The sequence below is a fragment of the Rubellimicrobium sp. CFH 75288 genome (assembly GCF_009904055.1).
Classification (GTDB): Bacteria; Pseudomonadota; Alphaproteobacteria; order Rhodobacterales; family Rhodobacteraceae; genus Rubellimicrobium.
Window position 1 is genome coordinate 1 of the sequence record NZ_WYDP01000002.1, and the last position, 55,415, is coordinate 55,415.

54 protein-coding genes and 1 tRNA gene (1 of these 55 running past the window's edge) are annotated in these 55,415 nt (G+C 72.1%); 17 read left to right on the forward strand and 38 right to left on the reverse strand.

What is annotated here, in order from left to right; all coding sequences use genetic code 11:
• Both GT358_RS02915 and GT358_RS02920 read right to left on the reverse strand, forming a co-directional pair.
• The coding region (locus GT358_RS02915; protein WP_166581094.1) for an ABC transporter ATP-binding protein at positions 1-432 on the reverse strand (432 nt) is incomplete at its 3' end.
• A 214-nt stretch (positions 433-646) separates the two neighbouring features.
• Positions 647-733 (reverse strand) — tRNA-Leu (locus tag GT358_RS02920).
• Positions 734-852: 119 nt separating this feature from the next.
• On the opposite strand from GT358_RS02920, the gene lipB reads away from it, so the two are divergent.
• From lipB to GT358_RS02935, 3 genes are all read left to right on the forward strand, one after another.
• On the forward strand, positions 853-1,515 hold the full coding sequence (gene lipB, locus GT358_RS02925) for a lipoyl(octanoyl) transferase LipB (RefSeq protein WP_166581095.1): 663 nt from the start codon (positions 853-855) through the stop codon (positions 1,513-1,515).
• 141 nt (positions 1,516-1,656) lie between these two features.
• On the forward strand, positions 1,657-3,327 hold the full coding sequence (gene ctaD / locus GT358_RS02930) for a cytochrome c oxidase subunit I (RefSeq protein ID WP_166581096.1): 1,671 nt from the start codon (positions 1,657-1,659) through the stop codon (positions 3,325-3,327).
• A 7-nt stretch (positions 3,328-3,334) separates the two neighbouring features.
• Entirely contained in the window at positions 3,335-3,859 is a 525-nt protein-coding gene (locus tag GT358_RS02935) for a DUF2244 domain-containing protein (RefSeq protein WP_166581097.1), read from the forward strand.
• A 7-nt stretch (positions 3,860-3,866) separates the two neighbouring features.
• On the opposite strand, the gene GT358_RS02940 is transcribed toward GT358_RS02935, so the two are convergent.
• Positions 3,867-4,346 (reverse strand): GatB/YqeY domain-containing protein, encoded by a 480-nt coding sequence (locus tag GT358_RS02940; RefSeq protein ID WP_166581098.1) that lies wholly within the window; start codon positions 4,344-4,346, stop codon positions 3,867-3,869.
• Positions 4,347-4,469: 123 nt separating this feature from the next.
• Between GT358_RS02940 and carA the strand changes: the two genes are divergently transcribed.
• Both carA and GT358_RS02950 read left to right on the forward strand, forming a co-directional pair.
• Positions 4,470-5,639 (forward strand): glutamine-hydrolyzing carbamoyl-phosphate synthase small subunit, encoded by a 1,170-nt coding sequence (carA, locus tag GT358_RS02945; protein ID WP_166581099.1) that lies wholly within the window; start codon positions 4,470-4,472, stop codon positions 5,637-5,639.
• A gap of 36 nt (positions 5,640-5,675) precedes the next feature.
• Positions 5,676-7,430 carry a glycosyltransferase family 2 protein gene (locus GT358_RS02950; protein WP_166581100.1) on the forward strand — a complete coding sequence of 585 codons (1,755 nt, stop codon included), beginning with the start codon at positions 5,676-5,678 and terminating at the stop codon, positions 7,428-7,430.
• Here GT358_RS02950 and GT358_RS02955 read toward each other — a convergent pair.
• Positions 7,393-8,046, reverse strand: a complete 654-nt coding sequence (locus GT358_RS02955) for a GntR family transcriptional regulator (RefSeq protein WP_166581101.1) — start codon at positions 8,044-8,046, stop codon at positions 7,393-7,395. The two genes, GT358_RS02950 and GT358_RS02955, sit on opposite strands and share 38 nt — an antisense overlap.
• A gap of 140 nt (positions 8,047-8,186) precedes the next feature.
• Between GT358_RS02955 and GT358_RS02960 the strand changes: the two genes are divergently transcribed.
• Complete coding sequence (locus GT358_RS02960; protein ID WP_166581102.1) at positions 8,187-9,374, forward strand: FAD-dependent monooxygenase; 1,188 nt, start codon at positions 8,187-8,189, stop codon at positions 9,372-9,374.
• Between the two features lie 66 nt (positions 9,375-9,440).
• The gene (gene ilvC / locus GT358_RS02965; RefSeq protein WP_166581103.1) at positions 9,441-10,463 is read left to right on the forward strand and encodes a ketol-acid reductoisomerase; all 1,023 of its coding nucleotides are present in this window, start codon (positions 9,441-9,443) and stop codon (positions 10,461-10,463) included.
• A 185-nt stretch (positions 10,464-10,648) separates the two neighbouring features.
• Here the strand turns inward: ilvC and GT358_RS02970 are convergent, their stop codons facing one another.
• From GT358_RS02970 to GT358_RS03010, 9 genes are all read right to left on the reverse strand, one after another.
• Positions 10,649-11,590, reverse strand: coding sequence for a manganese catalase family protein (locus GT358_RS02970; RefSeq protein ID WP_166581104.1), 942 nt, complete (start codon positions 11,588-11,590; stop codon positions 10,649-10,651).
• 90 nt (positions 11,591-11,680) lie between these two features.
• A complete protein-coding gene (gene glmM / locus GT358_RS02975; RefSeq protein ID WP_166581105.1) occupies positions 11,681-13,024 on the reverse strand; it encodes a phosphoglucosamine mutase in 1,344 nt (447 codons plus the stop codon).
• Positions 13,025-13,026: 2 nt separating this feature from the next.
• The gene (gene folP / locus GT358_RS02980; RefSeq protein WP_166581106.1) at positions 13,027-14,040 is read right to left on the reverse strand and encodes a dihydropteroate synthase; all 1,014 of its coding nucleotides are present in this window, start codon (positions 14,038-14,040) and stop codon (positions 13,027-13,029) included.
• Entirely contained in the window at positions 14,037-14,894 is an 858-nt protein-coding gene (locus tag GT358_RS02985; RefSeq protein WP_166581107.1) for a dihydroneopterin aldolase, read from the reverse strand. The genes folP and GT358_RS02985 overlap by 4 nt, the downstream gene beginning before the upstream one ends.
• A 70-nt stretch (positions 14,895-14,964) precedes the next feature.
• Positions 14,965-15,666: a cell wall hydrolase gene (locus GT358_RS02990; protein ID WP_243730690.1), complete on the reverse strand. Its 702-nt coding sequence runs from the start codon at positions 15,664-15,666 to the stop codon at positions 14,965-14,967.
• Positions 15,667-15,854: 188 nt separating this feature from the next.
• A complete protein-coding gene (locus tag GT358_RS02995; protein ID WP_371416205.1) occupies positions 15,855-18,410 on the reverse strand; it encodes a putative PEP-binding protein in 2,556 nt (851 codons plus the stop codon).
• Between the two features lie 170 nt (positions 18,411-18,580).
• Positions 18,581-20,695 carry a glycine--tRNA ligase subunit beta gene (gene glyS, locus GT358_RS03000; protein WP_166581108.1) on the reverse strand — a complete coding sequence of 705 codons (2,115 nt, stop codon included), beginning with the start codon at positions 20,693-20,695 and terminating at the stop codon, positions 18,581-18,583.
• Positions 20,695-21,258, reverse strand: a complete 564-nt coding sequence (locus tag GT358_RS03005) for a DUF6446 family protein (protein ID WP_243730691.1) — start codon at positions 21,256-21,258, stop codon at positions 20,695-20,697. Before GT358_RS03005 ends, glyS begins: the two co-directional genes overlap by 1 nt.
• Positions 21,255-22,259: a glycine--tRNA ligase subunit alpha gene (locus GT358_RS03010; RefSeq protein ID WP_166581109.1), complete on the reverse strand. Its 1,005-nt coding sequence runs from the start codon at positions 22,257-22,259 to the stop codon at positions 21,255-21,257. Before GT358_RS03010 ends, GT358_RS03005 begins: the two co-directional genes overlap by 4 nt.
• Positions 22,260-22,475: 216 nt before the next feature.
• Here GT358_RS03010 and GT358_RS03015 point away from each other — a divergent pair, with 216 nt between their 5' ends.
• From GT358_RS03015 to GT358_RS03025, 3 genes are all read left to right on the forward strand, one after another.
• Complete coding sequence (locus tag GT358_RS03015; RefSeq protein ID WP_166581110.1) at positions 22,476-24,275, forward strand: trypsin-like peptidase domain-containing protein; 1,800 nt, start codon at positions 22,476-22,478, stop codon at positions 24,273-24,275.
• Between the two features lie 95 nt (positions 24,276-24,370).
• Complete coding sequence (locus GT358_RS03020; RefSeq protein WP_166581111.1) at positions 24,371-25,429, forward strand: GSCFA domain-containing protein; 1,059 nt, start codon at positions 24,371-24,373, stop codon at positions 25,427-25,429.
• Positions 25,426-26,235 (forward strand): hypothetical protein, encoded by an 810-nt coding sequence (locus GT358_RS03025; protein WP_166581112.1) that lies wholly within the window; start codon positions 25,426-25,428, stop codon positions 26,233-26,235. Before GT358_RS03020 ends, GT358_RS03025 begins: the two co-directional genes overlap by 4 nt.
• 168 nt (positions 26,236-26,403) lie before the next feature.
• On the opposite strand, the gene GT358_RS03030 is transcribed toward GT358_RS03025, so the two are convergent.
• Positions 26,404-26,832, reverse strand: coding sequence for an OsmC family peroxiredoxin (locus GT358_RS03030; protein WP_166581113.1), 429 nt, complete (start codon positions 26,830-26,832; stop codon positions 26,404-26,406).
• A gap of 210 nt (positions 26,833-27,042) precedes the next feature.
• Here GT358_RS03030 and GT358_RS03035 point away from each other — a divergent pair, with 210 nt between their 5' ends.
• Entirely contained in the window at positions 27,043-28,506 is a 1,464-nt protein-coding gene (locus tag GT358_RS03035; protein WP_166581114.1) for a DEAD/DEAH box helicase, read from the forward strand.
• A complete protein-coding gene (locus tag GT358_RS03040; protein ID WP_166581115.1) occupies positions 28,496-29,143 on the forward strand; it encodes a hypothetical protein in 648 nt (215 codons plus the stop codon). Before GT358_RS03035 ends, GT358_RS03040 begins: the two co-directional genes overlap by 11 nt.
• Before the next feature lie 15 nt (positions 29,144-29,158).
• On the opposite strand, the gene GT358_RS03045 is transcribed toward GT358_RS03040, so the two are convergent.
• The 14 genes from GT358_RS03045 to GT358_RS03110 form a co-directional block, all read right to left on the reverse strand.
• Positions 29,159-30,832, reverse strand: coding sequence for a ribonuclease J (locus GT358_RS03045; protein WP_166581116.1), 1,674 nt, complete (start codon positions 30,830-30,832; stop codon positions 29,159-29,161).
• Positions 30,829-31,602: a type III pantothenate kinase gene (locus GT358_RS03050; protein ID WP_166581117.1), complete on the reverse strand. Its 774-nt coding sequence runs from the start codon at positions 31,600-31,602 to the stop codon at positions 30,829-30,831. Before GT358_RS03050 ends, GT358_RS03045 begins: the two co-directional genes overlap by 4 nt.
• 9 nt (positions 31,603-31,611) lie before the next feature.
• A complete protein-coding gene (locus GT358_RS03055) occupies positions 31,612-32,373 on the reverse strand; it encodes a biotin--[acetyl-CoA-carboxylase] ligase (protein ID WP_166581118.1) in 762 nt (253 codons plus the stop codon).
• A complete protein-coding gene (gene nuoN, locus GT358_RS03060) occupies positions 32,363-33,793 on the reverse strand; it encodes an NADH-quinone oxidoreductase subunit NuoN (protein ID WP_166581119.1) in 1,431 nt (476 codons plus the stop codon). The genes GT358_RS03055 and nuoN overlap by 11 nt, the downstream gene beginning before the upstream one ends.
• 12 nt (positions 33,794-33,805) lie before the next feature.
• Positions 33,806-35,344, reverse strand: coding sequence for an NADH-quinone oxidoreductase subunit M (locus tag GT358_RS03065; protein WP_208103307.1), 1,539 nt, complete (start codon positions 35,342-35,344; stop codon positions 33,806-33,808).
• Complete coding sequence (gene nuoL, locus GT358_RS03070) at positions 35,344-37,620, reverse strand: NADH-quinone oxidoreductase subunit L (RefSeq protein ID WP_166581120.1); 2,277 nt, start codon at positions 37,618-37,620, stop codon at positions 35,344-35,346. The genes GT358_RS03065 and nuoL overlap by 1 nt, the downstream gene beginning before the upstream one ends.
• Positions 37,621-37,624: 4 nt before the next feature.
• Positions 37,625-37,930 carry an NADH-quinone oxidoreductase subunit NuoK gene (gene nuoK, locus GT358_RS03075; RefSeq protein WP_166581121.1) on the reverse strand — a complete coding sequence of 102 codons (306 nt, stop codon included), beginning with the start codon at positions 37,928-37,930 and terminating at the stop codon, positions 37,625-37,627.
• Positions 37,927-38,559 carry an NADH-quinone oxidoreductase subunit J gene (locus GT358_RS03080; RefSeq protein WP_166581122.1) on the reverse strand — a complete coding sequence of 211 codons (633 nt, stop codon included), beginning with the start codon at positions 38,557-38,559 and terminating at the stop codon, positions 37,927-37,929. Before GT358_RS03080 ends, nuoK begins: the two co-directional genes overlap by 4 nt.
• A 163-nt stretch (positions 38,560-38,722) precedes the next feature.
• Positions 38,723-39,133, reverse strand: coding sequence for a carboxymuconolactone decarboxylase family protein (locus GT358_RS03085; protein ID WP_166581123.1), 411 nt, complete (start codon positions 39,131-39,133; stop codon positions 38,723-38,725).
• Positions 39,133-39,630: an NADH-quinone oxidoreductase subunit NuoI gene (gene nuoI, locus GT358_RS03090; protein ID WP_166581124.1), complete on the reverse strand. Its 498-nt coding sequence runs from the start codon at positions 39,628-39,630 to the stop codon at positions 39,133-39,135. The genes GT358_RS03085 and nuoI overlap by 1 nt, the downstream gene beginning before the upstream one ends.
• A gap of 31 nt (positions 39,631-39,661) precedes the next feature.
• The gene (gene nuoH, locus GT358_RS03095; protein WP_166581125.1) at positions 39,662-40,702 is read right to left on the reverse strand and encodes an NADH-quinone oxidoreductase subunit NuoH; all 1,041 of its coding nucleotides are present in this window, start codon (positions 40,700-40,702) and stop codon (positions 39,662-39,664) included.
• Positions 40,703-40,711: 9 nt separating this feature from the next.
• Entirely contained in the window at positions 40,712-41,125 is a 414-nt protein-coding gene (locus GT358_RS03100) for a hypothetical protein (protein ID WP_166581126.1), read from the reverse strand.
• Entirely contained in the window at positions 41,122-43,152 is a 2,031-nt protein-coding gene (nuoG, locus tag GT358_RS03105; RefSeq protein WP_166581127.1) for an NADH-quinone oxidoreductase subunit NuoG, read from the reverse strand. Before nuoG ends, GT358_RS03100 begins: the two co-directional genes overlap by 4 nt.
• Positions 43,153-43,263: 111 nt before the next feature.
• Positions 43,264-43,686, reverse strand: coding sequence for a DUF5333 domain-containing protein (locus tag GT358_RS03110; RefSeq protein ID WP_166581128.1), 423 nt, complete (start codon positions 43,684-43,686; stop codon positions 43,264-43,266).
• 208 nt (positions 43,687-43,894) lie between these two features.
• On the opposite strand from GT358_RS03110, the gene GT358_RS03115 reads away from it, so the two are divergent.
• Positions 43,895-44,119, forward strand: coding sequence for a hypothetical protein (locus tag GT358_RS03115; protein WP_166581129.1), 225 nt, complete (start codon positions 43,895-43,897; stop codon positions 44,117-44,119).
• Positions 44,120-44,128: 9 nt separating this feature from the next.
• On the opposite strand, the gene nuoF is transcribed toward GT358_RS03115, so the two are convergent.
• The 8 genes from nuoF to GT358_RS03155 all read right to left on the reverse strand — a co-directional run bounded on the left by nuoF (position 44,129) and on the right by GT358_RS03155 (position 50,475).
• Positions 44,129-45,430 carry an NADH-quinone oxidoreductase subunit NuoF gene (gene nuoF / locus GT358_RS03120; protein WP_166581130.1) on the reverse strand — a complete coding sequence of 434 codons (1,302 nt, stop codon included), beginning with the start codon at positions 45,428-45,430 and terminating at the stop codon, positions 44,129-44,131.
• 3 nt (positions 45,431-45,433) lie between these two features.
• Complete coding sequence (locus GT358_RS03125) at positions 45,434-45,721, reverse strand: DUF5337 domain-containing protein (protein WP_166581131.1); 288 nt, start codon at positions 45,719-45,721, stop codon at positions 45,434-45,436.
• A gap of 61 nt (positions 45,722-45,782) precedes the next feature.
• The gene (gene nuoE, locus GT358_RS03130; RefSeq protein ID WP_166581132.1) at positions 45,783-47,000 is read right to left on the reverse strand and encodes an NADH-quinone oxidoreductase subunit NuoE; all 1,218 of its coding nucleotides are present in this window, start codon (positions 46,998-47,000) and stop codon (positions 45,783-45,785) included.
• A 110-nt stretch (positions 47,001-47,110) separates the two neighbouring features.
• Positions 47,111-47,419 carry a hypothetical protein gene (locus GT358_RS03135; RefSeq protein ID WP_166581133.1) on the reverse strand — a complete coding sequence of 103 codons (309 nt, stop codon included), beginning with the start codon at positions 47,417-47,419 and terminating at the stop codon, positions 47,111-47,113.
• A 122-nt stretch (positions 47,420-47,541) separates the two neighbouring features.
• Positions 47,542-48,768 (reverse strand): NADH-quinone oxidoreductase subunit D, encoded by a 1,227-nt coding sequence (locus tag GT358_RS03140; RefSeq protein ID WP_166581134.1) that lies wholly within the window; start codon positions 48,766-48,768, stop codon positions 47,542-47,544.
• A gap of 23 nt (positions 48,769-48,791) precedes the next feature.
• Complete coding sequence (locus GT358_RS03145) at positions 48,792-49,451, reverse strand: NADH-quinone oxidoreductase subunit C (protein ID WP_166581135.1); 660 nt, start codon at positions 49,449-49,451, stop codon at positions 48,792-48,794.
• A gap of 20 nt (positions 49,452-49,471) precedes the next feature.
• Complete coding sequence (locus tag GT358_RS03150; RefSeq protein WP_166581153.1) at positions 49,472-49,945, reverse strand: NADH-quinone oxidoreductase subunit B family protein; 474 nt, start codon at positions 49,943-49,945, stop codon at positions 49,472-49,474.
• Between the two features lie 161 nt (positions 49,946-50,106).
• Positions 50,107-50,475, reverse strand: a complete 369-nt coding sequence (locus GT358_RS03155; RefSeq protein ID WP_371416206.1) for an NADH-quinone oxidoreductase subunit A — start codon at positions 50,473-50,475, stop codon at positions 50,107-50,109.
• A gap of 171 nt (positions 50,476-50,646) precedes the next feature.
• On the opposite strand from GT358_RS03155, the gene GT358_RS03160 reads away from it, so the two are divergent.
• Positions 50,647-51,057 (forward strand): DUF983 domain-containing protein, encoded by a 411-nt coding sequence (locus GT358_RS03160; RefSeq protein ID WP_166581136.1) that lies wholly within the window; start codon positions 50,647-50,649, stop codon positions 51,055-51,057.
• Positions 51,058-51,062: 5 nt separating this feature from the next.
• On the opposite strand, the gene GT358_RS03165 is transcribed toward GT358_RS03160, so the two are convergent.
• Both GT358_RS03165 and GT358_RS03170 read right to left on the reverse strand, forming a co-directional pair.
• On the reverse strand, positions 51,063-51,485 hold the full coding sequence (locus GT358_RS03165; RefSeq protein WP_166581137.1) for a VOC family protein: 423 nt from the start codon (positions 51,483-51,485) through the stop codon (positions 51,063-51,065).
• Positions 51,486-51,538: 53 nt separating this feature from the next.
• Complete coding sequence (locus tag GT358_RS03170) at positions 51,539-52,393, reverse strand: prephenate dehydratase (protein ID WP_166581138.1); 855 nt, start codon at positions 52,391-52,393, stop codon at positions 51,539-51,541.
• Positions 52,394-52,529: 136 nt separating this feature from the next.
• Here GT358_RS03170 and GT358_RS03175 point away from each other — a divergent pair, with 136 nt between their 5' ends.
• The 3 genes from GT358_RS03175 to GT358_RS03185 all read left to right on the forward strand — a co-directional run.
• Entirely contained in the window at positions 52,530-53,063 is a 534-nt protein-coding gene (locus GT358_RS03175) for a cytochrome c family protein (protein WP_166581139.1), read from the forward strand.
• A gap of 158 nt (positions 53,064-53,221) precedes the next feature.
• Positions 53,222-55,165, forward strand: coding sequence for an extracellular solute-binding protein (locus GT358_RS03180; RefSeq protein ID WP_166581140.1), 1,944 nt, complete (start codon positions 53,222-53,224; stop codon positions 55,163-55,165).
• A 13-nt stretch (positions 55,166-55,178) separates the two neighbouring features.
• Positions 55,179-55,415, forward strand: the beginning of a protein-coding gene (locus GT358_RS03185) for a microcin C ABC transporter permease YejB (RefSeq protein ID WP_166581141.1). 846 nt of this gene lie beyond the right edge of the window; the window shows 237 of its 1,083 coding nt (coding positions 1-237); its start codon is at positions 55,179-55,181; its stop codon lies beyond the right edge, outside the window.

The window sequence follows — 55,415 nt, forward strand, 5'->3', positions numbered from 1 at the left end:
CCCCGAGAGCTGGGCGGGCCGGCGCCCCTCGAAGCCCTCCATGCGCACCATGCCCAGCGCGCGGCGCACCTTCTCCTCGCGTTCGGCCCGGCCAATGCCGCGCACCTCGAGCGGAAAGGAGAGGTTCTCGGCCACGCTCATGTGCGGAAACAGGGCGTAGTTCTGGAACACCATGCCGATGCCGCGCTTGTGGGGCGGCACGTCGTTGATGTTGCGCCCCTTGAGGCGGATCTGCCCGTGCGTCGCCGTCTCGAAGCCCGCCAGCATCATGAGCGTGGTCGTCTTGCCCGAGCCCGAGGGGCCGAGCATGGTGAGGAACTCGCCCTTGGGGATGGTCAGGTTGAGGTCCTTCACCACCAGGGTGCGGCCGTCATAGCTCTTCTGCACGCGTTCGAACTCGACGAAGGCCTCGTCGGGTCTGGTCTGGTTCAAGGCAGGGCTCCCTGTGGGCACTGGCTTTGCGCTTCTTCTGGAGGAGGGCTTACGCCAAGCGGCCCACCGGTTGCAACCGGGCGGGCGGCGACGGCGCGGCCGATAGCGATCTTGTGGTCGCCCCGCGGGCAGGAGGCCACCGGACCGGGCGGCGGGCGAACGGATGACGGGCTGCGAAGGCGGTGAGGGAGAGGAGCCGGGCCACCGGCCCGGTTGGTGCGGTTGAGAGGACTCGAACCTCCACGGGTGTTACCCCACAGCGACCTCAACGCTGCGCGTCTACCAGTTCCGCCACAACCGCACCGACTGGCGAGGGGGCGTATAGAGGGGCGGGGGGGGCCGCGCAAGGGGCTCCGCACGGGGCCGCCGCGGAAATCCCGAGACCTTTGACAGGCGCGCGCGGCGGGGCGATGAGGGCGCATGGTCGAATGGATCACGAGCGCGGAGCCGGTTCCCTACGAGGAGGCCGTCGCCGTCATGGAGGCCCGCGCCGAGGCGATCGCGCAGGCCCGGGCCCCCGAGGCGGTCTGGCTCCTGGAGCATCCGCCGCTCTACACGGCGGGCACGTCCGCGCGCCCGGAGGACCTGCGCGACCCGCACCGCCTTCCTGTCCATTCCAGCCGCCGCGGGGGGCAGTACACCTATCACGGCCCCGGACAGCGGGTCGTCTATGTGCTGCTCGACCTGAACCGGCGGGGCCGCGACGTGCGCGCCTTTGTCCGCGCGCTCGAGGCCTGGACGATCGACGCGCTGGCCGAATTCGGCCTGCGCGGAGAGCGGCGCGAGGGGCGCGTGGGCATCTGGATCGTGCGGCCCGACCGGCCGCCGCGACCCGACGGCACCCCGCGCGAGGACAAGATCGCCGCCATCGGCGTGCGGCTGAAGCGCTGGGTGAGCCTGCACGGCCTGGCGATCAACGTGGAGCCGGACCTCGAGCACTTCACGGGGATCGTGCCCTGCGGCCTGCACGAGCACGGGGTGACATCGCTTGTGGATCTCGGTCTGCCCGTGGGCCTGGGGGATCTCGATGCGGCGCTGCGGCGGACCTTTGCACGGCATTTCCCCGACCCCTCCCGGGGCTGAGGCCGGTGTGCTGCGGCACCCCCTGCGACGCCGTTCCGCATCCGCCTCGCCTTGCCTCGGCAGGGGGCGGCGGCTAAACCGAAGCGCGACAGACAGGGGTCCCGCCGCGCCCCCGACCGACCACCCCCAGGGGAGAGCCCAATGGCCGACGCCGCCATCCACCACGAGCACCACGACCAGCGGGGCTTCTTCACCCGCTGGTTCATGTCCACGAACCACAAGGACATCGGCATCCTCTATCTGTGGGTTTCGGGGTTCCTCGGCTTCATCGCCGTGGCCTTCACCGTGTACATGCGCATGGAGCTCCAGCATCCCGGCGTGCAGTACATGTGCATGGAGGGGATGTTCTTCTGGCCGCAGGACCCGGCCAACTGCACCCCCAACGGGCATCTGTGGAACGTCCTCATCACCTATCACGGGGTGCTGATGATGTTCTTCGTGGTCATCCCGGCGCTGTTCGGCGGCTTCGGCAACTACTTCATGCCGCTGCAGATCGGCGCGCCGGACATGGCCTTCCCGCGGCTCAACAACCTGTCCTTCTGGCTGTTCGTGGCGGGCGCGTCGCTCGGCGTGGCCTCCATGCTGAGCCCCGGCGGCGACGGCCAGCTCGGCGCGGGCGTGGGCTGGGTGCTCTATCCGCCGCTCTCGACCTCGGACGCGGGCTACGCGATGGACCTTGCGATCTTCGCGGTGCACCTGTCGGGCGCCTCGTCGATCCTGGGCGCGATCAACATCATCACCACCTTCCTCAACATGCGCGCGCCCGGCATGACGCTGTTCCGGGTGCCGCTGTTCGCCTGGTCGGTCTTCGTGACCGCCTGGCTCATCCTGCTCGCGCTGCCGGTGCTGGCGGGCGCGATCACCATGCTGCTGACCGACCGCAACTTCGGAACGACCTTCTTCCAGCCCGAGGGCGGCGGCGACCCGGTCCTCTACCAGCACATCCTGTGGTTCTTCGGTCACCCGGAGGTGTACATCATCATCATCCCCGGCTTCGGCATCATCAGCCACGTCATCGGGACCTTCTCCAAAAAGCCGATCTTCGGCTACCTGCCGATGGTCTGGGCGATGATCGCGATCGGGGTGCTGGGCTTCGTCGTGTGGGCGCACCACATGTACACGGCCGGCATGTCGCTCACCCAGCAGACCTACTTCATGCTGGCGACCATGGCGATCGCCGTGCCCACGGGGGTGAAGATCTTCTCGTGGATCGCGACGATGTGGGGCGGCTCGATCGAGTTCAAGACGCCGATGCTCTGGGCGCTGGGCTTCCTGTTCCTGTTCACCATCGGAGGCGTGACGGGGATCGTGCTGAGCCAGGCGCCGCTCGACCGCTATTACCACGACACCTACTATGTCGTGGCGCACTTCCACTACGTGATGTCGCTGGGCGCCGTGTTCGCGCTGTTCGCGGGGATCTACTTCTACATGCCCAAGATGACGGGCAAGATGTTCCCCGAATGGGTCGGCCGGACGCATTTCGCGCTGTTCTTCATCGGCGCCAACCTGACCTTCTTCCCGCAGCACTTCCTGGGCCGGCAGGGGATGCCGCGGCGCTACATCGACTATCCCGAGGCCTTTGCCACCTGGAACTACGTCTCCTCCATCGGGGCCTATCTCTCCTTCGCCTCGTTCCTGTTCTTCATCGGCGCGCTGTTCTGGGTGCTGGCGCGCGTGCCGCGCACGGCACCGGCCAATCCCTGGAACGAATGGGCCGACACGCTGGAATGGACCCTGCCCTCGCCGCCGCCGGAGCACACCTTCGAGACCCTGCCGCGGCGCGAGGACTGGGACAGGAGCCACGCCCATTGAGGACCCCATGCCCTATGCATGGCTGACACGACCCAGCGCGGCCCCGGAGCGATCCGGGGCCGCGTCCGCTTCGCCCCCGGCGGCCGTCCTGCGGCTCTGGCCCCACCGGTCGCTGCCGCTGCGCGGCTTTGCCGGCTTCATCGGGATCACGGCGGCGCTTCTGGCCGTGCCGCTCCTGCCGGTGCTGGGATCGCCCGTCCTGTGGGGATTGCTGCCCTTCCTGCTGGCTGCGCTGGCCGGCCTGTGGTGGGCGCTGCGGCTTTCCTACCGCTCGGGCGAGGTGCTGGAGGAGCTGCGGCTCTGGCCCGACCGGATCGAGCTCGAACGCCACGATCCCTTCCGGCCGCCGCGCCGGTGGGAGGCCAACCCGCACTGGGTACGCACCGCCATCCACCCGACCGGGGGGCCGGTGCCGCATTACCTGACCCTGACCGGGGCAGGCCGCACGGTGGAGATCGGGGCCTTCCTGAGCGAGGAGGAGCGGCTCGCGCTGCGGCCCGAGATCGAGGACGCGCTGGCCCGGCTCCGCTGAGCCGGCCTCAGCCGCCTCCGAGCCGCGCCTTCACCAGGCCGCCCGCCCGCCCCATGTCGAGCGCGCCGGCATGCCGTTCGCGCAGCAGCGCCATCACGCGGCCCATGTCGCGCAGGCCGCTGGCCCCGCTGTCGCGGATCGCGGCCTCGACTGCGGCCTGCGCCTCGGATTCCGACAGCGCGCGGGGCAGGAATTCCTCGAGAATGGCGGCCTCCGCCTGTTCGCGCGCGGCCAGATCGGGGCGGCCCGCCTCCTCGAAGGCGCGGGCGCTGTCGCCGCGCTGCTTGACCATCCTGACCAGAACGGCCGTCACTCCGTCATCCCCCACCGGGGAAGGCTGCCCCTCGCTGCGGGCAGCGATGTCGCGGTCCTTGATCGCGGCCGCCGCCATGCGCAGCACGGCCGTGCGGCCTGCGTCGCGGTCGCGCATCGCGGCCTTGAGCGCGGCGTCGATCCGTTCGCGCAGGGACGGCTGGTCCGGGGTCATCGGCGATCCTCCCCGCTCTCCATAGGGCCCCTGCCCTCTTCTCCGCAAGCGGCCCGCCCGACGATGCCTTGACCCCTGCCCCCCCTGCCCTTAGGGCTCGCGCCGATCCGCCGGAGGTCCCCCATGCCCGCTCTCCGCCCCACCGCCTGTCTCGCCCTGGCCGACGGAACCGTGTTCTACGGCCGCGGCTTCGGCGCGACGGGCACGGTGACGGCCGAACTCGTGTTCAACACGGCCATGACCGGCTATCAGGAGATCCTGACGGACCCCTCCTATGCCGGGCAGGTCGTCACCTTCACCTTTCCCCATATCGGCAATGTCGGCACGAACCCCGAGGACGACGAGGCGGCCGAGCCCGTGGCGGCCGGCGCGGTCGTGCGCTGGGACCCGACCGAGCCCTCCAACTGGCGCGCGGCCGAGTCCTTCGGCGACTGGCTGGCGCGCAAGGGGCGCATCGGCATCGGGGGCGTGGACACGCGCCGCCTGACCCGCGCCATCCGCCAGCAGGGTGCACCGCATGTCGCCCTCTCGCACGATCCCGAAGGTCGCTTCGACCTGGAGGGGCTGGTGGCCGAGGCGCGGGCGTTCCGCGGGCTCGTGGGCCTCGACCTCGCGCGGGGGGTGACCTGCGCGCAATCCTACCGCTGGGACGAGACGCGCTGGGCTTGGCCGGGCGGCTTCGGACGGCAGGCCGAGCCGCGCTTCCGCGTCGTCGCGCTCGATTACGGGGCCAAGCGCAACATCCTGCGCTCGCTCGCCTCCGTGGGGGCGGAGGTCGTGGTCCTGCCGGCCACCGCCACTGCGGCCGAGGTCCTCGCGCACGAGCCCAACGGCGTGTTCCTGTCCAATGGGCCGGGCGATCCGGCCGCGACGGGGGAATATGCCGTGCCGATGATCCGGTCGGTGCTGGAGCGCGCGGACCTGCCCATGTTCGGCATCTGCCTCGGGCACCAGATGCTCGCGCTCGCGCTCGGGGCGCGGACGGTCAAGATGAACCACGGCCATCACGGCGCCAACCACCCGGTCAAGAACCTCGAGACGGGCCGGGTGGAGATCACCTCGATGAATCACGGCTTCACCGTGGACGCCCAGACCCTGCCCGAGGGCGTCGTCGAGACGCATGTCTCGCTCTTCGACGGGTCCAATTGCGGGCTCCGGGTCGAGGGCCGGCCGGTCTTTTCCGTCCAGTATCACCCGGAGGCCAGTCCGGGGCCGCAGGACAGCGCCTATCTGTTCGACCGTTTCGCCGAGGCCATGGCGGCGCGGCGGGGCGAGGGCACCGAAGGCCGTTAACGGGTTCTTAACCATCGTGGCGCCAGGCTGCGCCCCATGCGGGGAGCAGCCACCGATTCGGGCCCGAGGCCGGCAGCGGCGCCACTCCGGTCGTGGGGGCAGGTCGATCCGGTCGTCCTGCCGCCGGAGGGCGCGCTTGCCGGGGCGGTCGATCCCGTGCTGCTGCTGCGGGAGGGCCTGCTGCCCTGGCGCCGCTCGGGAGCGGTCACGGTCGTGCTCGCGGCCGATCCGGGGCGGGCGCAGGCGCATCTGCCGCTGCTCGCGCGCGAGCTGGGCCCCGTCCGGCTGGCGGCCGCGGCGCCCGACCGGCTAGCCGAGGCCCAGCGCCGGACCCTGGGGCCCCTGCTCGCCCGCGCCGCCGAGGAGCGTTGCCCCCCCTGGGCCAGCTGCCGGACCCTGCCGCGCCGGCGCCTTCTGGCCGTCCTCGCGCTGGCGGCCGGTCCGGCGGTCGGGCTGGCCGTCACCGCACCGGCCGTCTTGGTTGGCCTGCTCACGGGCTGGACGCTGCTGACGCTCGCGCTGCTCGCCGGGCTGCGGGCTGCCGCCCTGATGGCGACCCTGCGGCGCGACCGCACGGATGCCGGGGCCGAGGTGATCCCGTCGCGCTGGCCGGTCGTGTCGCTTCTCGTGCCTCTCTACCGGGAACAGGCGGTGGCCGGGCATCTGCTGCGGCGGCTCGGCGCGCTCGACTATCCGCGCGACCGCCTGGAGGTGCTCCTGATCCTCGAGGACGACGACCCCGTGACCCGCGCCGCGCTCGGCGCTGCCGTCCTGCCGTCCTGGGCGCAGGTCGTGGAGGTGCCGGAGGGCCTGCTGCGCACCAAGCCGCGAGCGCTGAACCACGCGCTGCGCTTGGCCCGGGGCACGATCGTCGGGATCTACGACGCCGAGGACGTGCCGGCCCCCGACCACCTGCGCCGCGTGGCCGCCCGCTTTGCCCGCCGCGGGCCGGAGGTCGCCTGCGTCCAGGGCGTGCTCGACTACTTCAACGCGCGCCGGAACTGGATGGCGCGCTGCTTTGCGCTGGAATACGCGGCCTGGTTCCGCGTGCTCCTGCCGGGGCTGGCGCGGCTGGGATGCCCCGTGCCGCTGGGGGGCACGACGCTGTTCCTGCGGCGCGAGGCGCTGGAGGCGGCGGGCGGCTGGGATGCCCACAACGTCACGGAGGACGCCGATCTGGGCCTGCGTCTCGCCCGGCTGGGCTACCGGACGGAGATCCTGCCGATCGTCACGGAGGAGGAGGCGAATGCCCGCCCCTGGGCCTGGATCCGCCAGCGCAGCCGCTGGCTCAAGGGTTATGCGGTGACCTATGCCGTGCACATGCGCGACCCGGCGCAGCTGTGGCGCGAGATGGGGTCGCGCGGCTTCTGGGCGGTGCAGATCCTGTTTCTGGGCACGCTGAGCCAGTTCGCCCTGGCGCCGCTCCTGTGGGCGCTCTGGCTGGTGCCGTTCGGGCTGGCCGTGCACCCGCTGGGCGGGGCGCTGCCGGAGCGGGCGCTGCTCGCGGCCTCGGGGCTGTGCCTTCTGGCGACCGTGCTCGACTGGACCGTGGCCGGACTGGGGGCGCGGCGGGCGGGCAAGGCGGGTCTCTCCCTCTGGGCGCCGACCCTGCCCCTCTACTTCGCGATGGGCACGTTTGCGGTCTGGCGGGCGCTGGCGGAGGCGGTGCTGTGCCCCTTCCGCTGGGACAAGACCGCGCATGGCCTCGACATGCCGACGCTGCCGCGACGCGGCGCGGCGCCCTCGCCGCCGGTCACTGGGCGGCCTGCGCCCTGGCGGCGTCGAGCTTGAGCCGGGTCGTGAAGGCGCGGCTGATATGTTCGCGCAACGCGCGGTCGGCAGCCTCGCCGTCACCCGCCTCGATCGCCCGCACGATGGCGTCGTGCTCCTCGATCGTGCCGCGGCCGCGCCCCTCGGCCGCAAGGGAGGTGGAGGCGAGCAGCACCATGCTGCGATGCACGAGGTCGAGCTGCTGGACGAGAAAGCGGTTGTGCGAGGCGAGGTGGATCTGGCGGTGGAAGCGCCGGTTGGCCCGGCTGAGAGCCTGCGGGTCGCCCACGAGGGCCCGGTCGGCCTCGAGCATGTCGCGCAGGACGCGCACCTCCTCGGGCGTGGCATGGCGCGCGGCGAGGCGGGCGGCGAGCCCCTCGAGTTCGCTGCGCACGACGTAGAGTTCGGCCAGGTCGTTGTGGTCGAGCGAGGCCACGATGAGCGAGCGGCCGTCCCGCACGAGCAGCGACTGGGTTTCCATCCGCTGGAGCGCCTCGCGGATGGGCGTGCGCGAGACGCCGAACCGCTCGGCCAGCTCGCTCTCCACAAGCCGGTCACCGGGGCGGTAGAGGCCGGCGTCGATCGCCTCGAGGATGAGGTCGTAGGCGTCGCGCGTCTGGTGGCGGGGGTCAGGCATGGAGCGTCCGCGTCTGGAAGGCCCATCCTACCCCCGGAGTCCCGGCATGCAAGGCGGTGCGGCCCCGGGGGTCCGGCAGGGCCGCCGATCCGCGTGCAGCGGGCTTTCCGGGACGGTCGCAACGGCCTATGTCGCCCGTCATGGACAGGGTGGACATCGTGGTGGCGGGCGGCGGGGCTGCGGGCCTCGCGGCGGCGGCGGCCTTCGGGACGCTGGGCCTGAGGGTGGTCTGCGTCGATCCGGCGCCGGAGGACGGCCCGGACCCGGCGGGCGACCTGCGCACCACCGCCATTCTCGCGCCCGGCCGCGTCGTCCTGGAGGGGGCCGGCCTGTGGGAGGGGATCGCCAACCATGCCACACCGCTGCGCGTCATGCGCATCGTGGAGGCGGGCGGGCCCCGGCCGGTCCGGCGCGACTTCGTCGCGGGCGAGCTGGGCCGCACGGAATTCGGCTGGAACGTCCCCAACCGCATCCTGCGGCGCGCCTTCGCCGCGCGCCTCGCGGCCCTGCCGGGCGTCGATCTGCGCCGCGGCGTGGGCTTTGCCTCGCGGCTCGCGGGGGCGGAGGAGGTCGTCGTCGGGCTGACGGACGGACGCCGGGTCGCGGCGCGGCTGCTCGTGGGGGCGGACGGGCGCCACTCCGCCGTGCGGGCGGCCTGCGGGATCGGGGCGCGGGTGCTGCGCTACGGACAGAAGGCGCTGGTCCTTGCCGTCTGCCACGAGACCCCGCACGAGGGCGTCTCGACCGAGGTCCACGCGCGGGGCGGCCCCTTCACCCTGGTGCCGCTGCCCGATCACGAGGGAAGCCCCTGTTCGGCCGTGGTGTGGATGACGGACGGTGCCGAGGCGCGGCGCCTGCTGGCCCTCTCCCCCGAGGCCCTGGCCGAGGCGGTCAACGCGCGGTCGGCCGGAGTGATGGGGCCCCTGCGGCCGGTGGGGCCGGTGCAGGCCTGGCCCGTCGTCACCCTGACGGCCGACCGGCTGGTGGCGCGGCGCACCGCGCTGATGGCCGAGGCGGCCCATGCCGTGCCCCCCATCGGCGCGCAGGGGCTCAACATGAGCCTGGCCGATCTGGGCGCGCTGGTCGCGCTCGCGCGCGAGCGGCCGGGGGGGATCGGCACCGACGCATGGCTGCGCGACTATGCTCGGATGCGCGAGCCCGACATCCGCCTGCGGGCGGCCGGGATCGACCTGCTCAACCGCGCCTCGATCGCAGGGGCGGCGCCGCTGCGTCTGGCGCGGGGGCTCGGGCTGCGGGCGATGCACGATCTGGGCGCGGTGCGCCGGGGGCTCATGCGGCTGGGTCTCGGGCTGGACCGCCCCGGCTGACGCATTGCCCTCGGGTCCGCGGCGCGCTAGACGGCCCCGGATGCCGAAGGCCAAGGGGGCAAGGGAATGCGCGTCTTCTACGATCGCGACTGCGACGTGAACCTCGTCAAGGATCTCAAGATCGCGATCCTGGGCTATGGCAGCCAGGGCCATGCCCATGCGCTCAACCTGCGCGATTCCGGTGCCCGCCAGGTCGCCGTGGCGCTGCGCGAGGGCTCGCCCTCGCGGGCCAAGGCGGAGGCCGAGGGGCTCAAGGTCATGGGGATCGAGGAGGCGGCCGCCTGGGCCGACCTCATCATGTTCACCATGCCCGACGAGCTGCAGGCCGAGACCTACCGCAAACACGTCCACGATCACCTGCGCGAGGGGGCGGCGATCGCCTTTGCCCATGGGCTCAACATCCATTTCGGGCTGATCGAGCCGAAGAAGGGCGTGGACGTCATCATGATGGCGCCCAAGGGGCCCGGCCACACGGTGCGCGGCGAATACGTCAAGGGGGGCGGCGTGCCCTGCCTGGTGGCGGTGCACACCGACGCCTCGGGCCGGGCCAAGGAGATCGCGCTGAGCTATTGCGCGGCCATCGGCGGCGGCCGGTCGGGGATCATCGAGACCAATTTCCGCGAGGAATGCGAGACCGACCTGTTCGGCGAGCAGGCGGTGCTGTGCGGCGGCCTCGTGGAACTCATCCGCATGGGCTTCGAGACGCTGGTCGAGGCGGGCTACGAGCCCGAGATGGCCTATTTCGAGTGCCTCCACGAGGTGAAGCTGATCGTGGACCTGATCTACGAGGGCGGCATCGCCACCATGAACTACTCGATCTCCAACACGGCCGAATACGGCGAATACGTGTCGGGACCGCGCATCCTGCCGCGCGAGGAAACCAAGGCCCGCATGAAGGCCGTGCTGGAGGACATCCAGACGGGCCGGTTCGTGCGCGACTGGATGGCCGAATGCGCCGTGGGCCAGCCGATGTTCAAGGCCACGCGGCGGCTCAACGACGAGCACCAGATCGAGAAGGTGGGCGAGAAGCTGCGCGCCATGATGCCCTGGATCGCCAAGGGCAAGATGGTGGACCGCGCGCGCAACTGAGCGCGTCGGTCCGGGCCGCCCGCGCGGGGCGGCATCCCTGTGTCCGGGCATGTCCGCCCCTCCCTGTTCCGAGCGGGGCGCCGGGGATTCGGCGCCCCTTCTGCCGTCAGGATGGGGCCGAAAGGTTAACAAAACCTTGGGGCACCGCGCGCACCAGGGGCGATTCGCGCAACACCCCCCCTGCCCTAGAGCGACCCCGCGCCCTGATGGGCGGCCTTGGTCAGGCGCGCCGCGATCTCGTAGAATTCCTCGGGCGCGTAGTCGGGGGTGAAGGCCGAGGGCTGGCCCACGAGGTCGTGGATCCTGCCGCCGTCGGGGGGACCCTCGATCACCTCCAGATCGCCCGGCGGGTCGTCGGGCAGCGCCGTCTCCCCCTCCCAGACGCCGCGGATCTCGGTGTAGTCGGAGGGGCTGAAGGTGTAGAGGCGGCGGTGAACCCCCTCCTCGAGATACTTGCGGCATTCGGGAATGCGGTCGGTGGGGATGTTGGGCGTGGGCAGCATCTTCTCGATCGAGACGCCCGTGAGCTTCTTGAGCGCGAGCGCGTAGGCATGGGCGTGCACCCCCCCGCGCACGAGGAGATAGGCGCAGACCTCTCGTCCCGTGGGGTCGGAGAGGGATTCATAGACGCGCAGCTTGTGCAGGCGCGCGCCGCATTCGAGGTGGAAGTTGTGCAGAAGGTCGAACACCACGTTGCCCGTCGTGGTGATCATGTCCTTGTTCCAGCTCAGCCCGTTGGAATCGACCGGCACGGCGCCGCCCCCGTGGCTGAAGAAGCCGGCGGCGAGCCGGATGTCCGTCATCCCGGCAAAGGGCGCGCCGGAGATGTCGCCGCCGTCGCCCGTGTCGGCGCCCTCGGCGTCCGGGCCGTGGGCGATCATGGCGGCGCCGTTCGAGACCAGCTCGACATGGCCCACCTCCTCGGCGGTGATGGCGGCGACGAGGCCGTAGAAGGGCCGCAGCTTGGACTTGGAACGGAAGTTGAAGCTCTGGAACATGTAGTTCCCGAGCGTGCTCATCTCGCCGTACTTGCCGCCCAGCAGTTCCAGAAGGGCGGCGGCGGCGTCGGGGTCCTGCTTCTTCGGGGCGGGCAGCTCCACCTGGAGCCGGTCGATGCGTAGGAACATGGGTGCCTCCCTGCTGTGGCAGGAAGGCAACGGCCCGGCGGCGGGGCTGTTCCCCCGGGAGGGGAATGCGATCGGCGGACCCTTGCCGGGTCAGGCCGCCTGCTCGACGGCGGCGACGATCTCCTCGAGCACGGCGGCGAGCAGCGCCTCGTCCTCGGCCTCGGCCATGACGCGGATGAGCGGCTCGGTGCCCGACTTGCGGATGAGGAGGCGGCCGTGGCCGTTGAGCCGCGCCTCGGCCCCGGCGATGGCGGCAGCCACAGCCGGCGCGGCGAGGGGCTGACGGCCCGGCGCGTAGCGGACGTTGCGCAGCATCTGCGGCACCGTCTCGAACTGGTGCAGCAGGCGCGAGGCGGGCAGGCCCGTCTCGGTCATGGCGGCCAGCACCTGGAGGGCGGCGAGAAGGCCGTCGCCGGTGGTGGCGTAGTCGGTCATCACGATATGGCCGGACTGTTCGCCGCCGAGGTTCCAGCCGCCCTGGCGCATCGCCTCGACCACGTAGCGGTCGCCGACCTTTGTGCGCTCGAGCCGCAGGCCGCGGGCGGCGAGGAACCGCTCGAGCCCCAGATTGGACATGACGGTGGCCACCAGCGTGCCGCCGCGCAGGCGGTCCTCCTCGGCCCAGCGGGCGGCGAGGAGCGCCATGAGCTGGTCGCCGTCGGCCACCTCTCCGGTCTCGTCGATCAGGATGACGCGGTCGGCATCGCCGTCGAGGCAGATGCCGAGATCGGCGCCGTGGGCCACGACCGTCTCGGCCGCGGCGCGGGGGGCGGTGGAGCCGCAGCCCTCGTTGATGTTGAAGCCGTTGGGGGCGGTGCCCACGGGGACGACCGTGGCGCCGAGCTCCCACAGGATCTCGGGGGCGACGCGGTAGGCGGCGCCGTGGGCGCAGTCGATCACCACCTTGAGCCCGCGCAGGTCGCGCCCCTTGGGGAAGGTACCCTTGAGCCGCTCGGCATAGCGGAAGCGGCCGTCGTCGATGCGCTTGGCCCGCCCGATCCCGTCGGCGGGGACGGGCTCGGCGCCCTCGTCCATCAGCGCCTCGATGGCGGCCTCCGCCTCGTCGGAGAGCTTGTAGCCGTCGGGGCCGAAGAACTTGATGCCGTTGTCGCGGTGGGGATTGTGGGAGGCGGAGATCATGATGCCCACATCCGCGCGCATGGACGTGGTCAGAAGGCCCACGGCGGGCGTCGGCACGGGGCCGAGCAGCAGCACGTTCATGCCGGTGGAGGTGAGGCCCGCGGTCAGCGCGTTCTCGAACATGTAGCCCGACAGGCGGGTGTCCTTGCCGATGACGACCCGGTGGCCGTTGGTGCCGTCGTTGCGGAAGAAGCGACCCGCCGCCGCGCCCAGCCGGAGCGCCGTCTCGGCCGTCATGGGCCAGGCATTGGCGGTCCCGCGCACCCCGTCGGTGCCGAAAAGCTTGCGTCCCATCCTCACGTCCCATCCTGCGCCGCCTCGAGCCCGAGGAACACCCCGAGCGCCTGGCGGGTCTCGTTCACGTCGTGCACGCGGATCACCTGCGCGCCCTGCCTCGCCGCGTGGAGCGCGGCCGCCACGGAGCCCGCGACCCGGTCGCGCGGGGCCGCGGCACCCCCGAGCGCCCCCACGAACCCCTTGCGCGAGGCGCCCACGAGCAGCCCGCAGCCCAGCCCGTGATAAAGCGACAGCCGCCGCAAGAGGGTCACGTTGTGTTGCAGAGTCTTGCCGAAGCCGAGGCCCGGGTCGAGCAGGACCCGCGCGCGGTCGATCCCCGCCGCCTCGGCCGCCGCAAGCCGTTCGGCCAGCGTGTCGAACACGTCGAGCAGCACGTCGCCGTAGCGCGGGTCGTCCTGCATCGTCTCGGGCGTGCCCTGGGCATGCATCAGGCAGACCCCCTCGGCCCGGGCGGCCACGGCGGCCATGGCGGGGTCGAAGCGGAAGGCGGAGACGTCGTTGACGATCGCCGCCCCGCGGGCGAGGGCGGCCGCGGCCACCGACGCCTTGCGCGTGTCCACCGAGAGGGGCAGGCGGGTGGCGGCGCGGACCGCCTCGAGCGCGGGCAGCAGGCGCGCGGCCTCCTCGGCCTCGGGGACAGGGCGGGCGCCGGGGCGCGTGCTCTCGGCGCCGAGGTCGAGCGCGTCGGCGCCTTCGGCCTCCAGGCGGCGGGCCTGGGCCAGAGCGGCCTCCCTCCCCTCGTGCAGGCCGCCGTCCGAGAAGCTGTCGGGCGTGACGTTGAGGATGCCGAGAAGGCGCGGCCGGTCGAGACGGAGGCCCGCGACGGGCGGGCGCGGCGCGGTCAGGCGGTCGAGCCAGGGGGAAGGCACCTCCGCGGCGGGGACGATCTCGGGCGCCTCGCCGCGGGCCAGGCGTTCGGCGCGATCGAACCAGAGGGGACCGCCGGCGAGGGGCAGCGCGCCGCGCGGGCGCGCGGGGTCGGTCATCGGGATGGGGCGCCAGTAGGCGCTCATGCCGGCCAGCCCCGAACCAGCGGGGGATCGTCGGGCCGGAGGGCTTCGGGAAGCGGGGCGTCGACGACGCGCAGCTCGCGCGCGCCGAGCAGGCGGGCGAGCCAGAGCGCGAGCGCCGGGCCGCCCTCGGCCGGGGGGGGCTCGACGGCATCGAGCACCATCTTCGAGGGCGCCCAGACCGCGCGGTGGCCGCGCCGCAGCGCCCAGTCGAGTTCGGTGCGGGTGGCGACCACGGTGGCGCGCGGGTCGAGCGAGGCGAGCGTCCAGGCCGCCATGTCGAGGGCGAGCAGCGCCACGCGCCGGGCCGCCGCTGCCGTCGCCGCCGGCGGCAGGCGCAGGTCGGGCGCCCCCGCGCAGAGCAGGAGCGGACCCTCGGCCGAGGCGGCCAGACGGTCGAGACGGAGGGCGAGGTCCGGGGGCGGATGGGCCACGAACAGGATGCGCGGGCGCGGCGCGAGCGCGGCACCCCCGGAGGGAACGGAGCCGCGGATGCGCACGATCTCGACACCCAGCGCGCCGGGCAGGCGGTCGAGCTTGTCCACCCGGACATGGGCCCGCGCGGCGGCGCGGTGACGCAGGATGCCGGCGGCGATGCGTTCGGCCAGCGTCTCGAGCAGGTTGACGCGTTCCTCGGCCAGAGCGGCGTCGATCGCCTCGGTCAGGCAGTCGTAGGACAGGATGCGGTCCACGTCGTCCTCGACCGGGCCTTGGCGGTCCACCTCTGCCACGAGGTCGAAGCGCAGCCGCTGGAGGCGGCCGCGCTCGCCCTGGAAGGCGCCGATCTCCACCTCGCGGATGTGGTCGCGCAGGTGGATCCGGTCGGGGGGAAGGGGCGAGGGGTGGTCCTGGGTCATTCCCGGCGAGCCCGTGGCGGCTCCCCTGCCTAGCCCTCCGCCGCAGGCTCGGCAAGGGCGGGAGCCGGGCTCAGTCGGAGGCGTTCGAGGCCACGCGGGTGCCGAGGGGGCGCGTCTCGTCCACATAGAAGATGTGGGCCCCGATCGTCGTGGTCTCGGTGAAGACGGAGGCCCAGTAGGGATTGACCGCCCTGGTATGGTAGAACATCGCCCCGTCGGTGAGGGGACGCTCCGCCCCGTCGAGCATGACGCGCGCCACGCGCCCCACGGCGGCCCAGGCCCGACGGTCGCGGATCGTGTCGGGCCGGCCGTCGCAGTAATAGCTGAACTGGCACATGTGGAGCTGGCCGGTCCCCTGACGCACCACCGCGCAGACCGTGTCGGGATACCAGCGGCTGTCCACCCGGTTGAGGATCACCTCGGCCACGGCGATCTGTCCGCGGAGCGGCTCGCCGCGGGCCTCGTGGTAGAGGGCCTCGGCGAGGCAGCGCCACTGCGGGCCGCCGGTCGGCTCGGCCCGGGCGATCCGGTCCTCGATCTCGGTCACCGGATCGAGGGGTCGTGCCGCCACGCCGCGCTCGGCCGGAGGCGGCAGGGCCAGATCGCCGAGGCCGACCGCCGCGCCTGCCCGCTCCTGGCCGAGCAGCCGCTCGAGGCGGGCCTGCTGATCCCCTTCGGTGGCCGCCACCGTGCCGGCCGCGACCAGGGTCGCGGCAGCCGCCGCGACCATGCACCCGGCGCGCCGGAGAGCGCGCCCCACACCTTGCGTCATTCACCTGTCCCGTCGTTCCCGGCGGATCGGGTCCGCCCCGTGCCGCGGGTCCCTTGTCCCGCGTCCAGTGGGGGGAATAGTTTTTTTGGTTCCGTTGTGTCCACGCCACAGTTTGCCCTCCGGCAAGGGAGCGCGCATGGGGCGCACCAAAACCTGCCGACGCGGTGACGTGAGGTGAAGTCCGTCCGTCAGGCCCTTGGAGAGTCGGGGTTTCTCAGGGTGGCCTGGGCGGCGGAAAGCCGCGCAATCGGAACCCGGAACGGCGAGCAGGACACATAGTCGAACCCCTCGCGCCGGCAGAACTCGATGGCGCGTCGCGTGCCGCCATGTTCGCCGCACAGCGCCAGGACGACATCGCCGCGCCCGTGGCGGCCCCGTTCCGCCCCGATGCGGATCAGCTCGCCCACCCCGTCGAGGTCGAGCGACTGGAACGGGTCCTCCTCGAACACGCCCTGCGCGACATAGGCGGGCAGGAAGCGGCTGGCATCGTCGCGCGACAGACCATAGGCGAGCTGGGTGAGATCGTTGGAGCCGAAGGACAGAAAGGCGGCATGCTGGGCGATCTCGGCCGCGCGGAGAGCGGCGCGGGGCGTCTCCACCATGACCCCGAGCCGGTAGGCGAAATCCACCCCGCGCGCGGCGCGCACGGAGGCGGCGACCGCGTCGATGCGGGCGGCGACCAGCTCCACCTCGCGCCTGGCGGAGACGAGCGGGATCATCACCTCCGGCACCACCGGGGCCCCTTCGGCGCCGGATTCGGCGGCCGCCTCGAAGATGGCGCGGGCCTGCATCTCGTAGATCTCGGGCACGGTGACGCCGAGGCGCACGCCGCGCAGGCCCAGCATGGGGTTGTACTCGCTGAGCTGGGCGATGCGGCCCTCCACCTCCGACAGCGGCAGCGACAGCGCCTCGGCCAGGTCGCGCAGGCCGGCCCGGTCGGCGGGCAGGAATTCGTGCAGCGGCGGGTCGAAGAGGCGGATGCAGACCGGATGCCCCGCCATGATGCGGAAGATGGCGAGGAAGTCCGCCCTCTGGAGCGGCAGGAGGCGGTCGAGCACGGCCCGGCGGGCGGGCGCGTCCTCGGCGAAGATCATCTCGCGCATGAGGCCGATGCGGCCGCCTTCGAAGAACATGTGCTCCGTCCGGCACAGGCCGATGCCTTCGGCCCCGAACTCGCGCGCGAGGCGGGCATCGGCGGGGGTGTCGGCATTGGCGCGCACGCCGAGCCCGCGGACGAGGTCGGCCCAGTCGAGCAGCGTGCGGAAGGCCGCATCCTGCTGGGCGGGCAGAAGCGGCGCCTCGCCCAGCAGCACCTCGCCCGCGGTGCCGTCCACGGTGACGAGGTCGCCCTCGCGCAGCACGCGGCCGTCCGGGGCGGTGACGCAGCGGCGGCGGCGGTCGATCTCGAGCCCGGCGGCGCCGACCACGCAGGGCAGCCCGAGACCGCGGCCGATCACGGCGGCATGGCTGGTCAGGCCGCCGCGGATCGTCACCACCGCCACGGCGGCATGCATGCCGCGGATGTCCTCGGGGGCCGTCTCGCGCCGGACGAGGATGCAGGGCTCGCCCCTCGCAGCGGCGGCCTCGGCCTCCTCGGGGGAGAGCACGATGCGGCCCGAGGCGGCGCCGGGGCTGGCCCCGATCCCGGAGACGAGCACGTCGCGCGGCGCCGCAGGGTCCACCTGGGGATGGAGCAGCCGCGCCAGCCCCTCGGCATCCACGCGCAGGATCGCCTCCTCGCGCGGGATGATGCCGTCCTCGGCGAGCGCCACGGCGATGCGCAGCGCGGCGCGCGGCGAGCGGGGGACGCGGACGGCATCCAGAATGCGCAGGCGGCCGTTCTCGAGCGTGAACTCGATCTGCATCTCCTCCTTGAGGCGGGTGCGGATGCGGCGGCCGGCCTCCAGAAGCTCGGCGAAGGCGTCGGGGGCGGCCTCCTCGAGCGAGGGGCCGCGGGGATCGCGGACAAGATAGGCTGCCCCGCGCGGGGCGGCGAGCGCCTCGCGCCCCTGGCTCTGCCCGAGATAGCGCCCCGCGATGCGCGGCTCTCCGGTGGAGCCGTCCACGAACTGGATGACGCCCGAGCCGCTCTCGCCCCGGCCGATGCCGAGCGCCATGGCCTGGACGACGAGGCCCAGTCCGGCATCGGCCGGGGCCCCCTTGGCCTGGCGCAGCAGGCGGGCGGTCGTCCCCTCCCAGGCGCGGGCCATCGAGCGCAGCGCCTCGGCCAGCTGGGTGGCGGGGGATTGGGGAAAGGGCTCGTCCGTCTCGGCCTCGTAGGCGGCGAGCATGGCGCGCAAAGCCTCGGGGGTCGGCTCCTCGGGGAGGGTGAAGGCGTCGGGGTCGAGGCGGGCGACGTGGATCGCGTAGCTCTGGATGAAGCGCAGGTAGAGCGAGGTGGCGGCGACGGGCCCCGCGGTGCGCGAGAGCGCCTCGTGCCGCTCGTCGGTCATGCCGATGTTGAGGATGGCGCCGGGGCCGCCCCAGTCGGGATCGAGCGAGGAGGGGCGCACCGAGAGAAGGGGCGCGAAGCCGAAGGGCGCCATCAGCGCGCGCAGGTCGGGCATCCGCCCCGCCGCGATCCCGCGCACCGCGTCGAAGCTGAGCGCGACCGTCACCGGCACCGGCAGGTCGAGGCGGATCAGCCGCTGGAGGCACTTGGCGCGGCCCCCATAGACCTCGGCCGCCATGGGGGCGTCGGGGGTGATGAGCAGCACCGGCGGGAAGGTCAGGTGTTTCTGCACCGCAGCATCCTTTCGTCTGCGAGCATAGCGGCGAATCGCCCGAGGGAAAGGGCGGGACGCGACGGGGTGGCGGGTGCGGGCGACGGGAGTCATGTCGCCACCCTGCCACGGCAAGGGTTAACAGGCTGTTACACCACCGCGCGCACCGGGTGCCGTTCGCGCAACACCCCTCAGGCGGCCTGACCCGATTCGCTCCGCCCGCCCTCGATCCGGCCGAGATCGGCCAGGCCGAGCGCGAGCGCCCGGATGCGCGACAACAGGTTGAGCCGGTTGCGGCGGATCACGGCGTTGTCGGTGTTGACCTGCACCGCCTCGAAGAAGCCGTCGAGCGGCCCGCGCAGCCGCGCGAGCGCCGCGGTGGCGCCGGCGAAATCCTCGGCCTCGAGCGCAGACCGCACGGCGGGCTCGGCCGCGTCGAGCGCGGCGAACAGGATGCGTTCGGATTCGTGGTCGGCCCATTTCGGGTCAGCCCCAAAGGAATATTCCACGCCGTCCTGCGCCTCGGCCTGTTCGAGGATGTTGGCCGCGCGCTTGTAGAGGCGCACGAGGTCGGCGCCCTCGGGCGCGGACAGGACGGCCGCCAGGGCCTCGGCCCGGCGCACCAGCCGCGCGAGGTCGTCCGCGCCCGGCGTGGCGAGGCAGGCGTCGATCACGTCGTGGGGGATGCCGCGCTCGCGCAGATGGACCTTGAGGCGGTCGTGGAGAAAGGCGAGCAGGTCGGCGCGGGCTGCCGCGTCGAAGGCCTCGCCCGCAGCGCCGAGGCGGGGCCCGTGCGCGGCCAGCACCGGCGCGAGGGGCAGGCGCAGCCCGTTGGCGAGGACGAGCCGGATCACCCCCAGCGCCGCGCGGCGCAGCGCGAACGGGTCGCGGGAGCCCGTGGGCTTCTCGTCGATGGCCCAGAAGCCCGCGAGCGTGTCGATCCGGTCGGCCAGCGCCACGGCGACGGAGACGGGGGCGGTGGGCACGGTGTCCGAGGGGCCTAGGGGGGCGTAATGCTCCTCGGCGGCGGCGGCGACGGCCTCGGGCAGGCCCGCGGCCCGCGCGTAATGGCGGCCCATGCGGCCCTGCAGTTCGGGAAACTCGCCCACCATCTGCGAACGCAGGTCGAGCTTGGCGACCTCGGCCGCCTGGGCGGCGAGGTCGGGATCGGCGCCGACGGCGGGGGCGATCTCGCGCGCGAGCGCCGCGATGCGCCCGACCCGGTCCCGCTGGCTGCCCAGCCGGTTGTGGAAGGTGACGGCGCGCAGGCCCTCGCGCCATTCGGCCATGCCGGCGCGGGCGGTGCGCAGGTCGTTGTCCCAGAAGAAGGCGGCGTCCGAAAGGCGCGCGCGCAGGACGCGGCGGTTGCCCGCGAGGATCGCCGCGCCGCCATCGGCGGCCTCGAGATTGGCGACGGTGACAAAGCCCTCGATCCGGCCCGTGGCAGGGTTGCGCAGGGACAGGAACTTCTGGTGCTCGCGCATGGAGGTCTGGAGCACCTCGGGCGGCAGGTGGAGGAAGTCCTCCTCGACGGGACCCATCAGGGTGACGGGCCATTCGACGAGGCCCGCGATCTCCGCGAGGAGGGGCTCGTCCTCGACCACCTCGAGTCCTCGGGCAAAGGCGAGCTGGGCCGCGTCGTGGCGGATGCGGGCGGCGCGTTCCGCGGGGCGCAGGACGACGCGGGCCTGACCGAGGCGACGCTCGTAATCCTCGAAGCCGGAGACGGCGAAGGGCGCGGGCGCGTGGACGCGGTGGCCGCGCGTCGTGGCGCCCGCCGCGAGGCCGTCGACCGAGAGGGGGACGACCTGCGCGCCCCCCTCGTCCGAGAGCAGGCAGAGGATCGAGTGGAGCGGGCGCACCCAGCGCAGGTCGCCCGTGCCCCAGCGCATCGACCTGGGCCAGGGGAATGTGCGGATGGCGCGCTCGAGCACCTCGGCCACGATCTCCGGCGCCTCGCGGCCGGGATGCTCGAGGACGGCGAAAAAGGTCTCACCCTTGCGGTCGGCGCGGCGCTCGAGCCGGTCGAGCGTGAGACCGGTGGCGCGCAGGAAGCCCTGGATTGCGGCCTCGGGGGCAGTGGTGGAGGGGCCGCGACGTTCCTCGCGGCGGGGCCGCGAGCGGGGGGCGAGGCCCTCGACGGCGAGAGCGAGGCGGCGGGGCGTGGCGAAGGCCTGCGCGTGGGCGTAAGGGAGGCCGGCCTCCACGAGGCCGTCGGTGACGAGGCGGCGCAGGTCCTCGGCCGCGCGCGCCTGCATCCGGGCGGGGATCTCCTCGGAGAGAAGTTCGATCAGGAGGTCGGGCATCAGGGAGGGCTTTCGGACGGGGGGCAGGCGCGGGGCCGGTCGGATTCCTCCGCAAGGGGCCCGCAGGGGTCGAGCTGGGTCCAGAGAAAGACGCGCCCGTCGGGAAAGAGCGCCGCCACGCGGTCCACGCCGCGCACGACGCCGGCCTCGGACAGCACGGCCCGCGCCTCGCCGCGCTCGAGCGCCTCGCCGATGGCGCGGGCGTCGAAGCAGTCGAACCAGCCGGGCGCGACGAGGGGGCGCGGGAAGGGATAGGGGAGGAGCGCGACAGGGTCCTGCGGCGGCAGGGTCGCGCAGGCGCGGAAGCGGATGGGCGAGGAATCGCTGTCGATGCCGCGGAACCCCTCGGCGGGGACGGCCTCGGCCGCGCCGCCGGGGCGGGCGAGCAGGACCGCGTCGGCCGAGACCTCGCGGTAGAAGGCGCGGGTCTGGAGCCACCACATCGCCGCGCCCGCGACGAGCGCGGTCAGAAGGAGCCCGAGGACGAGAAGCCGCGCGGGCGTGAGCGGCGCCACGAGCCCCGCGCGGGCGGGCGGCTGGCCGGGAGGCGGGCGGGCGGTCATGCGGGCGGCGCGTCCGGCCCCCCGAAGCCGCCCGCCTCGGTGCGCAGGAAGGCGTCGGCGCAGGCCCTGGCCAGCGCGCGGACGCGGCCGATATAGGCCTGCCGCTCGGTCACGGAGATGACGCCGCGCGCGTCGAGCAGGTTGAAGAGGTGGCTGGCCTTGATGCACTGGTCGTAGGCGGGGTGCGCCATGACGATGCGTCGCCCCGTGCGGGGGTCGGTCTCGGGCGCGTCGAGGAGGGCGCGGCACTCGGCCTCGGCATCCTCGAAGTGGCGCAGGAGGCGCGCGGTGTCGGCGGCGTCGAAGTTGTGGCGGGAATACTCGGCCTCGGCCTGGCGGAACACGTCGCCATAGGTGAGGGGGACAGGCGCGGCCGGGTCGTTGAAGGGCATGGCCATGACGTGGTCGGCGCCCAGCACGTACATCGCCAGACGCTCGAGCCCGTAGGTCAGCTCTCCGGGGACGGGGCGGCAATCGTGGCCGCCGACCTGCTGGAAATAGGTGAACTGCGACACCTCCATCCCGTCGCACCACACCTCCCAGCCCAGCCCCCAGGCGCCGAGCGTGGGGCTTTCCCAGTCGTCCTCGACAAAGCGGATGTCGTGGCGCGCGGGGTCGAGGCCGATGGCCCCGAGCGAGGCGAGATAAAGGTCCTGGAGATCCGGCGGTGAGGGCTTCAGCAGGACCTGGAACTGGTAGTAGTGCTGGAGGCGGTTGGGGTTGTCGCCGTAGCGCCCGTCGGTGGGCCGGCGCGAGGGCTGGACATAGGCCGCAGCCCAGGGGCGGGGCCCCAGCGCGCGCAGGGTGGTGGCCGGGTGGAACGTGCCCGCGCCCACCTCCATGTCGTAGGGCTGGAGGATGGCGCAGCCCTGCCCGGCCCAGAAGTCCTGAAGGCGCAGGATCACGTCCTGGAACGAGCGCGGGCGGTCCGGCGCGGGGGCGCGCGCGGGACTCTGCGGGGCGGCGGCGACGGGCGTCGCGGGGGCGCGATCCTCTGGCATGGTCCCCTCCGGTCGGGCGCCCCTTCCCTAGTCGCGCCCCCCCGGCGGGGCAAGGGGGCCACGCTCGCCCTGCCCCGTCCGCCGCCCACGCGGATTTGTGCTGCGTCCCCCTTGCGCCTGCGGCATCACCTGTCGCCGACAGGGTGATCCGGAGCGAGCAGCATGGGTGGCACGGCAGGGAGGGGGCGGGGCACGACGCCGGCCGGACGGGGGGGGATGCGACGCAGGGCGGCATGGCGGTTCGCGTTGCTGGCGGCCGCCGCGCTGGCCGCCCCGCCGCTGGCGGCCCAGCAGCGCGCCGCGCCCGGCGGCACGGAGGCCGCCGAGCAGCGCGTGTGGCTTCAGGTCGAGGCTCTGCCCACCCTGGCGCGGGCGCAGGAGCGCGTGGCCGCCTATGCCGCGACCTTTCCCGACGTGCAGGGCTACTATCTCGGCTCCGGCTGGTACGGGATCGTGCTGGGTCCGCTGCCCCGCGCCGAAGCCCTGGCGCTGCGCACGCGCCTCCTGTCGGAAGGCCGCATCCCGCGCGATGCGTTCCTGGCCGACGGCGCCGCGTTCCGCCAGCGGTTCTGGCCGCTCGCGGCCGCCACGGAGGCGCTCACGGCCGACCGGCCGGCAGATGCGACCGAGGTGGCCGCCGCGGCCGCGGAGCCCGGGTCGCCCGCGGCCGTGCCGGTCCAGGCTCCGGCCCTGCCTGCCGAGGAGACGCCCGAGGAAGCCCGCGCCTCCGAGGCCGCCCTGAGCCAAGCCGAACGCGAACTGATCCAGGTGGCCCTGCGCTGGGCCGGCCTCTACGAGGGGGCGATCGACGGCGCGTTCGGACGCGGCACCCGCGCCGCCATGGAAGCCTGGCAGCGGAGCCGGGGCGCGCGTCCGACCGGCATCCTGACCGCGCGCGAGCGGGCCGAGCTGCTCGCGGCCTACAACGCCCCGCTCGAGGGACTGGGCGTGGAGACGGTGCGCGACGAGGCGGCCGGGATCGAGATCGCCCTGCCCCGCGCGATCCTGTCGCCCGAGCCCGTCCGCGAGCCGCCCTTCGTGCGCCACGACGCGCGCGACGGATCGGGCGTGCGCGTGGTCCTGATCTCGCAGGACGGGGACGAGGGGCGGCTGGGCGGTCTCTACGAGATCATGCAGACGCTGGAGATCGTTCCCCCCGAGGGGCCGCGGCGGAGGACGGCCGACGCGTTCGTGATCGAGGGGGCCGACGAGTCGATCCGCTCGACGACCTATGCCTGGCTGGTAGACGGGGAGATCAAGGGCTTCAGCCTGGTCTGGCCGGCCGCCGACGAGGAGCGGCGCGCGCGCCTGCTGGACGTGATGCGCGCGAGCTTCCGGCGCCTGCCGGGGACGCTCGACCCGTCGCTGCCCGCCACGGAGGAACAGGGCGTGGACCTCGTCTCGGGTCTGCAGGTGCGCAGGCCGCGCGCGACCGCCTCGGGCTTCTTCGTGGACCGTCAGGGCCGGGTGGTCACGAGCGCGGCGGCGGTGGAGGATTGTGCGGAGGTGACGGTGGACGGCGGCTTTGCCGCCAGCGTCGCGGCGCGGGAGGGTGCGCTGGCCGTCCTCGCGCCCGTCGAACCGCTCGCCCCGCGGGCGGTCGCCGCGTTCCAGACCGCCGTTCCCCGGCTGGCCTCCGAGATCGCGGTGGCGGGCTATCCCTACGGGGCCGCCCTGGCCCAGCCGGCCCTGACCTTCGGCCGGCTCGCCGACCTCCGCGGTCTGGACGGCGAGGAGGACGTCAAGCGGCTGGACCTGGCGGCGCAGGCCGGAGACGCGGGCGGGCCGGTCCTCGATGCCGGGGGCGCCGTGCTCGGGATGCTCCTGCCGCGCGCCGGAGGGGGAACACGCGCCCTGCCCGCCAGCGTGGCCTATGCGCTGGAGGCCGAGGCGATCGTGGCGGCGCTGGGCCGGGTGGGGGTGCAGGCGCAGACGACCGAGGGGCTGGTCCCCGTGGGCCCCGAGCGGCTGACGCGGGAGGCCGCAGGCTTCACGGTCCTCGTGAGCTGCTGGTAGGCTGAGGCGGCCGGGGCGCGGTCCTGCCCCGCCGGCGCCCCATTCCGGCCGCGGGAGATTGCGACAGGGGGCCGCGTCCGCCGCGAGAGGCTCCGATGGTTCATCCCTATCGCTCCCTTCCGCCCCGCGCGCTCTGGCACGACGGCGTCGCCGGGGCCGACCGTCACCGCTTCGCCGATCTCTGGCGGCCCCGCCATGCGCTGACGCGCGACACCCGCATCGCCACCTTCGGAAGCTGCTTTGCCCGCCATGTCGCGCGCGCGCTGCGCGAGGCGGGCTGCACCGTGCTCGACGCCGAGCCGCGCCCGCCCATGATGCCGCCTGCGGTCGCGGAGGCGAGGGGATACGGCGTCTTCGCGGCGCGCACCGGCAACGTCTATACCGCGCGCCAGATGCGCGAGCTTCTGGAGGATGCCGCGACGGGCCGCGTCGATCCGCGCCTCGTCTGGCGGCGCGGCGCGCGCTTCGTGGACGCGCTGCGCCCGCGGATCGAGCCGCTGGGAATGGGTTCGGAGGCCGAGGTGCTGGCGCTGCGGGCCTGGCATCTGGAGCGGCTGGCCCGGACGCTGCGGCAGGCCGAGACCCTTGTCCTCACGCTCGGGCTGACCGAGTTCTGGGAGGATGCGGAGGCGGGACGCGCCCTGCCCCTCTGCCCCGGCGTGGCGGGCGGGACGTTCGACCCGTCCCGCCACCTGTGGCGGCAGGCGCGCAGCGCGGAGGTGCTAGAGGAGTTGCGGACCATCCGGCGCCTCCTGGAGCGGTTCCGGCCGGGGATGCGGATGCTGCTGACCGTCTCGCCCGTGCCGCTGGCCGCGACCGCGTCGGGCGACCACGTCCTTCTGGCCACGACGCGCGCCAAGGCGGTGCTGCGCGCGGCGGTGGCCGAGTTCGTGGAGGACACGCCCGAGGCCGACTATTTCCCGGCCCTGGAACTCGCCACCCATCCGGCCTGCGCCACCGGCCGGTGGTGGGAGCCGGACTGGCGCGGCGTGACGGCCGAGGGCGTCGGGCGGATCATGGGCGTCTTCCTGGCCGCGCAGGGTCTCGGCCCGGCGCTCCCGCCAAGACCTCTGCCGGCGGAAGCTGCCGATCCCGAGGCGGCCGAGGACGCGTCCTGCGACGAGATCCTTCTCGCCTCGGTCGCGCGCCGATGACGCGGATCGCGGTGATCGGCAACAGCCATCTGGCCTGCCTGCGGGAGGCCTGGGCCGGAGGAGCCATCCGGCGGGAGGGGCGGGCGACGGACTTCCTGGGCCTGCACGGCGACGGCCTTCTGGACACGGTGATCGAGGGAGGCACGCTGCGGGCCGCCTCGGACGCCACGGCGGCCCAGCTCGTGCGGCTGAACGGCACGGACCGGCTGCGGCTGGACGGCGTCGGGGCGGTGGTGGTCGCGGGCTGCATGATGGCACCCGCCACGGCGGCTCGGATCTGGCGCGACATGCGCTGGTGGGGCCTGCCCTCGCTTCACGCGGCCGGAGATCTCGCGGATCTGGAGGCGGCCTTCGTGCCGCGCGCGGCGGCCGCGGCCGCGCTGCGCGCGCATCTGGAGGCAAGCCTCGCGCTGCGGCTGGCCCGGCGTCTTGTCGCTGCGGGGGTGCGCGTCCTCGTGGCCAGCCAGCCGCGGCCCTGCGAGACCGTCCTCGACCGGCCCCGCCCCCTCGCGCTGAGCGCGCGCGCCGCGGTGATGGCGGGCGACGGCGCGCACCTGTCGGCCTTCCACGAGGGCGTCGCCAGGGCCGCCTGCGCGGCGGCGGGGGCGCTCTATGTCCCCCAGCCCGAGGCGACCCGGATACGGGGCATGCTGACCGCACGGCCCTTCACCGAGGGCGCCCTGCGCCTCGCCCCCCGGCCCGGCCAGCGCCAGCCCCCCGAGGACGCGATCCACGCCAATGCGCGCTACGGCGCCTTGATGCTCGGGGCGATCTGGGCGGCTGTCGAAGGGCGGCAGGCCGCCTGACGGTTGCGAAACGCGACGGACGCCCCACATCCGGCAAGGACCGCCAAAGGGAGACGGATGATGAAGCGTGTTCTGGTGAAGCTGCTCTTGGGCCTCGTGCTCAAGCGCCTGGGACGGCGGCGATAGACCCGGAGGGCTCCGGGTCCCGCCGCGGAGCCCTCCGGCCCGTCAAGCCAGCCGGGCGTCGAGCGTGATCTCGGCACCGGCCAGCAGCCTGGAGACGGGGCAGCCGGACTTGGTCTCCTCGGCGATCCGCTGGAACACCTCCTCGGTGGCGCCGGGGATGGCGGCCACGACGTCGAGATGGATGCGGGTGATGGCGGCCCCGCCCTCGCCCGTCTCGAGCGTGACGGTGCTGGTCGCGTCGATCGAATCGGCGACAAGCCCCTCCTTTTCGAGACCCGCGCTCATGGCCATGGCATAGCAGGCCGCATGGGCGGCGCCGATCAGTTCCTCGGGATTGGTGCCCCGCTCCTCGCCGAACCGCCTGGCGAAGCTATAGGCCTGATCCGCGAGAGAGCCGGTCTCGGTGGAGACGGTGCCCCGACCCTCGCGGAGATTGCCTTGCCAGCGGGCCTTGCCGTGCTTGCGGATCATGCCGTCCTCCCCTGTTGCGGTGGCGCTCCGCAAACTAGGGCGGACGCCCCGCCGCGCCAGGGTCCCGGCGGAGCGGACGCCCTTGACCTTTCGTCGCTTTTCGCCTACGCGCGAGGCGTGACAGATCAGCCCCGGCAATCCGGCCGGGCCGGCCGCGCGAGCGAGGATGCGGCCAGACCACGCCGCCCCCCAGACTTGCAAGGAACGCGTTTGACCCAGTTCACCGATCTTCCCCTCGACCCCCGCGTGCTGCAGGCGGTGGCCGAGGCGGGCTATACCACGCCCACGCCGATCCAGATGCAGGCCATCCCGCCCGCCGTGGAGGGACGCGACGTCCTCGGCATCGCCCAGACGGGGACGGGCAAGACCGCCTCCTTCGTGCTGCCCATGATCACGCGGCTGCAGCGCGGGCGGGCGCGGGCGCGGATGCCGCGCTCGCTCGTCCTGTGCCCGACGCGGGAACTCGCCGCGCAGGTGGCCGAGAACTTCGACAAGTACGCCGCCCATGTGAAGCTCTCCAAGGCGCTGCTGATCGGGGGCGTCTCGTTCAAGGACCAGGACGCGCTGATCGACCGGGGCGTGGACGTGCTGATCGCCACGCCGGGGCGGCTGCTGGATCACTTCGAGCGCGGCAAGCTCCTGCTGACCGGGATCGAGATCATGGTCGTGGACGAGGCCGACCGGATGCTCGACATGGGTTTCATCCCCGACATCGAGCGCATCTTCGGCCTGCTGCGGCCCGGCTCGTTCCAGACGCTGTTCTTCTCGGCCACCATGGCCAAGGAGATCGAGCGGCTGACCAAGGCGTTCCTGCGCGACCCCGTCAAGGTGGAGGTCGCCCGCCGCGCCACCGCGGCCGAGACGATCGAGCAGGGCCTGGTGATGATCGAGGGGTCCCGCCGCGAGGCCGAGGCGGGCGAGAAGCGGGCCGTCCTGCGCGCCCTCATCGATGCCGAAGGCGAGGCCTGCACCAACGCCATCGTCTTCTGCAACCGCAAGGTGGACGTGGACGTGGTGGCCAAGTCCCTCCGGAAGCACGGCTACGACGCCGAGCCGATCCACGGCGACCTGGACCAGTCGCAGCGCACGCGGACGCTGGATGCGTTCCGCGAGGGGCGGCTGCGGCTGCTCGTGGCCTCGGACGTGGCAGCGCGGGGTCTCGATATCCCGGCGGTGAGCCACGTGTTCAACTTCGACGTGCCCACGCACAGCGAGGATTACGTCCACCGGATCGGACGCACCGGGCGGGCGGGCCGGTCGGGCAAGGCGCTGACCATCGCGGCGCCGCGCGACGACAAGCTGGTGGCTGCCATCGAGGCGCTGATCGGGCGCGAGATCCCCCGGGTACCCGTTCCCGCAAGCCCCGCATCCCGCCGTCCGGCCGCAGAGGGCGAGCGCCGCGAGCCTCGACAGGACCGGCCCCGGACCCGCCGCGACGAGCGTCCGGCGGCGCGGGGAGGCGCGGCCGAAGGGCCCGGTCCGCAGCTCCTCGCCCCCCGGCCCGAGGAGCGGCGGCAGGACGAGGAGACGCCGGCCGCCCCGTCCCCGCGCAGGGCAGGGCGCGGCGACGACCGCCGGCGCCGTCCCGAGGAGCGCGAGGACCGCGTGGTCGGCATGGGCGACGACGTGCCCGCCTTCATCCGCATGAGCTTCGAGGAACGCCTTGCCGGCTGACCTGCGGGGCCTGGCGCTGGTCGGGCTGATGGCGGCCGCGACGGCTTGGGCGGCCCCGGCCGCAGCCGGAAGCTGCGTGGCCCGCGTCAACGGGCAGGAGCTCATCATCGTGCCGGAGGATTGGGGCGCCGCGCGGCCCGGCCTGCGCGAGCGGCTGCTGACCTGGCCGCAGCGGAACTGGGACCGCGCCTGGGGCGAGCGGACCGCCTGCGACAGCGCGGTGGTGACACGTTTCCTGGCCGAAACGATGCGGCTCGACCAGACCGAAGGCTACTGCCTCGCCCCCGGCGAGGAAGGCTGGCTTCTGGTCCCGGGCGCGAGGAACTGGCGCGGCCGCTGCACCGCGACGACCTGCGAACGGATCGGCATGGCGGCGGACGGCGCGGTCGAGATCGGCCGCCGCGTGGCGGGGCTGGCCCTGGGCAACCCTCCCCCGGAGGCCGATCGCGGCCGGCTGGAGGCCATCGCCCACGGAACGGGCGCCCTGCTGCTGCGCGGGCAGGCCGGCGCGGTGGCGGGGGCGCTGGGACAGGCGGCCGGCGCCCTGGGCACGGCGCTGGCCTCTCCGGCGGCGGCCGGGGCGGCGGCGGTCACCGTGATGGCCGTGGGGGGCGCGGTCTACCTGTGTTCGGACTGACCCGCCCCCGCCGTCTCAGGCGAGGCGGCTGACCACCACCGTCACCTCGGGCTTCTTGCCGATCTCGGCCTGAACGACCTGCCGGGCCAGCCGGATCAGTTCCTTCTCCAGCCGCTCGTCGTCGCGCAACAGGCGCGCCTCGGCCCGGTTCATGAAAGCCTCCATCTCCGCCTCCACCGTCTCGCGCAGATCGCCCGATCGGCCGCGGGCGGGCAGACCCAGCGGCTCGCACCAGGGCTCGCCCAAGGGACGGTCGTCCTCGTCGAGGATCAGCGTCACGGTGAGATGGCCGTTCATCCCCATGCGGAGCCGGTCGCGCACCACTCCGTCGAGCGCACCGATCAGCCCGCTGCCGTCCAGATAGGTCCGGCCCGTCTCGACATGCTCGGCGATGCGCGCCGTTCCGTCCCGTCCGATCTCGAGCAGGGCGCCGTTCGGGACGACGACCCCCCGCCGCCCCCATTCGCCCGCCAGACGCGCATGTTCCGTGAGGTGGCGGTGCTCGCCATGCATGGGGATCACGAGGGCGGGGTCGAGAAGGGCGTGGAACCGCTCGAGATCGGGGCGATTGGCATGTCCCGAGACGTGATAGCGCCCGTTCGGCTCTCCGCCGGCGACGCGGACGCCCCTTTCGCTGAACAGGTTCATCAGCCGAGCCACGTCGCGCTCGTTGCCGGGGATGGTGCTGGAGGAGAAGAGCACCGTGTCCCCCTCCTGCACCGAGAGGCCGAGAAAGCCGTTCTGCGCCAGCTGGGCGGTTGCGGCGCGCCGCTCGCCCTGCGAGCCGGTGGCGAGGATGAACAGGTTCTCGCGCGGGATCTCGGCCGCCTCCTCGGGCGAGACGCTGCGGGGAAAGCCCCGCAGGACCCCGGTCTCGGTCGCCGTCTCGACCATGCGGCGCATGGCGCGGCCCAGAAGGCAGACGGAGCGCCCCGCCTCCTCGGCCGCGCGGGCCAGCGTCAGCAGGCGCCCCACATTGGAGGCGAAGGTGGTGGCGACCACGAGGCCCGGGCAGGCGCGCACGAAGTCGCGGATCGGTCCCTGCAGCGAGGATTCGCTGCGCCCCTCGTGGGCGTTGAACACGTTGGTCGAGTCGCAGGTGAGCGCGAGGACGCCCCCCTGCCCCACGCTGCGCCAGAGATCCTCGTCGAAGGGCTCTCCCACGACGGGGTCGGGGTCGATCTTGAAGTCGGCCGAATGGACGATCCGGCCCGCGGGCGTGTCGATCACCAGGCCCGAGCTTTCGGGGATGGAATGGCTGATGGGGACGAATCCCACCCGGAAGGGGCCGATCTCCACCTGCGCAGGCCAGGGATCGGCGATGCGAAGCGCCTCGGCCGGGATTTCGCCGCGCTCGTCGAGCTTGTGGCGGGCGATGGCGGCAGTGAAGGGACGGGCATGGACGGGTGCGCGCAGACGGCCCCAGAGCAGGCCCAGCGCGCCCACGTGATCCTCGTGGGCATGGGTGATGACGATGCCCTCGATGCGGTCGCGCCGCTCCTCGAGCCAGGCGATGTCGGGCAGGATCAGGTCGATGCCCGGCGTCGAGGCCATGTCCCCGAAGGTGACGCCGAGGTCCACGACAAGAAGCCGCTCCTGCCCCGGGGGGCCCCAGCCGAAGACATAGGCGTTCATGCCGATCTCGCCGGCGCCCCCGAGGGGAAGGTAGATGAGCCTCTCGCCGCTCATGCGGTCTCCTTGTTGAAACGGTGGATCACGGTCAGGCCGTGCATGGTGAGGTCGCTCTCGACCCCGTCAAATAGATCGTCGGCCCCGTCGAACAGGGGGGCGAGGCCGCCGGTGGCGACGGTCCGCATGGGCCGGCCGCGCTCGGCCTCGATGCGGGCGCGGATCTCCTTGACGAGGCCGACATAGCCCCAGAACACGCCCGACTGCATGCAGGCGACGGTGTTGGTGCCGACCACGCGGGCGGGCCGGGTCACGTCCACATGGGGCAGCGCGGCAGCGGCGGCGTGCAGCGCCTCGAGCGAGAGGTTGACGCCGGGCGCGATCACGCCGCCCACATAGGCGCCGTCGCGGTCCACCACGTCGAAGGTGGTCGCCGTGCCGAAATCGACCACGATCAGGTCCCCGCCATGCCGGTCGAAGGCGCCCGCGGCGTTCACCAGCCGGTCGGGGCCGACGATGGTGCCCTGGTCCACGCGCGGCGGGGCCGGCAGGCGGCATTCGGGCTTGCCCACGACCAGCGGGCGGCAGCCGAAATAGCGGTCGGCGAGGACGCGCAGGTTGAACACCACGCGCGGCACGGTGGAGGAGACGATCACGTCCTCCACCTGCGGCTCGAGCGCGGCGAGGCGCATGAGGCTGCTCAGCCAGACGAAGTATTCGTCCGCCGTCCGCCGCCAGTCCGTGGCGATGCGCCAGGTCGCGGCGAAGCGCGCGCCGTCCCAGAGGGCGAAGACGGTGTTGGTGTTGCCGCAATCGACGCAGAGCAGCATGGGCGCCCCTCAGAAGTAGACGTCGGCGGCGGGGATCAGCACCTCGCGGCCCTCGACGCGCAGGATGAGGTTGCCGGCCTGGTCCACGCTCTCGAAGATGCCGGTGATCTCGGCCCGCGCGGTGCGCGCGGTGACCACCTCGCCCAGGCGGGCGGCGTGGCTCAGCCAGTCCTCGCGGATCCGGGGGAACCCCATCGCGGCGAGCTTGCCCTCCTGGGTGGCGAAGGCGCCGGCGAGCACGCAGAGGAACTCCTCGGGCCCGACGGGATGGCCGCCTTCGCCGCGCAGCGAGACGGGCGGGAACTCGGTGCGCATGTCCTCTGGCGCGCGGGCGAGGTTCACGCCCACCCCGATCGAGAGCCAGTCCACGAGGGGGCCGGTGCCCGCGCTCTCGAGCAGGATGCCCGCGACCTTGCCGCCGTTGAGCAGCACGTCGTTGGGCCATTTGAGCGCGAGGCTGTCGCGGGGCGCATAGAGGGCCAGCGCCTCGAAGAGCGCGTTGGCGGCCATGAAGGAGCGCGCGGCCGCCTCGGACGGAGAGCACCAGGGGCGATAGACCAGCGTGGCGGCAAGGTTGCCGTCGCCACCGAGCCAGGTTCGCCCCCTCCGGCCCCTGGCATTGGTCTGGCGGCGCGCCATGATCCAAGTCGGCCGGTCGAGCGTGGCGGCAGCCATGCGGCGCGCCTCGGCCATGGTGCTGTCCACCTCGTCGAGGATGACGAGGCCGTAGCCCTCCGGCCAGGGGGCCGGGCGGGGCGGGTCACTGGACAAGCGTGGCGGCCGCCGCGGCGGCCAGAGGCTCGATGCCGAAGAGGTTGATCACGCCCGCGATCATGGCCACGGCCGAGACCATCAGAACCGCCCAGGGCACCGGCGCCATGCGGCTGTCGAGCCCCTCCCCCTCCTGGCCGAAATACATGAAGTAGACGAGGCGCAGGTAGAAGAAGGCCGAGATGACCGAGGCCACGACCCCGATCAGCGCGAGCCACAGGAGCCCCCCCTGATAGGCGGCGCTGAGCACGGCGAACTTGGCGAAGAAGCCCAGCATCGGCGGCACGCCGGCAAGGCTGAAGAGCAGCACCAGCATGGCGAGAGCGCGCAGGGGTTCGCGCCGGGCGTAGAGGTTGAGGGCGCCGATGTCGGTCACCGGCCGGCCGCCCCGCTCCATGGACAGCACGAAGGCGAAGGTGCCGAGACTCATGGCGACGTAGATCGCCATGTAGACCAGCATCGCCTGGATGCCGAAGGCCGTCCCCGCCGCCAGTCCCATCAGCGCGAAGCCCATGTGCGAGATGGAGGAATAGGCCATCAGGCGCTTGATGTCGCGCTGGCCGATCGCGGCGACCGAGCCGAGCAGCATGGAGGCGACCGACAGGAAGGCGACGATCTGCTGCCAGTCCGCGACGTTGAGGCCGAAGGCGTCGTGGACGAGCCGCGCGAGCAGCACCACCGCCGCGACCTTGGAGGCGGTGGCGAGATAGGCGGTGATCGGGGTGGGTGCGCCTTCGTAGACGTCGGGCGTCCACATGTGGAAGGGCGCGGCCGAGATCTTGAAGGCGAGCCCGGCGATCAGGAACACGAGCCCGAAGAGGAGCCCGAGCGAGACGCCGTCCGCCGTCGCCTCGACGATGCCGGAAAACAGCGTCGTGCCGGCATAGCCGTAGGTGAGCGAGGCGCCGTAGAGCAGGAGGCCCGAGGCGAGCGCGCCGAGGACGAAGAACTTGAGACCCGCCTCGGTCGAGCGGACCGAGTCGCGGCGGATCGCGGTCAGCACATAGGCCGACAGCGCCTGCAGCTCGAGCCCCATATAGAGCACGATCAGGTCCCCGGCCGAGACCATCACCATCATGCCGAGCGTGCAGAAGGCGATCAGGATCGGGTATTCGAAGCGCAGGAGGCGCGAGCGCTCGAGATAGTCCTGGCTGAGGAGCAGGACCACGGCGGCGGCGCCGAGGATCGCGACCTTGGCGAAGCGGGCAAAGGCGTCGTCCACGAACAGGCCGCCGAAGGCGAGCCCCGCACTCTCGCGCACGCCCACCCACCAGGCCATCAGCGCCAGCACGATCGCCGTGACCCAGATCAGCGGGATCGTCAGGCGGTCCTTGCCGCCGAACACGCCGACCATGAGCGCACCCATCGCGTAGAGGGCGAGGTAGATCTCCGGGCGGAGAACGTCGAGATCGACTTCCATGGCGGGGCGCCTTCAGTTCTGGGCCAGCCGGGCGCCCGCATCGGGCGACCAGGCGGCCTGGGCCGCGCCGACCTGACCCAGCAGGGCCTCGGTCGAGGGGCCGATGATGTCGGTGACGAGGGCGGGATAGACCCCGAGCACGATCGTGGCGACGGCGAGGGGCGCGATCACCGCGCGTTCGCGCCAGGTCATGTCGCGGATCGTGCGCAGGCTGTCCCTCACGATCTCGCCCAGGACGACCCGGCGGTAGAGCCAGAGCGCGTAGGAGGCCGACAGGATCACGCCGGTGCAGGCGATGAGGGCGACCCAGGTGTTGACCTGGAAGGCACCGGCGAGCGTCAGGAACTCGCCCACGAAGCCCGACGTGCCGGGCAGGCCCACATTGGCCATGGTGAAGAGCAGAAACAGGGCGCCATAGGCGGGCATCCGGTTCATCAGGCCGCCATAGGCCGCGATCTCTCGCGTGTGGGTGCGGTCATAGACCACGCCGACCAGAAGAAAGAGCGCGCCCGAGATGAAGCCGTGGCTGAGCATCTGGAAGATGGCGCCGTCCACCCCCTGCTGGTTGGCGGCGAAGATGCCCATGGTCACGAAGCCCATATGGGCGACCGAGGAATAGGCGATGAGCTTCTTCATGTCGGTCTGCACGAGCGCCACGAGCGAGGTATAGACCACCGCGATGGCCGAGAGCCACAGGACCAGCGGGCCCATCACCTCGGAGCCCACGGGGAACATGGGCAGCGAGAAGCGCAGAAAGCCGTAGCCCCCCATCTTGAGCAGGATCGCGGCCAGCACCACCGATCCGGCCGTGGGCGCCTGGACGTGGGCATCCGGCAGCCAGGTATGGACGGGCCACATCGGCAGCTTGACCGCGAAGCTGAGGAAGAAGCCGAGGAACAGCAGCGTCTGCGCCCCGCCCAGCACCGTGATCCCGAGGATCCGGAGGGGCTCGGACGGGAATTCGTGGGCGAGCAGCGCCACGATGTCGGTCGTGCCGGCCGAGGCGTACATGGAGATCATCGCGACCAGCATGAACACCGAGCCGAGAAAGGTGTAGAGGAAGAACTTGAAGGCCGCGTAGATGCGGTCCTTGCCGCCCCAGATCCCGATGATGAGGAACATCGGGATCAGCCCCGCCTCGAAGAAGAGGTAGAAGAGCACGAGGTCGAGCGCGACGAAGACGCCGATCATCAGCGTCTCGAGCACGAGGAACGCGATCATGTATTCGCGCACGCGCGTGGTCACGTCCCAGGCCGAGGCGATGACCAGCGGCATCAGGAACGTGGTCAGCATCACGAACAGGACCGAGATGCCGTCCACGCCCACCTTGTAGGTCAGGCCGAGGAGCCAGGGGCGTTCCTCGACGAGCTGGAAGCCGGGATCGGCGGGGTCGAACCGCGCGAGGATCAGCAGCGAGGCGGCAAAGGTGATGAGCGTCGTCAGAAAGGCGATCCACCGGGCGTTGCGCTGGGAGGCGGCGTCGTCGCCGCGCAGCAGCAGGAGCGCCGCGGCCCCGAGGAGGGGCAGAAAGGTGACGAGCGACAGGAGCATCAGTTCGCCCCCCCGGTGAAGGTGATCCAGGTCAGCAGCAGCGCAAGCCCGATGACCATGGCGAAGGCGTAGTGGAACACGTAGCCCGACTGGATGCGGGCGGCCCAGCGCGTGGCGGTGGGCACGGCACCCATGGCGACGCCGTTGATCGTCCCGTCGATCACCGCGCCGTCGCCGCCGCGCCAGAAGAAGCGGCCGATCGCGCGGGCGGGCCGGACGAAGACCCAGTCGTAGATCTCGTCGAAATACCACTTGTTGAGCAGGAAGCGGTAGAGCGGCCAGTTGGTCTCGGCCAGGCGCGCGGGCATGTGGGGTGCGCGGATGTAGAGCAGCCAGGCGAGCCCCGTGCCGAGAAGCATCGCCAGGAAGGGCGAGAGCTTGACCCAGGCGGGGGCGTGGTGGGCCGCGTCGAGCACCGCCTCGGAGGCGGCGTTCATGGCGATGGCGCCGCCCAGCGGGGGCACGAGGGGGTTGGGGGCCGCCTCGCCCGCATGGGCGGTGGCATCCTCGGGCGCGGCGGGGGCGGGGGATTCGGCCAGCGCCGCGGCCTCGGCCGGGTCGGCGTCGGGGGGGGCGAGACCCTCGAGGCCGGTCTCGGTGCCGCCGCCGGCGCGCGCCTCGGCGCCGGCCTCGTGGTGGACCTCGGGCATGCCGAAGAAGGCGGCCATCTGCTCGTGCTTGCCGAAGAAGCTGTTGTGCCAGACCATGCCGGAGAAGACCGCGCCCAGCGCCAGCACCGCGAGGGGAGCGAGCATGACGGGCGGGCTCTCGTGCGGGGTGTGGTGCCCGTGGGCGTGGTGGCCGTGAGCGGGGGCGGCGTGGTGCGGCTCGGCCCGGCCGCCTTCGTGGGCGGGGGCGCGGGCGGTGGCCACCTCCTCGGCGCGGGTGTCGGGGGCGTGGGCCCAGCGCGGGGCGCCGAAGAAGGTGAGGAACATGAGCCGCCAGGAGTAGAAGGCGGTCATGGCGGCGGCGACGACGAGCGCCCAGAAGGCGGGCGCATGGCCCGAGGCCCAGGCCGATTCCACCACCGCGTCCTTGGACAGGAATCCCGCGAAGCCGATATAGGTGAGCGGGATGCCGACGCCGGTGATGGCGAGCGTGCCGATCAGCATGGCCCAGAACGTGTAAGGAATGTGCCGCCGCAGGCCGCCGTAATGGCGCATGTCCTGCTCGTGGTGCATGGCGTGGATGACCGAGCCCGCGCCGAGAAACAGCATCGCCTTGAAGAAGGCATGGGTGAAGAGGTGGAACATCGCGGCGCCATAGACGCCCGCGCCCGCGGCCACGAACATGAAGCCGAGCTGGGAGCAGGTGGAATAGGCGATCACGCGCTTGATGTCGTTCTGCACGAGGCCCACGGTCGCGGCGAAGAAGGCCGTGGCCGCGCCGATATAGATGACGAAGGTCTTGGCGTGGGGCGCCACCTCCATCAGCGGAGACATGCGGCAGACCAGGAACACGCCGGCGGTCACCATGGTGGCGGCGTGGATGAGGGCGGAGACGGGCGTGGGCCCCTCCATCGCGTCGGGCAGCCAGGTGTGCAGGAAGAGCTGGGCCGACTTGCCCATGGCGCCGAGGAACAGGAGCACGGCGACCAGTTCGGCCGCGTTGAACGTGCCCCAGGCAAAGGCGATCTCGGTCGCGGCGAGCGTGCCGACCTGGGCGAAGATGTCGTCGAGGCGGATCGAGTCGGTCAGGTAGTAGAGCGCGAAGATGCCGAGCAGGAAGGCGAAGTCGCCCACGCGGTTCACGACAAAGGCCTTGATCTGGGCCGCGTTGGCCGAGGGCTTGCGGAAGTAGAAGCCGATCAGGAGGTAGCTCGCGAGGCCCACCCCTTCCCAGCCGAAGAAGAGCTGGAGGAGGTTGTCGGCCGTTACCAGGGACAGCATCGCGAAGGTGAAGAAGGACAGATAGGCGAAGAAGCGGGGGCGATACACCTCGCCGGGACGGAAGTTGTCGTCATGGGCCATGTAGCCCACCGAGTAGAGGTGCACGAGCGCCGAGACCGAGGTGATGACCACGAGCATGATCGCGGTCAGCCGGTCGAGACGGATGGACCAGTCCGCAACCAGCGTGCCCGATTCGATCCAGCGCAGCAGCGTCACCTGCGCAGGCTGGGAGGCGTCGAGCGTGAAGAACACGATCCAGGAGAGCACGGCGCAGAGGAACAGGATGCCGGTGGCCGTCCAGATCGCCGCCTGTTCGCCGAGGAGCCGCCAGCCGAAGCCGCAGACGATCGCGCCGAGCAGCGGCGCGAGGAGGATGATGGTCGTCACGGGATCAGCCCCTCATCACGTTGACGTCCTCGACGTCGATGGTGCCGCGGTTGCGGAAGAAGCAGACGAGGATGGCAAGGCCGATCGCCGCCTCGGCCGCCGCCACGGTGAGCACCAGCAGCGTGAAGACCTGGCCCACGAGGTCGCCCGTGAAGGACGAGAAGGCCACGAGGTTGATGTTGACCGCCAGCAGGATCAGCTCGAGCGACATCAGCAGGATGATGATGTTCTTGCGGTTGAGGAAGAGGCCGAAGATGCCGATCACGAACAGCGCGGCGGCGACCGTCAGGTAATGCTCGAGCCCGATCACCGGCGCGCCCCCTCGATGGGGGAGGCGAGCCCCTCGCCCGGCCGCGGATTGGTGAGCGCGAGCGTCTTGGCCGGGTCGCGGAACATCTGGGCGAGCGCGTCCTGGCGCTTGACGTCGGCGCGGTGGCGCAGGGTGAGGACGATCGCCCCGATCATGGCCACGAGCAGGATCACGCCCGCGAGCTGGAACAGGAGGAAGTAGCGGTCATAGAGGATGAGGCCGATGGCGCGCGTGTTCTCGGCCACGCCCATCGGGGCGGCGATGCGCCCGTCGGCGCCGGCGTCGCGCTCCCATACGCCGAAGGCGATGGCGAGCTGCATGAGCACGATGAGCCCGATCAGCAGCGCGAGCGGCAGATAGCGCGCCATCTCGGCCTTGAGGGCGGCGAAATCCACGTCGAGCATCATCACGACGAACAGGAACAGCACCGCGACCGCGCCCACATAGACGATCACGAGCAGCATGGCCACGAACTCGGCCCCGAGCAGCACGAACAGCCCGGCCGAGGACAGGAAGGCGAGGATCAGCCACAGCACCGAATGGACGGGGTTGCGGCTGACCACCGTCATGAGACCGCCCGCGAGGGTGGTGACGGCGAAGAGGTAGAAGGCGAAGGCGGCAGGCGTCATGGGCGGGTCCGGGATTCGGCGAGGCGCAGGGAGCGACTCGGGCGGGGATGTGTCACGGACGAGGCTCTCACGGAAGGGTTAATGAGCGGTGAAGCCACCGCGCGGTGCTGTAACGGTTCCTTAACCGTCCTGTGCCTGCCTGCCTGCGAATCGCCCCGGCCGCTCATGCCCGGTCCTCCGCCATCGCCTCGGCGGCCAGCTCCATCGCCCGCGTCATGGCCGGCACGCCGCCGAACAGCCCCGACAGGGCGATCGTCTCCGCCACCTCCTGCCGGGTCGCGCCGGCCTCGCGCGCATGCCGGACGGTCAGGCGGATCTGCGGCTCGGCCTGGGCGCCCTGGACGGTAAGGCCGGCGAGCGTCAGCAGCAGGCGCGTCTTGGCGTCGAGCCCGTCGGGGTTGAAGGTGCGCCCGATGAACATCTCCATGACGTTGCGCGGCATGGTGGGCCAGAGCGCCTCGAAGCCCCGGGGCGTGAAGTGCTCGAGCGCGGGGTTCATCGCCCGCGCCCAGTCCTGGCCCATCTTCATCATGGCCGCGAAGGGGTTCTCGGGCGGTGTGGGGCTGTCCGTCATCAGCGGTAGGGCGCGTCGATCTCGAGGTTGCGGGCGATCACCGCCTCCCAGCGCTCGCCGTTGTCGAGAAGCTTCTGCTTGTCGTACATCAGCTCCTCGCGGGTCTCGGTGGCGAATTCGAGGTTGGGCCCCTCGACGATGGCATCCACGGGGCACGCCTCCTGGCAGAGGCCGCAATAGATACACTTGGTCATGTCGATGTCGTAGCGCGTCGTCCGGCGCGAGCCGTCCTCGCGCGGTTCGGCGTCGATGACGATGGCCTGGGCCGGGCAGATCGCCTCGCAGAGCTTGCAGGCGATGCAGCGCTCCTCGCCCGAGGGGTAGCGGCGCAGCGCATGCTCGCCGCGGAAGCGCGGCGACTGGGGCGCGCGCTCGTAGGGATAGTTGATCGTGGCCTTGGGCTTGAAGAAATACTTGAGCCCGAGGCCCATGCCCTTGAAGAAGTCGGCCAGCAGCCAGTACTTCGCCGCCCGGCCGAGGTCGAACTGCGTGCTCATGCCTCGTCTCCGGTGTGGTGGGATCGCGTCATCAGGCCCCCCAGGTCCAGCGCGCCCAAGCCCCGCCCAGCACCTCGAAGCGGGCCAGGAAGGCCACGATCACGACCCAGGCGAGCGACAGGGGGAGAAACACCTTCCAGCCCAGCCGCATGAGCTGGTCGTAGCGGTAGCGGGGGGTGATCGCCTTGACCATGGCGAACACGAAGAACAGCAGCAGGATCTTGAGCAGGAGCCAGAAGAAGCCGTGCGGCAGGCCCGGCACCGGCGACAGCCAGCCGCCGAAGAACAGCAGCGCCGTCAGCGTGCACATGAGCACGATCGCCATGTACTCGCCCACCATGAACAGCAGGAACGGCGTGGAGGAATACTCGACCTGGTAGCCGGCCACGAGCTCGGACTCGGCCTCGGGCAGGTCGAAGGGGGGGCGGTTGGTCTCGGCCAGGGCCGAGATGAAGAACAGCGGCACCATCGGCAGGTGCACGAGCCAGTACCAGCCGAACAGGCCGAGGCCCGTGTCCTGGGCGCGCACGATGGCGCCGAAATTGAGCGAGCCCGAGGAGATGATGACGCCGATGATGATGAGGCCGAGCGAGACCTCGTAGGAGATCATCTGGGCGGCCGAGCGCAGCGAGCCGAGGAACGGATACTTGGAGTTCGACGCCCAGCCGCCCATGATGATGCCGTAGACCCCGAGGGAGGAGATCGCGAGCACGTAGAGGACGGCCACGTTGATGTCGGCCAGCACCCAGCCGTCGTCGAAGGGGATCACCGCCCAGGCGACCGCGGCCACGACGAAGGAGATCAGGGGGGCCAGGAAGAAGACCGGCTTGTCCGCGCCGGCGGGGACCACGACCTCCTTGACGACATATTTGAGGAAGTCGGCGAAGCTCTGGAGCAGGCCGAAGGGGCCCACCACGTTGGGGCCGCGGCGCAGCTGGACGGCCGCCCACACCTTGCGGTCGGCATAGAGCAGGAAGGCCAGGGCGACGAGGAGCGGAACCAGGATCAGCAGGCACTGGAGCAGGATCACGAGGACGATCCCCAGCGGGTGATCCGTGAAGAAGGCAGGCATCCGTTCCCCCTAGACACTCGGAACGCCGCTCTGGCCGCATTCGGCGGCCACAACCTCGGCGTCGATCGTCCGCAATCCCGGCGGCAGCGCGGGCGAGACCGTGTAAACAGCATCCGCGCGCCAGATTCCAGCCGATTCCTCGGTAAGGGTGCGCACGTGACGGGCAAAGCCGTAGCCCCGGATCAGGGCATAGCGCGCCGCCGCGCAGCGCGCGTAGCGGTCGAGATCGGCCACGCCCCGCGCGCCGCGCATCGCGACGCGGAAGCGCACCAGATCGTCGTCGAGCAGCGCCGTCTCCACCCCCAGATATTCCGGGCGCGCAGGTCCCGCCGGCGCCGCCGCGTCGCCGTCCGGCGGCGCACCGGGCAACGCCCCGCAGGCCGTCAGGGCCGCGAGCGACAGGACGGCGGCCAAGCGCCTCACTCCGCGGCCATCCTCGGGCGGCGTCGCGCCGCCTCGGCGGCGGAGAGTTCCGCCATCAGGGGACTGGCCCGCAGGATCGGGTTCGTGAGGTAGAAGTCGCGCACGGGCGAGCGGAAGGCCCCCTCGCCCATCGGACGCGGGGCGCGCCGCGGCAGGCGGTTCTGCGGAACGGCGTCGATCTCGGCCAGATGGGGATGGGCCGCGACCATGGCGCGGCGCAGTTCGGGCAGGCTGTCCCAGGGCTGGGCGGCGCCGAGCCGCGCCGACAGCGCGCGCAGGATCGCCCAGTTCTCCTTGGCCTCGCCGGGGGGAAAGCCCGCGCGCAGCGCCATCTGGGGCCGGCCCTCGGTGTTGACGAAGATCCCCGCCTCCTCGGTCCAGGCGGCCGAGGGCAGGATCAGGTCGGCGCGATGGGCGCCACGGTCGCCATGGCTGCCCTGGTAGATGACGAAGGGGCCGGGCGGGATGTCCGTCTCGTCCACGCCGAGCGCATAGATGCAGGCGGCGCCCCGCAGCGCGGCGGCCATCCCGCCCTCGGTCCAGCAGCCCACATCCATCGCGCCCACGCGGCCGGCGGCCGTGTGCAGGATGAGGAGCCCCGCCTCCATCCGCTCGGCCAGGGCGAGGACGTTGGCCAGGACCGCCTCGCCGTCGGGGCCCGTGAGCGCCCCCTGCCCCAGGATCACGAGCGCGGGCGCCCCGGCGGGGGCGGCCTCCCCGACCATCGCGGCGAGGGCGGCGCGGCCCTCGCCCCGGTGGGTGTAGTCGTAGGTGAGGTCGGCCCCCTCGCCCACCAGCTCGATCTCGGCGCCGCGCAGCCAGGCGCCGCGGATGCGCGCATTGAGCACGGGCGCCTCGAGCCGGGGATTGGTGCCCACGAGGACGATGCGGCGCGCGGCCGAGATGTCCTCGATCCGGGCGTTGCCGGCATAGCCGCCGCGCGGATCGGGGAGGAGGGCGGCGCCGTCCGTGCGGCATTCCACCCGCCCGCCGAGGCGCCCCGCCACCAGGTCGCGCAGCGCGAAGGCGGATTCGGTCGAGGCGAGGTCGCCCACCAGCCCCGCGACGGGCCCGTTCCGCAGCGCGCGGGCCGCCACCTCGAGCGCCTCGTCCCAGCGGGCGGGGCGCAGGCGTCCGTTCTCGCGCAGGTAGGGCCGGTCGAGGCGCTGGCGGCGCAGGCCGTCCCAGGCGAAGCGGGTCGTGTCGGAGATCCACTCCTCGTTGATGCCGTCGTGGTTGAGGGGCAGGATGCGCATGACCTCGCGCCCCTTGGTGTCCACGCGGATGTTGGAGCCGAGCGCGTCCATCACGTCCACGCTGTCGGTCTTGGTCAGCTCCCACGGGCGGGCCTTGAAGGCGTAGGGCTTGGAGACCAGCGCGCCCACGGGGCAGAGGTCGATGATGTTGCCCTGGAGGTTGGAGGCCAGCGTCTGGTTGAGATAGGAGGTGATCTCCGCATCCTCGCCCCGGCCGGTCTGGCCCATCTGGGTGATGCCCGCCACCTCGGTGGTGAAGCGCACGCAGCGCGTGCAGGAGATGCAGCGCGTCATGTGCGTCTCGACCAGGGGGCCGAGGTCGAGATCCTCGGCCGCGCGCTTGGGCTCGCGGTAGCGCGAGAAGTCCATGCCGTAGGCCACGGCCTGGTCCTGAAGGTCGCATTCGCCGCCCTGGTCGCAGATCGGGCAGTCGAGCGGGTGGTTGATGAGCAGGAATTCCATGACGCCCGCGCGCGCCTTGCGCACCATGGGCGAGTTCGTCAGCACCACGGGAGGCTGCCCCTCGGGACCGGGGCGGAGGTCCTTGACCTGCATGGCGCAGGAGGCGGTAGGCTTGGGAGGCCCGCCCTTCACCTCGACGAGGCACATGCGGCAATTGCCGGCGATCGACAGCCGCTCGTGATAGCAGAAGCGGGGAATCTCGATCCCGGCGAGATCGCAGGCCTGAAGGATCGTCAGGGCGCCGGGCACCTCGTAGACCTGCCCGTCGATGGAGATGGGCTTGAGATCGCTCGTCGGCTGCTCGGCCATGCGCGGTGGTCCCCTGCTCGCGGGAGGGGGCCGGCGTTCCGGCCCCGGTCGCGCGTCTCTCTAGCGCGGGGCACGCGCCGGCGCCAGACGTCGAAGCGTCGCGGGACGGCCTCAGGCGGGAGCGAGAAGGCCGCCGATCCGGCTGCCCTTTTCCATCTCGGCACGGCCCACGGCGCAATAGGTCTCGGCCTGGCCCTCGACCGCCCCCATGGCGCGCAGGCGGGCGCGGGCGATCCCCTCGAGGCGGGCCTTTTCCTCGCGGTTGCGGATATAGGCCTGGATCTCCTCGTTGGAAAAGCCGAGGCGGCGGGCGTGCCCCTCGAGCGACCACAGAAAGGCAAGGCCCTGGAGGCGGCGCCCCTCGAGCGAGTCGCAGACCCGGCCGATCTCGTAGGCGATGGCGGTGTCGATGAGCCCTTCGGTGATGTACTCGACCTGTCCGATGGCGGGCACCTCGGCGGCGGCGGAGACGGGCGCGGCCAGCGTGGCGAACAGGCCGACGGCGGAAAGACGGAAAGCCTGGGCGGGGGTCATGGATCGCTCCTGTCCGGGTGGAAGGCCGGTGCGGGATTCGCTGCGCCCCGGTGCCGGCCAAGGCGCCTCCCCATATGGCCGCTCCGCGCCGCTAGGCCATATCAAGCCTTCGTGGGGCGGCGACAGGCTGCCCGGAAGCCGCCCCGGCGGTCTGGAACCGCGGCGCCGCGGCGCCGTTCGTCCGGTGACAACGACCCCGGAGCCTGCCATGACCCTGACCCGACCCGTTCTGGTCCTGACCGCGCTGGCGCTGGCCGGCCTCGCCTATGCCTGGCGGGCGCGGCCGGGCGAGATCGGCGCGACGCCGTCGCCGCACCATCCGATCCGCGACGCGGGCCGCGACCAGATGCGGCTCAAGCCCCTGGAATGGGACCGCCACGACGAGGCGCTGGACGAGACCTTTCCGGCCTCGGACCCTGCCACGCGCTACTGAGGGGGCGGCCTATTCGGCCGCCACCGGCACGGCCGCCGCGGGGCGGACGAGGCGGCCGCGGATGCGGTCCTCGATCTCGTCGCGGAAGTTGCGGATCAGGCCCTGGATCGGCCAGGCGGCCGCATCGCCCAGCGCGCAGATCGTGTGCCCCTCGACCTGCTTGGTCACGTCGAGGAGCATGTCGATCTCCTCCACACGCGCCTGGCCGGTCACGAGGCGCTCCATCACGCGCATCATCCAGCCCGTCCCCTCGCGGCAGGGGGTGCACTGGCCGCAGCTCTCGTGCTTGTAGAACTTGGACAGCCGCCAGATCGCCTTGATGATGTCGGTGCTCTGGTCCATCACGATCACGGCCGCGGTGCCGAGGCCGGATTTCTGCTCGCGCAGCCAGTCGAAATCCATGATCGCATCCTCCATCGCCTCGGCGCGCAGGCAGGGGACGGAGGAGCCGCCGGGGATCACGGCCTTGAGGTTCTTCCAGCCGCCGCGGATGCCGCCGCAATGGGTCTCGACGAGCTCGCGGAAGGGGATCGACATGGCCTCCTCGACGACGCAGGGGCGCTCGACATGGCCGGAGATGGCGAAGATCTTGGTGCCCGTGTTGTTGGGCCGGCCGAAGCCCGCGAACCACGCGGCCCCGCGCCGCAGGATCGTCGGCGCCACGGCGATCGATTCGACATTGTTGACGGTGGTGGGGCAACCCCAGAGGCCCGCGCCGGCCGGAAAGGGCGGCTTCATGCGGGGCATGCCCTTCTTGCCCTCGAGCGATTCGAGAAGGGCCGTCTCCTCGCCGCAGATATAGGCGCCAGCGCCGTGATGGAGGTAGAGGTCGAAGTCCCAGCCCGAGCCGCAGGCGTTCGGGCCGATCAGCCCGGCCTCGTAGGCTTCGTCGATGGCGGTCTGGAGGGCCTCGCGTTCGCGGATGTATTCGCCGCGGATGTAGATGTAGGCGGCATGCGCACCCATGGCGAAGGAGGCGACGAGGCAGCCCTCGACCAGCGTGTGCGGGTCGTGGCGCATGATCTCGCGGTCCTTGCAGGTGCCGGGCTCGCTCTCGTCGGCGTTGACCACGAGATAGGAGGGGCGGCCGTCGCTCTCCTTGGGCATGAAGGACCACTTGAGCCCGGTCGGGAAGCCCGCGCCGCCGCGGCCCCGCAGGCCCGAGGCCTTGATCTCGGACACGATCCAGTCGCGTCCCCTGGCCAGCAGGTCGGCCGTGCCGTCCCAGTGGCCGCGGGCACGGGCACCGGCGAGGGAGCGGTCGTGCATCCCGTAGAGGTTGGTGAAGATGCGGTCCTTGTCCTCGAGCATCGGTCAGCCCCGTTGGTTGCGGCGCAGGCGCCAGGCCCGTCCTGTCAGATAGAGCGAAAAGGCAAAGCCCGCGAGCGCCGCGAGGTCGCAGAGCGCGCGCCACCGGAGCGGCCAGTCCCAGAGGTTGCCCGCCCAGGTGGCGGCGATCCAGAAGAGGCCCGTTCCGGCCAGCGCGAGGGCGGCGGTGCGGCCGGCGCGCGCCTGGCGCCGGTCGGCCTCGGTCGGGGGGCGGTGCGGGGGCGCAGGCGGCGGGACGGATCGCGGGGCGTTCCGCCGCGGGCGCACGGCCATGGGTGTGGGACGGGGCCGCTCTCCCCCTCCGTGACGGGAGGCTCCGCGCGACGGGGCCATGTCAGGCCGGCCGGCCGGTCAGGCGGCGCGCCTGGCCGACCCAGTCCGACCGGACGATCAGCCCGCGGGCGGAGCCCAGACGCGACTCGACCCAGGCGATCTCGCCCGCGCCCCAGGCGGCGATCTGGTCGAGATGCCAGATGCCCAGTTCGTTCAGGGCCCGGGCGAGCGTCTCGTCCAGCCCGGCGATCCGGGTCAGGTCGTCCCCCCGCCCGAGGTGGGGCTCCAGCAGCAGCGGGGGCGGCTGCTCGGGCGCGAGCGGCTGGGCGGCCGGGGCGGGCTGGGTCGGGCCGGCCGCCTTGCCGCGCGGCACGACGCCGGTGGCCGGCCCCTCGGGCGTGGGAGCGGAACTGTCCAGCCCCTCGTCCGGGTTGGAGGGACCGGGAGGCTTGGCCGCAGAGGCGGCGGGGGCCTGCTGGACCATGATGCCCGATTCGTCGGCCGGGTGCCCGGCGGCGGGACGCGGCTCGGCGGCCTCGTCGGGCGGAACGGGAGCGGGAGCGGGCGGCGGGCGCAGCCAGGGGGTGCGCAGCGGCACCTCGGTCCCGTCGATGCGCTTGACCGTGTCGCCGATCGCGAGCGCGAGGGCGACGGAGGCGTTGTGGGGCTGGCGCCCCGCATCGTTCCAGCGGGTGAGCGTGGTCGGCCCCCCCGCCGGCTCGGAGGCGAAGCGGCCGGTCTGCGGGCCGGGGACGGGCACCTCTCTGGCCAGGAGCGCGTCGAGGATGCGCCCCAGACTCTCGGGGGAGAGATCCTCGTAGTAGTCCTTGCCGATCTGGGCCATGGGCGCATTGGCGCAGGCGCCGAGGCATTCCACCTCTTCCCAGGACAGGGCGCCGTCGGCGGAGAGCTGGTGCGGCTCGGGCGCGATGCGCGCCTGGCAGAGGGCGACCAGATCCTCTGCGCCGCGCAGCATGCAGGGGGTGGTCCCGCAGATCTGGATGTGGGCCACGCGCCCCACGGGGGCGAGCTGGAACATGAAGTAGAAGGTCGCCACCTCGAGCGCGCGGATATAGGGCATGCCCAGCATGTCGGCGACATGCTCGATGGCGGGCTTGGAGAGCCATCCCTCCTGCTCCTGGGCCCGCCAGAGAAGCGGGATGATCGCGCTCGCCTGCCGGCCCTCGGGATATTTCTTCATCTGCGCCTCGGCCCAGGCGCGGTTGGCGGGCGTGAAGGCGAAGCTGTCGGGCTGGTCGTGGTGGAGGCGGCGGAGCATCGGGCACCCGTGGCTGGGGTCGGCGGGGGCGGCCGGACCGCGGGGGACGGCCGGGACCGCCCCCCTCAAGCACGAATGGCGGCGGAGGAAAAGGGCCCCCTTCCCCTCCTTCAGATGCAGGAGGCCGACAGGATGCGGATGGAATCCCCGCCCGCCGCCTCGACCTGGCCGCGGGCCTGGAGCGCGGCGGTGAGGCCCGGCAGGTCCGCCTGCGTCAGGTTGGCGCGCAGCAGCACCGCGCCCAGATTGTCGCGGGTGAGCACGCAGCCCTCCTGCTCGATGGCGGCGACGAGGCGCTGCTCGGGCGGCAGGTCCACGGGCGTGGGGGTGGCCGCTGGGCGCGCGGCCTCGCTCACGGCGCCGCAGGCGGACAGCCCGATCAGGAGGCAAAGCGGAATGGCGGTTCTGGCGGCGGTCATGCGGCGGCTCCCTGTTTCGTGGTGTCGTCACGGATCGCGCGGCCGACCGGGGGCCGGCAGCGCCTCCGTTCTAGGGCGGGGGGCCGGCAGAAAAAAGGCTTTGCGGCCCCTCCCTCCGCCCGTCAGCGGTCGATGGAGCCGAACACGATGTCGAGCGTGGCGATGATGGAGGCCACGTCCGCCAGCATGTGCCCGCGCGAGAGGTGGTCGATCGCCTGGAGGTGCAGGTAGTCGGCGCAGCGGATCTTGACCCGGTAGGGGCGGTTGGTGCCGTCGGCCACGAGATAGACGCCGAACTCGCCCTTGGGCGCCTCGACGGCGGCATAGACCTCGCCCGCAGGGACGTGGAAGCCCTCGGTGTAGAGCTTGAAGTGGTGGATGAGGGCCTCCATGGAGGTCTTCATCTCGCCGCGGGTGGGGGGGGTGAGCTTGCCGCGGGCCAACACGTCGCCGTGCTCCACGCGCAGCCTGGCGATGGCCTGGCGGATGATCTTCGTGCTCTCGCGCATCTCCGCCATGCGGCAGAGGAAGCGGTCGTAATTGTCGCCGTTGCGGCCGACGGGAATCTGGAAGTCGAACTCGTCGTAGCACTCGTAGGGCTGGGAGCGGCGCAGGTCCCAAGGCAGACCCGAGGCGCGCGCCATGACGCCCGACAGGCCCCAGTCCTGCACGTCCTTTTCGGTGACGACCGCGATGTCGACGTTGCGCTGCTTGAAGATGCGGTTCTCGGTCAGGAGACCGTCGATGTCGTCGAGCACGGACGGAAAGCGGTCGGCCCAGGCCTCGATGTCGTCGAGAAGGTCGGGGGGCAGGTCCTGATGGACGCCGCCGGGGCGGAAGTAGTTGGCGTGCATCCGCGCGCCCGAGGCGCGCTCGTAGAACTCGAAGAGCTTCTCGCGCTCCTCGAAGCCCCAGAGGGGCGGGGTGAGCGCGCCCACGTCCATCGCCCAGGTGGTGACGTTGAGCAGGTGGTTCAGGATGCGCGTGATTTCGGAATAAAGGACGCGGATCAGCGAGGCGCGGCGCGGCACCTCGACCCCCGTGAGCTTCTCGATGGCGAGGCACCACATGTGCTCCATCGCCATGGGCGAGCAGTAGTCGAGCCGGTCGAAATAGGGCAGCGACTGGAGATAGGTGCGCGTCTCGGTCAGCTTTTCGGTGCCGCGGTGCAGCAGGCCGATATGGGGATCGCAGCGCTCGACGATCTCGCCGTCGAGCTCGAGCACGAGGCGCAGCACCCCGTGGGCGGCCGGGTGCTGAGGCCCGAAATTGATGTTGAAGTTGCGGATGCGCTGCTCGGCGGTCAGCGCGTCGCCGAAGCCGTCCTGCGTCCTGGGGTCGCCGTCCATGATGCGCCCATCCTTTCGGTTGCTCAGCCGCCCCGCGCCTTCTCGTCGCCCGGCAGGAGCGAGGGGTCGGCATGGGCGCCGCCCTCCCACGGGGACAGGAAGTCGAACAGGCGGTATTCCTGCGACAGCTTGACCGGCTCGTAGAGCACGCGCTTGCTCACCTCGTCGTAGCGGACCTCCACATAGCCGGTGGTGGGGAAGTCCTTGCGCAGGGGATGGCCGCGGAACCCGTAATCGGTGAGGATCCGCCGCAGGTCCGGGTGGCCCGCGAACACGATCCCGAACATGTCGAACACCTCGCGCTCGAACCAGTTGGCGCCGGGGAAGATCCCGGTGATGGTGGGCACCATCTCGTCCTCGCCCGCCTGGAGCTTGAGGCGGATGCGGTGGTTCCGGTACATGCTGAGCAGGTGATAGACCACGTCGAAGCGCCGCTCGCGCGCCGGCCAGTCCACGGCCGTCACGTCCACGATGGTCGAGAACAGGCAGGCCGAATCGTGGCGCAGGAACGACACGACATCGGCGATCGCCTCGCGCTCGACCTCCACGGTCAGCTCGCCCACGGCGACGCGCCAGCCGAGGACGGCGCGGCCGAGGCGCGCCTCGATGTGGCGGCCCAGCGTCTCGAGCGGGTGGGGCGCCTCGGTCGCGGCGGCGGTCTCGGCGGTGTCGGTGTCGGCCATCGGATTCCCTCGGGCGCGCGTCAGCGGACGATGGTGCCGGTGCGGCGGATCTTCCGCTGGAGCTGGAGGATGCCGTAGAGCAGCGCCTCGGCGGTGGGGGGGCAGCCGGGCACATAGACGTCCACGGGCACGATGCGGTCGCAGCCGCGCACCACCGAGTAGGAGAAGTGGTAGTAGCCGCCCCCGTTGGCGCAGGAGCCCATGGAGATGACGTAGCGCGGCTCCGGCATCTGGTCGTAGATCTTGCGGAAGGCGGGCGCCATCTTGTTGGTCAGCGTGCCCGCCACGATGATGAGGTCGGACTGGCGGGGCGAGGCGCGCGGGGCCGTGCCGAACCGCTCGAGGTCGTAGCGCGGCATGGAGGTATGCATCATCTCGACCGCGCAGCAGGCGAGGCCGAAGGTCATCCAGTGGAGCGATCCGGTGCGGGCCCAGTTGATGACGTCCGCGGTCGAGGTCACGAGGAAGCCGCGGTCGGCGAGGTCGGCGTTCATGCGCGCCACCGTCGCCTCGCGGTCGGGGCCGGCGGTGTAGAGACCGGTCTGCACCCCCTCGACCGGGGTGCCGCCCGTCTGCGGGCCGCCCTGCACGAGGCTGCCCAGGCGGCCGGGCTCGAGCCCGGCGAGGGTGACGCGGTTGCGGGTGTCGTCCTCGGTCACTGCCATTCGAGCGCGCCCTTCTTCCATTCGTAGATGAAGCCGATGGTGAGCACCGCGAGGAAGATCATCATCGACCAGAAGGCGGCGAGGCTGAGTTCCCCGAAGGCCACGGCCCAGGGGAACAGGAAGGCCACCTCGAGATCGAAGATAATGAACAGGATCGACACGAGGTAGAACCTCACGTCGAATTTCATGCGCGCGTCGTCGAAGGCGTTGAAGCCGCATTCGTAGGCGGAGACCTTTTCGGGGTCGGGGTTGCGGATGGCGATGACCCAGGCGGCCAGCATCAGGATCGCGCCGAGCGCCACCGCGAGGCCGAGAAAGATCAGGATAGGCAGGTAGTCCCTGAGCAGCCCTTCGGTCACGCGCGCCTCCGTGGGGGGAGGGACGCGGGCGCGCCCCCGGCCTGCGTCCTAGCGCCGCCCCGGAGGGAGGTCAACGCGGGCGGGGCCGGGGAGGGGCCGCGCGGGACGTCGTGCCGCAGGAACGCCGCGGCCCCGCCCGCGTTGGGGCGCGGGCAGCCGAAGGAAGCGGGCATGGAGGACGGGTCGGGCAGGGACCGGGCGCGCGGTGCCGCGGCCGGCGAGGGCGAGCGGGATTCGGGTCCGGCGATGCGGCGCGGGCTGATGGGCCGCTGCCCGCGCTGCGGCGAGGGGCGTCTTTTTGCGGGATTCCTGCGCGTGGCGCCCCGCTGCGACGCCTGCGGCGAGGACCTGGGCGAGTTCCGGGCCGCGGACGGGCCGGCCTTTGCGACGATCAGCGTCGTGGCGCTGCTGCTCATCCCGATCCTGGGCTGGAGCTTCGTGGTCCTGCGGCCCGATCCCCTGACGCTGAGCCTGATCGTGTCGGCGGCGGTCACGGTCCTGTCCCTGGTCGTGCTGCGGCTGACCAAGGGGATGTGGGTCGGCTATCTGTGGGCGATGGACGAGCGCGACCGGGGGGCGTGAGGGGCCTACTCCTCCTTGGCGGGGGACCAGAGCACCGCCTCGGCGATCTCGAGCGAGTTGCCGGCGGGGTCGCGGAAGTAGAGCGACCGGCCGCCCTTGGGCCAGGCGATCTCCTGCTCGATCGCCACCCCGGCCCGGCCGAGGCGGTCGCGCCAGGCCTCGATCCCGTCGGGCTCGGCGGCAAAGCAGGTGTGGCCGGGGCCGCGCGCGCCGTGGGGCGGGATGGGCAGCGCGCCGGGCTCGGGGCCCCGTTCCGTCACCTCGGGGCGGAAGACCAGGAACACGCCGGGGCCGCAGCGGAAGAAGACGTGGCGGTCCCCCTCGCGCCGGATCTCCTCGAGGCCGATCACGTCGCGGTAGAAGGCCTGCGCGGCGTCGAGGTCGTCCACGTAGATGGCGGTCTCCAGGACATGGGCGGGGCTGGGCATGATCCTCTCCGGCGCGACTCCTCGGCCGGAAGGTGGCGCGGGCTGTGGCGCGGTCAACCGGCCGGAGGGGCCGGCTCCTCGTGGCGCAGGCGCGCCGCGGGGAACACGCCCATCAGGCGCAAGGTCTCGGAGAAGTAGCGCAGCTCCTCGAGGGCGCGGGCCAGCGGCGGATCATCGGGATGGCCCTCCACCTCGGCGTAGAACTGGGCAGCCTGGAATCGGCCGCCGACGAGGTAGCTCTCGAGCTTGGTGACGTTGACGCCGTTGGTGGCGAAGCCGCCCAGCGCCTTGTAGAGCGCAGCCGGAATGTTGCGGACGCGGAAGACGAGGCTGGTCATCATGCCCAGCGTGCCGCGGCGCGACAGGTCGGCCTCGCGGGCCATCACGAGAAAGCGCGTGGTGTTGCCCGCCTGATCCTCCACCCCGCGCGCGAGGACCTGCAGGCCGTAGGCGCCGGCCGCGATCTCGGAGGCGAGCGCCGCCTCGGCCGGATCGGCAAGGCGCGCCACCTCGGCCGCGCCGGCGGCGTTGTCCGACCAGGCCAGGGTCGCATAGCCGCGCTCGCGCACGAAGCGCCGGGCCTGGCCGAGCAGGATGGCCATGCCGCGCACGCGGCGCACCGTCTCGAGCGTGGCGCCGGGCGGCGCCAGAAGCGCGATGCGGACGGGCAGGAACACCTCGTCCACGATGAACAGGCCGCTGTCGGGCAGGAGCTGGTGGACGTCGGCGACGCGCCCGTAGGTGGAGTTCTCCACCGCGATCATGCCGAGATCGGCCGCCCCCGAGCGGACGGCCGCGATCGCGTCCTCGAAGCCGGGACAGGGCAGCGGATCGTGGCCGGGCCGCGCGAGGCGGCAGGCCTCGTGGCCGTAGGCGCCGATCTCTCCCTGGAACGCGATCCTCGGCATGCCCCCCCCTCATCGCCGGCAACGGCGTGGCTCATGATGCCGCACCCGTCCGCACCCGGCCGGCCTACACCTTGCGGAGGATCGCCGGAAGCGAATACATGGGCGGCGACATGGCAGGGGACGGCTAGGGCGCGACATGTTCGACACGATGACTATCACCAAGATCGTGGGCGGCTTCTGCGGCACGCTGCTGGTCTTCCTTCTGGGCGCGTGGCTGGCGGAGAGCATCTTCCACCCGCATGTCGCCTACCATGACGGCGAACGGGTCCAGGGCTTCATCATCGAGGTCGCCGAGGAGGAGACCGGTCCGGTCGAGGAGGTCTCGGAAGAGGAGCTGATCGCGCAGTTCCAGGAGGCCTTCGCGGCGGCCGATCCGGCCGCGGGCGAGCGCGAGTTCCGTCCCTGCGCCGCCTGCCACAGCCTTGTCGCCGGAGAGAACCGGACGGGCCCCTATCTGGCCGGCGTGGTCGGCCGGGAGGTGGATACGGCGCAGGGTTTCAACTATTCGGGCGCGCTCGAACGGGTGGTCGATGTCTGGACCCCCGAACACCTGAACTTCTTCATCGAGAATCCCTCGGGCTACACGCCCGGCACCTCGATGAACTTCCGCGGCATCCGGGACCTGCAGGCGCGGGCGAACCTGATCGCCTATCTGGCCACGATCCAGTAGGGTCCGCCTCGCTCCCGGCCGATGGCGGAGCCCTGCCGTCCGCGGCCCGGCGTCACGGGCTTCTCACGCAATCTCGGCTTGAAATGGCACGGCGGGCGGCCTTTAGCTGAGCCGACCCCGCGGCTGCGGGGTGTTGGCCTGTGCCCAGGAGAACCGGGATGATCCGACCTCACCGCCCCCCGATTCGAGCCGCCGCTCTCGACGCCACCGCGCTCGGCCGGGCCGGCGCGTCGGTCCTCGGGCTTGCGGCGCTTCTGGCCGCGACGGCGCTGCCCGCCCAGGAGGCGAACCCGTCCGCGGAGCCCGACCCGGCCGGAGAGGTGACGGTGTCGCACGGCTACACCTTCTTCGGGAACCTGACCTATCCGGCCGATTTCGAGCATCTGGCCTATGTGAACCCCGACGCGCCGAAGGGCGGCGAGATCGCCACCTGGGCGCAGGGGACGTTCGACAGCTTCAACAACTTCACGCTGCTGGGCAACCCGGCCGCCCTGGCCACGGTCGGGCTCGAAACGCTGATGACGGGAGTGGCGGACGACCCCACGGATCTCTACTGCCTCGTCTGCGAGACGATCGAGTATCCCGCGTCGCTCGACTGGGTGATCTTCAACCTGCGTCCCGAGGCGCGCTTTGCCGACGGCTCGGCCCTGACGGCGCATGACGTGGCCTTTTCGCACGAGCTGTTCATGGAGCAGGGCCTGGCCTCGTTCCGCGCAGCCTTCGGCGCCCAGATCGCCGGGGTCGAGGTGCTGGACGACCACCGCATCCGCTTCGACTTCGCCCCGGAGGCGCCCGTGCGCGACCGCGTGGGCCTGGCGGGCGGCATCCCGATCCTGTCGAAGGCGTGGTTCGAGGAGACCGGCCGCCGCCTGGACGAGATGTGGACGGAGCCGGCGCTGGGCTCCGGTCCCTATGTGCTGGGCAGCGTGGACATGGGCCGCCGGGTGGTGTGGCAGCGCGATCCCGACTGGTGGGGCGCGGACCTGCCCATCAACCGCGGGCGGGCGAATTTCGACCGCATCCGGGTGGAGTACTTCGCCGATGCCGGTGTCGCGCTCGAGGCGTTCAAGGCGGGCGAATACACCTTCCGGATCGAGAATTCGTCGCTCCAGTGGGCGACGGGCTACGATTTCCCGGCGCTCCAGCAGGGATGGGTGGTGAAGGCCGAACTGCCTTCGGGCAATCTCGGCTCGGGCCAGAGCTTCGTCTTCAACCTGCGCCGGCCGACCTTCCAGGACCCGCGCGTGCGCGAGGCGATCGGCCTGATGTTCAACTTCGAATGGTCGAACGCCACGCTGTTCTACGACAGCTACGTGCGCACGACCTCGTTCTGGGACAACAGCGACCTCAAGGCCGAGGGCGTGCCCACGGAGGGCGAACGGGCGATCCTGGAGCCGCTGGTGGCCGAGGGGCTGCTGGATCCGTCCATCCTGACGGAGGAGGCCGTGATGCCCCCCGTCTCCTCGCCCGAGCGCGAGATCGACCGGGCCAACCTGCGCCGTGCGGCCGCGCTGCTGGACGAGGCGGGCTGGGAGATCGGACAGGACGGGCTGCGCCGCAAGGACGGGCAGGTGCTGTCGGTCGTCTTCCTGGAATCCTCCCCCGCCTTCGAGCGGGTGATCCTGCCTTACGTGAACAACCTGCGCCGTCTGGGGGTGGATGCCCGCCTCGACATGGTGGACCCCGCGCAGGAGACGCGCCGGCGCGACGAGGCCGATTTCGACATGGCCACCCAGCAGTTCAACCAGGACTGGGAGCCCTCGACCGGCCTGCGGCAATGGTTCGGCACCGAGGGCGCCGACGAGTCCAACCGCAACCTCATGGGCCTCAAGAGCGAGGCCGTGGACCGGCTGATCGACGTGGTCGTGGCCGCCGACGAGGAGGAGGAGATGAAGACGGCCGTGCGCGCGCTCGACCGCGTGCTGCGCGCCGAGCGGTTCTGGGTGCCGCAATGGTACAAGGACACGCACTGGGTCGCCTATTACGACATGTTCCGCCATCCCGATCCGCTGCCACCCTTCTCGCTGGGCCATCTCGACTTCTGGTGGTTCGACGCGGACCGCGCGGCCGAGCTGCGCGCGGCCGGCGTGCTGCGCCGCTAGGGGCCCGCGTTCGGTGGGCGCCTATATCCTCCGACGCCTCCTGCTCGTGATCCCGACGCTGTTCGGGATCATGGTGGTCAACTTCACGCTGACGCAGTTCGTCCCCGGCGGACCGATCGAGCAGATCATCGCCCAGATCGAGGGGCGCGGCGACGTGTTCCAGACCATCGCGGGCGGAGGCGGCGAGGCGCAGGTCGCGACGGAGGCGAACCCGACGGGCTATGCCGGCGCCCGCGGCCTTCCGCCCGAG

Excerpts from the sequence above, each read along its gene's own strand:
- lipB (WP_166581095.1), top strand. The coding sequence starts at position 853 with ATGGTCGAATGGATCACGAGCGCGGAGCCGGTTCCCTACGAGGAGGCC.
- ctaD (WP_166581096.1), top strand. The coding sequence starts at position 1,657 with ATGGCCGACGCCGCCATCCACCACGAGCACCACGACCAGCGGGGCTTC.
- GT358_RS02935 (WP_166581097.1), top strand. The coding sequence starts at position 3,335 with ATGCCCTATGCATGGCTGACACGACCCAGCGCGGCCCCGGAGCGATCC.
- GT358_RS02940 (WP_166581098.1), bottom strand. The coding sequence starts at position 4,346 with ATGACCCCGGACCAGCCGTCCCTGCGCGAACGGATCGACGCCGCGCTC.
- carA (WP_166581099.1), top strand. The coding sequence starts at position 4,470 with ATGCCCGCTCTCCGCCCCACCGCCTGTCTCGCCCTGGCCGACGGAACC.
- GT358_RS02950 (WP_166581100.1), top strand. The coding sequence starts at position 5,676 with ATGCGGGGAGCAGCCACCGATTCGGGCCCGAGGCCGGCAGCGGCGCCA.
- GT358_RS02955 (WP_166581101.1), bottom strand. The coding sequence starts at position 8,046 with ATGCCTGACCCCCGCCACCAGACGCGCGACGCCTACGACCTCATCCTC.
- GT358_RS02960 (WP_166581102.1), top strand. The coding sequence starts at position 8,187 with ATGGACAGGGTGGACATCGTGGTGGCGGGCGGCGGGGCTGCGGGCCTC.
- ilvC (WP_166581103.1), top strand. The coding sequence starts at position 9,441 with ATGCGCGTCTTCTACGATCGCGACTGCGACGTGAACCTCGTCAAGGAT.
- GT358_RS02970 (WP_166581104.1), bottom strand. The coding sequence starts at position 11,590 with ATGTTCCTACGCATCGACCGGCTCCAGGTGGAGCTGCCCGCCCCGAAG.
- glmM (WP_166581105.1), bottom strand. The coding sequence starts at position 13,024 with ATGGGACGCAAGCTTTTCGGCACCGACGGGGTGCGCGGGACCGCCAAT.
- folP (WP_166581106.1), bottom strand. The coding sequence starts at position 14,040 with ATGAGCGCCTACTGGCGCCCCATCCCGATGACCGACCCCGCGCGCCCG.
- GT358_RS02985 (WP_166581107.1), bottom strand. The coding sequence starts at position 14,894 with ATGACCCAGGACCACCCCTCGCCCCTTCCCCCCGACCGGATCCACCTG.
- GT358_RS02990 (WP_243730690.1), bottom strand. The coding sequence starts at position 15,666 with ATGACGCAAGGTGTGGGGCGCGCTCTCCGGCGCGCCGGGTGCATGGTC.
- glyS (WP_166581108.1), bottom strand. The coding sequence starts at position 20,695 with ATGCCCGACCTCCTGATCGAACTTCTCTCCGAGGAGATCCCCGCCCGG.
- GT358_RS03005 (WP_243730691.1), bottom strand. The coding sequence starts at position 21,258 with ATGACCGCCCGCCCGCCTCCCGGCCAGCCGCCCGCCCGCGCGGGGCTC.
- GT358_RS03010 (WP_166581109.1), bottom strand. The coding sequence starts at position 22,259 with ATGCCAGAGGATCGCGCCCCCGCGACGCCCGTCGCCGCCGCCCCGCAG.
- GT358_RS03015 (WP_166581110.1), top strand. The coding sequence starts at position 22,476 with ATGCGACGCAGGGCGGCATGGCGGTTCGCGTTGCTGGCGGCCGCCGCG.
- GT358_RS03020 (WP_166581111.1), top strand. The coding sequence starts at position 24,371 with ATGGTTCATCCCTATCGCTCCCTTCCGCCCCGCGCGCTCTGGCACGAC.
- GT358_RS03025 (WP_166581112.1), top strand. The coding sequence starts at position 25,426 with ATGACGCGGATCGCGGTGATCGGCAACAGCCATCTGGCCTGCCTGCGG.
- GT358_RS03030 (WP_166581113.1), bottom strand. The coding sequence starts at position 26,832 with ATGATCCGCAAGCACGGCAAGGCCCGCTGGCAAGGCAATCTCCGCGAG.
- GT358_RS03045 (WP_166581116.1), bottom strand. The coding sequence starts at position 30,832 with ATGAGCGGCGAGAGGCTCATCTACCTTCCCCTCGGGGGCGCCGGCGAG.
- GT358_RS03050 (WP_166581117.1), bottom strand. The coding sequence starts at position 31,602 with ATGCTGCTCTGCGTCGATTGCGGCAACACCAACACCGTCTTCGCCCTC.
- nuoN (WP_166581119.1), bottom strand. The coding sequence starts at position 33,793 with ATGGAAGTCGATCTCGACGTTCTCCGCCCGGAGATCTACCTCGCCCTC.
- GT358_RS03065 (WP_208103307.1), bottom strand. The coding sequence starts at position 35,344 with ATGCTCCTGTCGCTCGTCACCTTTCTGCCCCTCCTCGGGGCCGCGGCG.
- GT358_RS03080 (WP_166581122.1), bottom strand. The coding sequence starts at position 38,559 with ATGACGCCTGCCGCCTTCGCCTTCTACCTCTTCGCCGTCACCACCCTC.
- GT358_RS03085 (WP_166581123.1), bottom strand. The coding sequence starts at position 39,133 with ATGACGGACAGCCCCACACCGCCCGAGAACCCCTTCGCGGCCATGATG.
- nuoI (WP_166581124.1), bottom strand. The coding sequence starts at position 39,630 with ATGAGCACGCAGTTCGACCTCGGCCGGGCGGCGAAGTACTGGCTGCTG.
- nuoH (WP_166581125.1), bottom strand. The coding sequence starts at position 40,702 with ATGCCTGCCTTCTTCACGGATCACCCGCTGGGGATCGTCCTCGTGATC.
- nuoG (WP_166581127.1), bottom strand. The coding sequence starts at position 43,152 with ATGGCCGAGCAGCCGACGAGCGATCTCAAGCCCATCTCCATCGACGGG.
- GT358_RS03110 (WP_166581128.1), bottom strand. The coding sequence starts at position 43,686 with ATGACCCCCGCCCAGGCTTTCCGTCTTTCCGCCGTCGGCCTGTTCGCC.
- GT358_RS03115 (WP_166581129.1), top strand. The coding sequence starts at position 43,895 with ATGACCCTGACCCGACCCGTTCTGGTCCTGACCGCGCTGGCGCTGGCC.
- nuoF (WP_166581130.1), bottom strand. The coding sequence starts at position 45,430 with ATGCTCGAGGACAAGGACCGCATCTTCACCAACCTCTACGGGATGCAC.
- GT358_RS03125 (WP_166581131.1), bottom strand. The coding sequence starts at position 45,721 with ATGGCCGTGCGCCCGCGGCGGAACGCCCCGCGATCCGTCCCGCCGCCT.
- nuoE (WP_166581132.1), bottom strand. The coding sequence starts at position 47,000 with ATGCTCCGCCGCCTCCACCACGACCAGCCCGACAGCTTCGCCTTCACG.
- GT358_RS03135 (WP_166581133.1), bottom strand. The coding sequence starts at position 47,419 with ATGACCGCCGCCAGAACCGCCATTCCGCTTTGCCTCCTGATCGGGCTG.
- GT358_RS03140 (WP_166581134.1), bottom strand. The coding sequence starts at position 48,768 with ATGGACGGCGACCCCAGGACGCAGGACGGCTTCGGCGACGCGCTGACC.
- GT358_RS03145 (WP_166581135.1), bottom strand. The coding sequence starts at position 49,451 with ATGGCCGACACCGACACCGCCGAGACCGCCGCCGCGACCGAGGCGCCC.
- GT358_RS03150 (WP_166581153.1), bottom strand. The coding sequence starts at position 49,945 with ATGAACGCCGACCTCGCCGACCGCGGCTTCCTCGTGACCTCGACCGCG.
- GT358_RS03160 (WP_166581136.1), top strand. The coding sequence starts at position 50,647 with ATGGAGGACGGGTCGGGCAGGGACCGGGCGCGCGGTGCCGCGGCCGGC.
- GT358_RS03165 (WP_166581137.1), bottom strand. The coding sequence starts at position 51,485 with ATGCCCAGCCCCGCCCATGTCCTGGAGACCGCCATCTACGTGGACGAC.
- GT358_RS03170 (WP_166581138.1), bottom strand. The coding sequence starts at position 52,393 with ATGCCGAGGATCGCGTTCCAGGGAGAGATCGGCGCCTACGGCCACGAG.
- GT358_RS03175 (WP_166581139.1), top strand. The coding sequence starts at position 52,530 with ATGTTCGACACGATGACTATCACCAAGATCGTGGGCGGCTTCTGCGGC.
- GT358_RS03180 (WP_166581140.1), top strand. The coding sequence starts at position 53,222 with ATGATCCGACCTCACCGCCCCCCGATTCGAGCCGCCGCTCTCGACGCC.